We start from the raw sequence: 50,256 nt of genomic DNA, 5'->3' as shown, positions 1-50,256 counted from the left end.
TTGTGTGGTAACTCAAACATAACTAATTAGGGCGGTTCTATTGAACTGCCCTTTTTTTGCTCTTTAAATTATAGTTTTCCCGGACAACAATGATTAACGACATGAATTGATTTTGAACGAATCGGCTATTGATTATTTTATATCCAATTTGAAATTATTGGGGTATATATAATAAATTATACTTAACCCTTTCCTCTTCATAGATATAGTGCTATACTAATTCAAATGTATTATCAAAATTTGCCCTACTGATAAGTATATGCTTCACAGATATTCTTCATAAGATTATTGGCTTAATATTTTCTTATATTAGTATCATATCTTTTGACAGTTAACCACAATGTAATCAATGAATAAAAAAAAAGCCCATAGCTTAAACGTATTGAAATTTTGGAGAGCCATTGAAGCTTTTAATCTACCTGATCTGCCTGAGCAGAAAATAAGAGACACGCGGAAATTTACCCAGCTTCGTTCAAATGTTTTATTTCCATGGGAAACACCTTCCTCCGTTAGTGTGCCCGACAGAAAATGGAAACACACTATCTACTTCGGTTGTATGCTGAAACAACGAGTGCTTGACGTAATCAGAACGGCAGTTACTGATGATGAAGAACAGATAGAACCTCTTTTAGGTAGTACCTGGTTATCTGCTATTGTTGTAGATGAGAAAGGATGTATATACTATAAAACATATACAAGAGCCGCTTTTTCTTATGCTGTAGAAGTGCTTATTGCAGGCACATCATTAGATAAAGTGAAAGAAGATCTGGACCTTGCATATACTGAGCTGCCGGTCCGTTTTGGGATTGAAGAGGTCGAAGAAGATGATGAGGAGAATATAATACCTCTTACTTGGATACAGATTGAGAATGAAATAAATGATCTCAGAAAAATTACATCGGTCTTTAGAGAAAAAACTGATATACTATGTGTTTCTGAGTTAATACATGCTACTACCGAACCTGAAACTCCTTTTTTAAATAGCTTTTATACAGCCGACCTGAGCAATCTTATTGACTTGGTGCATAGTAAAAAAGATATTGGTCAACCATTGACTGCATACTTGCAGGAGAAAATATGTATTGAGGATCGCTATGATATACAAGAGAATGGTATCATTATCCAATGCATACATCCTCAATATCAATCTGCTGCTCGCTGGCCTTCAAATCCTGTGCATGGATTGCATAGTGCTCAACAGGCAGCCGTATACATGTCTTTAAGTAAATTACATAATGAATCTGGATTACTAGGTGTCAATGGCCCTCCTGGTACAGGAAAAACCACTTTATTAAGGGAAGTAGTTGCCGACGTTATACTAAAAAGGGCGGAACGGCTTTTAGATACTGGCGTCAACAAATTGTTTAGTAAGAAACGGATATTTGTAGGGGATAGCTATTACTATAATATATTATCCGGTGTTTTTGCTAACGATGGTATACTCATTTCAAGTAATAATAATACAGCTGTGGAGAACATTTCGAAAGAACTTCCCCAGGTGAAAAGTATTGATGTAGAATCGTTTCCTCATGCAAGCTATTTCATAGAGACGGCTCAGAAGATGGGCGATAAAGAACAAACTTGGGCGATTTTAAGTGCGGTATTGGGTAACAGTACGAATTGTAAAAATTTTAGGTATAACCTGTTAACTACAGGTAACTTTGGGAAATTGTTGAATAGCCTTGATAATGAATATGCAGAAACGCACCATAAAGAAGAATTTCATAGAGTTGCGACTGAATTGAAAGCATTATTAAGTGAATTTAAGACATTCCAGAAAATTGCTGCTACTTATCATGAAGGGGTTCTGGCATTGTATTTTCCAAAAGATTATAAGCGACTGGATAATGATACTTTGCTTAATCTTAAAAATCAGTTGATTCATACTTATAAAATACTTCCAGAGAATATCATAGATCAAAATGTCTCTCAAATGAAGATGGCAGATATTCATCGGATGTTACCTTATTCATCGGTTACTATAAACACCTTAAGAAGTAATATCTTTCTGAAGAGTCTGGAATTAATAGAGCATGCAATAAAGATAAATGCGAGGCATTTTAAAGCGAATATTGAGATGTTCCTCAACATGCTGGCAGGAAAGAATACCGGATTAATCAACGATGCTGCTGCTAAGATATTATGGGATACTTTCTTCTTTTGTATACCGGTTGTTTCTTCTGCCTTGGCGTCTATCGAACGTTTCCTTAAGAAATTAGGACAAGCTGATATAGGCTGGCTAATGTTAGATGAAGCGGGACAGGCCACACCACAATCTGCCTGTGGTGCCATCTGGCGTTCTCAACGTTGTATCGTGATTGGAGATACTTTGCAGGTAATGCCTGTGGTGACAGTGTCTGAATTGCTTGGAAAAGTATTGCAGAAAAATTATGATATACCAGTTCCATACTGGTCTCCTCTATACTCCTCAACCCAACTATTAGCTGATAGAACTACAGCTTTTGGAACTTATGTACTTGGCAAAAATGAAAAGATATGGACCGGCTTCCCTTTGAGAGCACATAGAAGATGTGCTGATCCTATGTTTACGATTTCAAATACGATAGCATATGATGGCCAGATGGTGAAAGTAACCCAAGATGGACAGTTAAATATTTCTATCGGAAAAAGTACCTGGATAGATGTTAGAAGCAATCGCAATCATGGACACATCATTACCGATGAAATAGAGGCGCTGAGGGAAAAAATGAACATCCTCCACGAAAATAGCGAAACGGGCACTATTTATATCATCTCTCCTTTTAAATCAGTTGCATCGGAATGTCAGCAAATTTTCGATGATGTTGAATGCGGAACGATTCATAGGTTTCAGGGAAAAGAAGCTGATATTGTTTTTATAATTCTGGGGAGTGACCCTTATGCGTCTCGAGCAAGAGAGTGGGTAGCGCAAGCTCCCAATATGTTAAATGTAGCGGTGACCCGTGCTAAGAAATATGTGTACGTTATTGGTAATAGGGAACTATGGAAGCTACAGCCGTATTTTAGTTATTTGGCGGAGATATTGCCCGTAGAAGAGTATAGGAAAGAAAATATTGGACGATGATAGAGGTTTTAGTAGGGCAATTCCTCCACCCCTTTGACAGTCAAAATCATTTAATTTTAGACTAAGCATGGCTGCTAGTCTAATATTCTATATCAGTATACAACAAAAAAGCCTTCAGATAAATAGTCTGAAGGCTTTTAATTTTTTGCTAACTTTCCAGTTAATTCCGCGGACCAGACGGGACTCGAACCCGCGACCTCCGCCGTGACAGGGCGGCATTCTAACCAACTGAACTACTGATCCTTCCTACAGACGGGCTTTTCAGCCACATTGTATTCCCCCTTCAGGGCTGCAAATATATAAATAATTATTTCAATTAACCAAATACTTTAAAAAATAATCAGCTGAAAGCACTGGCAGCACTCACTTTGATGGCCCTTTATATTCCAGTAAAGCCCGCCGCGCATAATGATCAGCAACACTGGTGCGCCCGCCCTTGCCCATCACAGATGGATGTCTCGTTAGTTTTTCGTATGCCCGTAACAGTGGTGGCATCTCTCTGAAAGAAAATAATCCAGGTATATAAGGAAAGGTTACCTCCATGCAATGCGAAGATACTTCCATCACTTCCAGCGTTTCATAGTTCAGCAACACAATGCTGCCGGCAATTAATTGGGTGTCTTTGTCGTACAGGGATAGACGTCAAATCTACTTGAAATTATTATCACTTTAAGTAGCCCGAAAGCTTATATTTGATAAGAGAATTCACTACCGAAAAATTCCAATCCTGAATATATGGAACCTATCACCGCCATGCAGTTGAAAAATATCCCTGCCCTGAAAGAGGTGCCGGTGGAGCAGTTACAATGGTTTATCGATCAATCGGAAGAAAGACTGGTACCGGAAGGAGGACTACTATTTAAAACAGGCGATCCTATCAACACTACTATGGTTGTCATCAATGGCAAAGTTCGCATCTCTGCCACTTTGAATGGCCATTACCGCGAAATAGCAGAGCTGAATGACGATAGCATCACCGGCTGGCTCCCTTTCTCCCGGGCAAAAGCTGCCATCGGAAATGGCACTTGTATCAAGGATACCAGGGTACTCGCCTGTGCTGCTGAAAAGCTCAAAGCAAACATAGAGCAGCATTACGAACTCACAGAAGCACTGGTGCATATCATGACCAGCCGCGTACGGGAAGCAACTTCCAGCCTGCAGCAGAATGAAAAAATGATGGCGCTGGGAAAATTATCTGCCGGACTGGCACATGAACTGAATAACCCGGTGGCCGCTATTACACGCAGTACGGCAGCATTACAGAAGAATATCCGCAATATCCCGGGCATATTCAAAGAAATGGCAGCCATACAGTTAACACAGGAGCAGACAACTGTTATCGTGGATGAATTACTCCGCATACAAGCCGGGAAACCAGTAAAACCGCTGAGCTTAATGGATTTTTCTGATAAAGAAACAGCAATACAGGATTGGCTGGAAAGCAAAAATATCGATCAGATAGAAACAGGAGAAGCACTGGCAGAATATGGATTGGAAATAAACGACCTGGAAATATTCAGCAAACAATTACCGCATGAACATTTGCCGGTTATCTTCAACTGGATACAAAGTGCGTTGGTGGCCAACAGGATGATCGGTGATCTGCAACTCTCCGCCAAAAGGATTTCCGACCTGGTAGGAGCTGTTAAAAGATATACTTACATGGATCAGGAACCGGATAAACAATTCATCGATATTCACGATGGTATCCGTAATACACTCGCTATGCTGGATTACAAGATCCGTAAAGGCAATATTGAAGTGGTGGAAAAATATGATGCTACACTACCCAAAGTAAAAGCACTACCGGGCGAATTGAACCAGGTATGGACAAACCTGATTGACAATGCCATTGATGCCATAGAAGTGAATAAAAAAGGGCGACTTGAAATAACAACAGACTACGACCGCCAATGCGTTCATGTCAGTATTACTGATGACGGTTCCGGTATCCCGGAAGAAATTAGATCAAGGGTGTTTGAACCTTTTTTCACCACCAAGGAAATGGGCAAGGGTACCGGCCTGGGACTGGATGTAGTTACACAGATAGTACAACGCCACAGGGGATCGGTGAAGTTATTATCCGAACCCGGCAAAACGATTTTTAAAATCTCTTTTCCGATAGAAAATAATTAATTTAGAAGACATGAGTTTGCCTATAATTTTTGCAATAGATGATGATCGTCAGGTACTGAATGCTATCACGCAGGATCTGAAAACATACTACAGAAAAGAATACCGCATATTGAGCACGGTATCAGCCAATGAAGCACTGCAAAGTTTAGTGGAGTTGAAGAATAAAAACGAAACAGTCGCACTCTTTATCTCTGATCAGCGCATGCCCGAAATGGAAGGAGTAGATTTCCTGGAAAAAGCCATGGAAATATTTCCTGCTGCCAAATGCGTATTGCTAACAGCGTATTCCGATACTACAGCGGCTATCAAAGCGATTAATGAACTGAGGCTGAACTACTATCTCATGAAACCATGGGACCCGCCGGAAGAAAAATTATATCCGGTACTCAATGATTTACTGGACGATTGGCAGAGTGATTATCGCCCGGAATTCAGAGGCATTAAAGTAATCGGCTACCCCTTCTCTTCAAAAGCGTATCAGATAAAAGAATTCCTTGCCAGTAACCTGGTGCCCTATCATGCTATTGATGCAAACGGGGAAGAAGGAAAACAATTGATGCAGATTAATAAGCTGGAAACAGCAATGCTGCCGGTGGTGATATTTGAAAATGGAGAAGTGGTGAAATCGCCGGGTATCATTGAAATTGCTGATAAGATTGGTTTGAATCCCACACTGAAAAATGAAATATACGATGTGATCATTATTGGTGCCGGTCCTGCAGGGCTGGCGGCATCAGTATATGGTGCTTCTGAAGGACTGAAAACATTATTGATAGAACGCCACGCGCCAGGCGGACAGGCAGGTACCAGTTCCCGCATTGAAAATTATTTAGGCTTCCCATCGGGCCTGAGTGGGGCAGAGCTCACCCGTCGCGCTATTACACAGGCCACTAGGTTCGGTACTGAATTTTTGTCGCCGCAGTCAGTAAAAGAAATTAAGCTCAAGGCAGATTATAAAATTGTGTGCCTTGAAAATGGTACGGAAATAAATACCCGCGCAGTGGTTATTACTACCGGTGTAGATTACCGCAAACTGGAAACCAATGGTATAGCACAGTTCACAGGAGCCGGCATATATTACGGCGCAGCTACTACAGAAGCAGGATCTTGCAGAGACAGGCTCGTATATATTTTAGGCGGGGGGAATTCAGCAGGTCAGGCTGCCGTGTATCTTTCCAAGTTTGCGAAGCAGGTATTTATAGTCATCAGGAGAGATGATCTGAGCGCAACGATGTCATCTTACCTGATAGATCAAATAAAAAATATTCCAAATATTGTATTGCTAAACCATAGTGAAATAGTGGAGGCTGCTGGTGCGGAAAGCCTGGAACGACTGAAAATACAGGATGTTCGTACCAATGAAGTGAAAGAAGTAACAGCTGATGCCTTATATATTTTTATTGGCGCCAAACCGTATACAGATTGGCTGGGAGATCTTATCATAAAAGATGAGAAAGGCTATGTACAAACCGGCAGGGAAATGATGTCTTTTGATTATTTTGGTAAACTATGGAAGCTTACACGCGAACCTTATGTGTTGGAAACCAGCTGCCCCGGCATATTTGCAGCTGGTGATGTGCGCTCCGGTGCAATGAGTCGTGTAGCTTCTGCTGTTGGAGAAGGATCTATGAGTATTAGCCTGGTACATAAATATCTTGCAGAAGTTTAAATCTTATATTATGACTACCTGTTCGCATCTGAAGGCAATCACCGATATCAAAATCGGAGCTGATTACGTTTGTGAAGAATGTATTAAACAGAATGGTACCTGGATGCATCTGCGCACCTGCCAAACCTGTGGCGCAACGCTATGTTGCGATGATTCCCCTTCACAGCACATAACCAAACATTATCATGAAACAGATCATCCGGTAGTAGCATCCGCTGAGCCGGGCGAGCAATGGCTCTGGTGTTATAAAGATGGTACGTTTGCTGAATACTGAAAACAGGGGCTGACCGGTAACCAAATCAAAAGAGGCTGTCTCATACATTTGAGACAGCCTCCGTTAAAAGCTAAAAGCTCCTGATCAACTACTGAATTGACATACACATAAATCATTAATACACAAACCAAAATCGTAGTTTCTGTCATAACATCTTTGGTCGCACATAAATGGAGAGCATGAAAAACTATTATTATTCCCTGCATAAACCTTGTTCAATTCATTCCTGTTGAGGTTTCTGCCCAACATTTGTAATTTTTCCATTAATATAGGATTTAGAGTTTAAGAATGCTATAAGTTACTTTCTGATACTGCTGCAGATTCGCAGCATGTTAATTATTCAATAACTATTAGAAAAAATAATTTTGTCGGTGTATTAAAGTATATGCTATATTTTTTCCAGCGTTCATGTGGAGCATCTATTCATTGTGTAATGTTAGCAGGTATCAAAATTATTAGCAGGTCTAATATTTTTCTAATATAGTTCTAATAATCCTCTAAAAGGCTTTTGAATAAAGAGGCGTTAGCTTTGCATTGCAAAAATGAAAAATATGAATGCCATCATCGCTATCATTGCCAGAAAAGGACTGCCTCCCTCATGTTATATATCAATATTTTTTGTTGAATGCAGTAACTTACTGTATGGCAATTTGTTTTTTCAGTTTTATCATATTCGGCTACGACTATAAAGTGTTATTATGAAGAAGATTTTTTATCTGGTATTTATCTTTTGTATCTCTCAAAATGCTTTCTCACAAACTGTTTCAGACAGTAGTAAAAAATGGACGGCACATTTTCAACTCACGTCAGTTTATCAATCGCATAATTCATTCTCTCCGAAATATTCAGGTGTTAACAGCCTGGACACCGCACAGGAAGAAGCCCTCTCACTTACAACCACTTTATTCCTTGGCAGGAGATTATGGAAGGGCGCTGCTATTTATTTCAATCCTGAAATATCCGGCGGAAGTGGATTGAGCAAAACCACTGGTATAGCAGGTTTTCCCAATGGTGAGATCTATCGGGTAGGCAATCCCAAACTAACACTTTTTATTGCCCGTGCTTACCTGGAACAAACTTTTGCGGTAGGTAACAGTAGTGATGAATTTCAGGAAGATGGTAAAAACCAGTTGGCCACCATGCTGCCTTCATCCCGCATTACCATACGGGTGGGTAAATTTTGCATTTCAGATTTTTTTGATAATAATAGTTATAATCATGATGCCAGGTCACAGTTTTTAAACTGGTCTATGATGTCTAATGGTTCCTGGGACTTTCCGGCAGATACAAGAGGATATACGAAAGGCATAGAAATAGAATTAGTGAAGCCGGCGTGGGCCATTCGTTTTGCAGCCGTGCAGGTGCCCAAAATAGCCAACGGTTTACCAATGGACTGGAATCTGCTGAAAGGTAACTCCGAAACGCTGGAATATGAACGTAAATGGCATGTGCAGCATCATCCGGGTGCTATCCGGGCCACAGGGTTCATGACTTTTTCCAAAGCACCCTACTATAAAGATGCTATTGATGCCATTCATACAGGAGATACCGCCAGATCAGCTTACCTCATAGGGGTATTATCCGGTAACACAGAAGCTACCAGCTATGGAGGCGTTAAATACGGTTTTGGTATCAATGGAGAACAGGAAGTGGCTAATGGTGTAGGTGTTTTTACCAGGATCAGCTGGAGTGATGGTCATTCAGGCACCTGGGCTTTCACGGAAATAGACCGGAGCTTACAGGCTGGTATAAATCTCAGTGGCAGCTTATGGAGGAGACCGAATGATAATTTTGCGCTGGGAGGTGCTGTCAACGGCTTATCCTCGCAGCATCGTGATTACCTGGCTGCAGGAGGTGTTGGATTTATTATTGGCGATGGAAAACTGAATTATGCACCGGAATATATTTTTGAAACATACTATAAGGCTACATTAAATAAGTTTATAGCCCTTTCACTGGATTATCAGTGTATCCTGAATCCCGGTTATAATAAAGACAGACACGGTCCCATCAGCGTGCCGGGGGTACGTGTACACATTGAGATATAATACCGGCGGAAATAAATATTCACCTGCTAAAATCCTGCTGACATAGGGTTGTCATCAGCACTGTTTTCCTTTGTATCATAAAACAAATTAAAAACACACAAATGGAAAACAATACAATTGCCGTAAACGAATCAGCCGCCACCGCAGTGGCAATGCCTCCCGCCGCTTTGCTGGAACATTGGAAGGGACACCGCCGTTTAACGCGTCGTGTTATAGAAGCCTTCCCGGAAGATCAGCTCTTTATCTATTCCATTGGCGGCATGCGCCCCTTCTCAGCAATGGCGATAGAAATGCTGGGACTTGCCAAAGGCCTGCAGGGCATAGTGACGAACGATTGGCAGACAATAAATGACCTGATGCATCATTCGCGTAAATCAATACCTGCTACAAAAGAGGAAATATTACACCGGTGGGATGCGTTGACCATAGAAATTGACACGCTTTGGGCGCAGATTCCGGCACAGCGTTTCCAGGAGATTGTGAACGCTTTCGGGAAATATGAAGGACCTGCTTATAGCGTGATTATGTATTGGATCGATAATGAGATCCACCATCGTGGCCAGGGTACAGTATATCTCCGCGCACTGGGAATAGAGCCACCAGCGTTCTGGAACCGGGATTAAGGATATCTGAAAAAGGCATACCTGATTAAAACAAGAGAGCTGCATAAATCACCCGATTTATACAGCTCTCTTGTTTTGTGATTTTCTGAATATATTTGAAAGTCAGCATTTTTTTGACAACACTTCAATTGGAATAAAATGAAAGCATTAACATTTTCAACATTTGGTAATTCTGATGTGCTGGAATATAAAGAAGTCGAAGACCCCACCCTGCAGGCCGGCGAGCTATTGGTGGAGATGAAATCAATAGGACTGAATTTCGCTGATATATATCGCAGAAAAGGAAACTATCATTTAAAAGGAAAACCACCCTACATCGCAGGCTACGAAGGCGCCGGGATAGTTGTTAATAACAATAATAATCCCGGATTTAAAAACGGTGACAGGATTGCCTTTGCTGATGTGCCATTCGCCAATGCTGAATTGGTAGCTGTTCCGGTAACACATGCCATTCCATTACCGGAAGATATTAGTTTTGAAACTGCTTCAGCAATACTGTTACAAGGCTTAACGGCGCATTATTTAGCTACAGACAGTCACAAAATAACAACCGGAGAAACAGCACTGGTCCATGCTTCAGCTGGTGGTGTAGGCCAACTGCTAACGCAGATATGTAAACTGCTGGGCGCAAAAGTGATTGGATTAACTTCATCAGAAAGCAAAAAAGAGGTAGCGCTTTCACAGGGAGCGGATACCGTTTTTTTATATAATGAAGACTGGAAATCAAAAGTTTTAGAGAGATGCCCACAGGGTGTTGATGTAGTGTATGATAGCATAGGAAGCACTTTGCAGGATAGCTTTGAAGTAACCCGGATTTGCGGACAGGTAGTTTTTTTCGGCATGTCAGGAGGCAATCCTGCACCTGTTGATCCGATAATGTTAATGGACACTTCTAAAACACTTACCGGAGGAGACTTGTGGAATTACTTAACTTCAAAAGAAGAGCGAATTAAAAGAGCAGATCAGCTGTTTGAATGGATAAGAAATAAAAAAATAACTGTTGCAGCACCTACTAAATTCCAGCTTTCAGCAGGTAAACAGGCACATGATTTTTTAGAAAGCAGGAAAAGTACTGGTAAAATAATATTGATACCTGGAAAATAATATCAGTCGTGGGTTCCAGGAAAAAATCCTGTTTTTAAATTTACTTTTTTTGTACATTCAAGACCTGCAAAACCACAGACTTCTATTTAGATATTTTCCAGACATGAAAAAGATTTTTCTCTTTGCCTGCTTATTGTTGACTGAACCGGCATTTAGTCAGCAAGCACCTAAGCCCTATGGTCCCCTTCCAACAAACGCACAATTAAAATGGCATGAAATGGAAATGTATTGCCTCATTCATTTTGGGGTAAATACATACCTGGATCATGAGTGGGGCTTTGGTGATGAAGATCCTGCACTCGTAAATCCGGTACAGTTCAATGCCAAACAAATTGTGGATGCCGCTAAAGCCGGTGGTTTTAAAGGTATTGTGGTAGTTGCAAAACACCATGATGGTTTGTGCCTCTGGCCCACAAAAACTACCGATCATAATATTTCCCATAGCAAATGGAAAAATGGGAAAGGGGATATCCTGAAAGAATACCAGCTGGCTTGTAAGCAGGCAGGTATGAAGATGGGGATTTATTGTTCTCCCTGGGACAGGAATAATTCTGCCTATGGAACACCGGCATATTTAAAGATCTACCAGGCGCAGCTAAAAGAGCTCTATGCCAATTACGGTCCGCTGTTTATTTCATGGCATGACGGCGCCAACGGTGGAAATGGATATTATGGCGGTGCAAGAGAAACACGTAACATTGATCAGTCGCATTATTATGAATGGGATTCCACCTGGGGTATCACCCGCAAAATGCAGCCGGGTGCTGTGCTCTTCGGAGATGTAGGCCCGGATGTTCGTTGGGTAGGTAATGAGGAAGGTCATGCAGGCGTTACCTGCTGGGCTACTTATACGCCTCATGCACCCGATAAAAACAGGAAGCCGGCTAATGGTTACGTGATTTCGGAAGAGGGCACAGAAGGGGCCAGAAATGGCACTTACTGGTTGCCGGCAGAATGTGATGTGCCTATAAGACCAGGATGGTTCTACCATACTTCACAAAATGCACAGGTAAAAACACCTTCGGAGCTGCTGGATCTCTATTATGAGAGCGTAGGGCGTGGCGCAGCTTTGGATCTGGGCCTATCACCAGACCAAAGAGGATTGTTGAATGATAATGATGTGACATCCCTGAAGGGATTTGGTAAATTGCTGCAACAAACATTTGCGGTCAACCTGGCACGTGGCGCCGCTTTAAAGGCCAGCAACATCCGGGCTAACGACGCTGCAAAATACGGACCTCAACACTTATTGGATAACGACCGCTATACTTATTGGGCCACAGATGATGCTGTTACCAATCCCTCTTTAACGATAGGGCTGACCGGTAATAAAACTTTTAATGTGATCAGGCTCCGGGAAAATATTAAGCTTGGACAACGGATAGGAGCAATAGCAGTGGATGCCATGCAAAATGGAGCGTGGAAAGAAATTGCTACCGCAACAAGTATTGGTGCCAACAGATTGATACGCCTGCCACAAAATATCACCACTGATAAAGTGAGACTGCGTATTACAGATGCGCCGGTTTGTATTGCATTAAGTGATTTCGGGCTTTATAAAGAACCTGTTTATTTACATCCGCCATCTATCAAAAGAGATAAATCAGGAATGATAACTATTGTACCCGGATATGCAGATTTACCTGTTCATTATACAATAGATGGTACCATACCTACGATGAAATCTCCAATATATCAACATTCCTTTTTATTTGCAGAAGGAGGTACAGTAAGGGCTGCAAGCTTTAGTAAACAAGTAGCGGGAGATATAAAAACAGGCATATTTGGTATCGGTAAAAAGGGATGGCAGATTATAGATGCACAGGCTGGCAGTCATGCCGAAAATGTAATAGACGAAGATGAACAAACAGATTGGAATACATTAACACCGGAACAGGGAGCAGCGCCCCGTAATGAAGTAATAATAGACATGGGGAAAACGCAACTGGTTAAAGCATTCACTTACCTGCCAAGACAGGACAAAATAGAAGAAGGGCTAATCGGGAAGTATGCTTTTTATATCAGCAACAATGGGAAGGATTGGGAGAAGGCCAGTGCCGGAGATTTTCATAATATTGAAGCGAATCCTGTGCAACAACTTGTTTTACTTAGTACGCCTGTTAAAGCACGTTATTTCAAATTTTCCGCAGTGCATATCAATCACGGAGAAGGAGTGAGTGTGGCGGAATTAGGCATCATTACCAAATAAACAAAGTATACTGAAAGCATAGAAGCCGCATAAATCGCAGAATTTATGCGGCTTTTTAAATAATATACGGATACCCCATTATAACAACCTGCAACAAATATTTGCGTTTTTTTACTATCTCAGTTTTTTTAACTGGTATATATTTATGCCCGGTCAGATTACCTGCCCGGCTGGATATTCCATACCTGGTAAAACCATAACATAATAATCCCATTAAAATCAAATCAAAATCATTTTTGTATGAAACGCATTATCTTTCTGGTAGTTTGTGCTGCAACTGTTATGCTGGCGGGTGCCGGTTGCAAAAAAGGCGATACGGGTCCTAAAGGCGATACAGGGCAACAAGGCGCGCAAGGTCCGGTAGGAACACCCAATGTTATTTATTCCAGCTGGTTTACGCCAAGTCTGTATATAAAAGACACCGTCTTTGGTATATGGGGATTAAATTATAACAAAGCAGCAGCCTCCATTACCCAACAGGTATTGGATAGTGGTACTGTACTCACTTTTGGGAAACTGGAGGGGTATAACTCAATCATCTGGCCTAAAGGCCAGGTAGCACAATTACCAATAACCGTTACTTATATAATTGGACCAACGCAGAATGATACCTGGTCAGCCCTGGCTACAGTGGGTAACCTACATATTCGTTTCGTGAATGATCACAATCTGTATGGAAACATTAGCACAACGCACCAATTCAGGTACATCATCATCCCTGGCGGCAAACCGGGCGCGCGTGTAGCACAACTATCGTATGAAGAAATTTGCCGGCAATATAACATACCGGAATAATGCAGACAAAAGGGAAGCGCCAGCTTCCCTTTTTATTTAGATTTGAATAGCCGCTTAGCGGCTATTTTTATTTGTATCTGCCCCAGCTTTATAACTGCTTTTTAAAATGATAACGGAGGGCTTGATGTAAACAGCGAATAGGCCGGATTGGCAGTGGTCTACAAAAAAGTAACATTGCAAACACGTGTATTCCTTGATAAAAAAAGCAGGCCATTATGGCCTGCTCTGAAAAATGTATTGTATTACAGATTATCTGTTCACTACAAATTTTTGGGAATAGACTTCCCCATGATGAGTGATAGTAAGAATATAAGAACCACCTGGTAATTGATCCATACTAAGTGATACGCTGTTAATACCTGCTGAAACCATCAATGTTTTCCGCATTAGTATCTTTCCTGTTACATCAGTCACGTGTAATATTGCATTGCCATTTTGCGCTGCATGATATTGAACAGTAGCGGTATTACTAACCGGATTAGGATATATCAGCACCTTACCTGTTTGAGAAAGTAATTTGTTATTCAAAAGTGCGGCGCCGCCGGTACCGCTGCCAAGATTAATCTCCGCTGCCGATGACCATGCACCGTTATTGACAGCAGAGAGTGAATGCAATTTTACATAACGCCCGTTTGTTGGCGTAAAGGAAACTGTTCTGGCAGTAATACCTGTGGAAGGCCAGGTGCCGTTTGCTACTTTTGCCCAGCTAAGACTGTCTGTGCTGATGTATATTTCATAACCGGTGATCGTACCATTTGTACCACCATCCTGCCTTGGAAGGTAACTTAAATTACCAATGGTACTACAGGTTCCCAGATTAATGATCAGATCATGCGGATGAGGAACAGTTTGATTGTACCATTGGGTATGCCAGTAGGTGGTGGTATCTCCGTCTGTGGCAAAAATAGCGCGACCATTATTTGCTCCTTCCCCTATTGTTTCTTCAGAGGAAGCGGTAGTTATCCATGTTGATTTGGGTGGGATAGCACCGCCATTACATACAGTGAAGGAAGTTCCTTTGGTGTAAATAATGAACTGACCAAAGTTATGGATATTGCAATTGCTGCCATAAGTAACAGTGCCATTGGTACCTGCAACAGCAGCCGTAGCCGGACATAATGTAGTGCCCCATGTGTTGCCGAAAGCATTGGCTCCCCGTTTGTACAGATTCAATAAAGAAGGATTTGCTGCATCTGCAGTACTAATGGCTATATTGCTGAAAATAATATTATTCAGTGTACTGATAGAATCGTTGGTTCCCCAGCTGCGAACTATCCAATAATTAGGAGATGGTTTACCGGATGAATCGGCCACACCATTAGGGAGACTAAATAACCTGCTCACTACTATTTCTCCATTTGGAAGTGTACCTGCACCAAAATTCAGTGCCACACCTGTGTTACTAAAATTATAAGTGCCGGGAGCATTTACAGTCATGCGTTGACTAACACCACTGCTGAAAGGCCCTGTGGAAACAACCTGCGCCACGGTACCAACGGCTGTGGCATTAGAGCTGCCTACTTTGTTGTATGCTACAACAGGAGAGGATTCATTAAACTGATAATAAGCTACAAGCCCCTGCTCATTGCCGGAACGGGTTAAATGTAGCCCATCCCTGATCTCGCCCTGTGTGAGTGCTCTGTTGTAAATACATACCTCATCCATTTGTCCGTCGAAGTTCCTGGAGCCGGCGCCTGTTTCAAAACGGTCGGTACCCAGTTGCCAGTTAGTGGTATGAAGGCTTAATGAATCATTTATTGAACCTATGCCTACTTGTTTTCCATTCAGGTAAAACAGACAGGAATCCGGTTTGATCACCCACGCCACATGCGACCACTGACCAACCGGCAATTGTAGTCCGGTATTAGTACTCCAATAGTTGTCGTTCCACATATATCCGAGCTCGTTAGTACCATTTTTTACAAATACACCTGTTCTGAGTGCGTTATTAATGAAAATACCGGTGTAATCTGTTTGAATATTATTAGGCTTTATCCACATGGTCATCGTCATCACATTGGAAGTATTTAAGGTATTGATGGGCGTAATGTTATAGTAGTTGTCGTTGGCCGAGAGATCGGTTGCTTTACCTGCAAAAGTGTCAATACCGCATTGACTCGGTTGTACCTGGATAAAATTGCTGATGGTTGCACTGTCTTTATTACCAAGGGAATCTGTTATAGTAAGACTAACAGCATAGCTACCCGGAGTGGCATAAGAAATAGACGGGTTTTCAAGTGTGGAGGTAGCTGGATTTCCGCCAGGGAAACTCCATTTGAATGTGGGAGTGCCCAACCCATAAGCAGCGTTGCTCAGGAAGTGAATACTATCCTGGCGGCAGCTGGTAGTTGTTTTTTCAACAGCAATGCCTGCTTCTACTGAAGATGGTTCGTATAGATCGGATTCCCATGCCCCTCTTGAACTGCCAAATCTGATCTTATTTTTAGGAGGTACGGTAAATAACCTGTTTGTTACATACCCTATCATAGGCAACGTGTTTCCCACTTGCTGCCATTGACTCATACTATTGTTTCTATACCAAACCGTAGTACCACCACTGGTGATGATAATAATATAAACACCCCCGTTTGTGCCACGCTGATAAGCGATGCTACTTACTGCTGCTGCAGGAAGATTGCTGGTGGTGATGTTTGTCCAGGTACTGCCTCCATCTGTAGAATGCAATACTTTGGCGGTATTCTGTGCATTACCATATGCTGCCCATAATTCGCCGGGCATTTTACCGATATCTATAGCTGTAATATTTGTTTGGCTGTTACTGGCAGCAGGGGAGGGAGTAACATCAACCCAGGTAGTGCCGCTGTCATTAGTTTTCTTTATCTTATTGTTGCTGAGCAAAACATACATGGTTTTAGGATCTCTGCCGGCAATACGGATGGCATTCACTTTTTCGGCGAAGTCTTTAAACGTACTGGCCGAAGTCATGTTATCCGAAGATTGGACTACAATATTGTTATTGGATTTTTTAATGCCAAAAATATTGAAAGCCAGGTTGGAGTGAAACTGTAGAGAACCCAGGTCTACATCTGCTGCTACAGCAGATTCTGTGACTGTCCCATCATTATTTAAGTAACCTTTATTTACGCCGTAGGCCCAGTCATAATATAGCCAGTGATCGTTGTATGGGTTGATGGTACAAACGCCGGCATCCGCACCTTTTATATTTTTCCATCCGCCGGGTGCTGCATAGCTTCTTACAAAGGTTTGATTATGATCAAGACCGGTCAGACAAATATCACTTTTAACAGAAGAGGAGAAGCCCCACATATCCATCGAATTAATTTCAAAACCGGTGCCGGCTATACTTTTTCCGCCATCCTTCGAAATACCGAGACCTCCATCATTGCCTATCAATACTATATTTCCCACAGCGCTGATACCTCTGATATCCGGATGCAGGTATTTGCAGCTGGTAGTATCTGGCTGGGCGAAAGTGGTGCCGCTGTTAATAGATTTCTGAATGTAATTCGGGCTGTATTGCCCCTGGTACATAATATTTTTATTGTTCCAGTCAATATCAAAAGCTTCTACATATGCATTGATGGTATCGGTACTCAGTAAGGTACCTGTAGATGAATACCTGTAGCGGGGCTTGTTGCTGGCAAATTGTTCAAAGACAGAAAATTCAGCAGCACTGGAAGGAATTGTTTTTAAGCAGAGCATGGTGCTCTGATTCCAGCTGGTACTTAATGCAGTATTCAGGTTGAGCAGCAGTGAAAAGCTGACTCCCTTATTGGTGGATTTATAAATACAGGCCTGGTTAGCTGCATTCCATACGCCTAAATAAAATTCATTGGAATTGTTGTAGTTGGCTTCCAGTCCAAAGAAATTGAATGTTCTGTCATTAAGACCAAAAGGTGTATTGAAAGTATATTGAGAAGTAGAGGTGTGACTGCCACCTCCGCTACTGTTATCAAAAACCATCGTCCATGTGGTACCACCGTTGGTAGAGCGATAAACTTTTTTGCCGAAAGTGCTTAGTACAATGCTGCTGTCATTAGTAGCCAGGGCAATAAAATAAGGCCTTTCAGTGGCGGAGCTGTTCCGGTTAAGTTGTGGCAGCAATGTCCAGTTAATCCCGCCATTAGAAGATTTTAATAAGCCGGCTTCTGTAGCTGCGTATACCAGATCACTGTTCAGGTTATTCGCTGCTATTTCACCATAATAGTAATCCCGGTTGGCGTAGGTATTGGTACCGTTTGGAAAACTGCCATCTGTCAGTTGCCAGCTTCCTCCCTGATCTTTACTCACCCAAAGACCTCCATAAGAAAATCCGGCAAACAGGTTTTGTGTATTATAAGGATTTACATACACCCTGTCGCAAAATCCACCGGTAACTAAATTGCTGTTATTACACTGCGTCCGGGCCATGTTAGCCGGGCCTATCATTTTCCAGGTGCCAAAGGAGCCGCCAGCAGCGGGCATGCCGGCAAATGTTGTATTAGCGTAGGTCTTTCTTTTTGAGAAAGGATATGGTATGCCAAAACCATTTTTATCTTTATATAAACCGGCTGTTTGTATCCAGGTCTGAAAACGATCTTTTAATTTACTGTCTTCATCAGCATGATGACTAAAATAAGTGTGAAATGCTTTTTCTGCTTTTTGCAGATTAGGATGGGGTTTCAACATTTCTTTGAACCAGGTACTATGTGCATGAACATACTCATTTCTTTCATTTAGCTTTTCTTCTTTTTCATATGCTTCTTCTTCCTCTTCTTTCCGGTTAATTTGTTGCGCGAGTGAGATGTTATTAAAAAGCAGGAGTAAACCAATCAACAGGGTATAGCTTTTTTTCATATTGAGAAGTGTTTGGTATTTGTATATAAAGCGTTATCGTATTTAGCTGCGGTATATAAGTATGACGTAAACGCTTCTCAACCTGTAAAGGCAACGCGACTTTTTTTTCATTGTTCAGACTTCTTCATTGTTCAGACTTCTTACAGGAATATGCTTGAGGCGCAAAAAATTAAAGGTGTTTCTTCCGGATATATTGATTTTGCTCGTGTATTAGTAAGATGTAAATAAATAATTTATTTTTATGATACAAAATTGACATATTAAGATGCTTTTTTGCCTTTTTTAAGAGATGCTCGGGGTAAAGGAGAGAATTAAACAGAACGCGACATAAAACAAAAAACACACAACTAGCATAGATAAAAAAATATGCGGACAAGATGGGACTCCTGATGCTGCCGCTGCAAACAGAAATCGAAAAAGATCTTAAACTTATTCAAAACGTCGGATGGTAACTTTGTAAATAGACCCGCTAACAGATAAATCATCATCTTTTTCATTATCCTCATATTTTAGAGGAGTAGTTTTTTTTGTTTGTACAACAAAGACCGGCTATTAATCGCGGTCTTGTCTGGTAATACAGCTGCAAAGGCAAAAGGGACAAATCATACTGATGATGATTTGTCCCTTTTACGAACCAGAGAGAATTCCAGACTGGTAAATGAATCAGATGCTTCTTTACTTAACTTAATTCATTGACGCACTACCAAATGAAAACAGCACATTGTCCCCAATAATCACTAATCAGTTTGTGTTGTGTATTGCCACATTGCTGCTAAGTATAACAGGGTGGGCATCATTTGAGGAATTCTTCTATCATGGCCGCCACCAAAACCGGCATTTTACTGTGCTTATCTGCGTAGCAGATTTCTTCAATGTATTCCCCATGTCCGCCAGGCAGAATGGCCAGTTGGGCATGCGGCAATGCGCGTGATAATGCCAGTGCATGCTCCGGAAGTACCCCATCGGTGTAACCATTAATGACCAGCGCCGGCGCCTGGATGGCTTGTATATCCGCGTCGCTGATATCCTTAAAGGCTATCATTCTGGCCACGTCCCTGTCGAACATCGCCTGCAGGCCTTTGGGGTCAGGATTTGCTTCCAGATAGGCTTTTTTTAGCGGCTGGGGCATACTTTCCAGGGTAGCATGCGAAAAGCCTTCAAAGAAGCCGGGTTGCAGGCCGTTACGTTTGTAAATAGCAGAGGCCAGCACCAGTTTGTTCACCAGTTCCGGGTGCCGGATGGCGATCTGCAGGGTGGTGGTGCCTCCGTTGCTGAAGCCCATAAAATCTGCTTTTTCTATATGAAGCTGTTTGAGCAGGGTGGCCACATCATCGGCATCCTGTTCGAAGCTCAAAGGGCGGTTGATGTCCGGTGTATGTCCGTGAGCCTGTAGCTCTACTGCGATCACCTGGTGTGTTTTTGCCAGTTCCGGCAGGATGCGGCCGAATGTAGATATTATAGTAGAACCTCCACCATGCAGCAATACCAGTGGCCTGCCGCTGCCGTGGATCTCATAATACATCTTTAAACCATTCACCATGGCATAGTGACCTGTTTGGTTCTGCTGTGCATTCATTTGTAAATGTGTCATTATCAATAAAAGGATAATGATTGCGGATCTGCGTTGCATACGATATTTTGTTTTTGGATGAAACAAACTTACACACGAATACTTAATACAGGGGGTTGTGAATACGTCAATTTACATGGGAGATTGCGTCAATACAATTTAGGGCATGCAAGTAAATATGTGTAATTATATTTTGCCGCTGTAAATGATAATTAATCTGAATAAAGTGAGGAAGAGAAAATGGGAAAATTAAGTGGGGGTGATTAAAAACAAAAAAAAACCGCGACTAGAGAGGGTTTGCAAAATATTGTGCGGGGTGGAGGGGACAAGTTTCGAACGCTTTCATAGCAGATCTTCGTAAAATTACAACCTTTCCCCATCAATATTGCCAGTAAAAGGGAAACCCCTACTACTTACTCACTCTTTCAAATATTGCCGTTACTAAACATTGACATCGCGATGATATTTCTTTTTCGGTAAATGGCATTTCATCTTCCAACCAGGACACCAGAAAACTTATCACTGCAGCACCCGCCGCATCTGCTAAAAAGGTAAGCAATTTTTGCTCTTTCTTACTTTTATCAAACTGCCTACCAAACTTTTTCTTAATTTTCAGCGCCACATTATTTTTGAAAAATTCAGTCATCATATTTCCACCTTTCTTTCCCAACATGGCCTTGGCTAATTGTTGGTTTTCGGCAATATGAACAAACAGATTGTCAAAACTTATTTCGCTGCCTTTTGCATCATCAAGTTCATCAAAAAACAATTTTACGTTCAAATTATTATGGCCATCCAAAAGCAACTGCTCTTTGCTTTCGTAATGAATGTAAAAAGTAGAACGACCAACATTTGCTTTGTCTATAATGTCCTGAATTGTTACTTTTTCATAACTCTTCTCTAATATTAAATCTATTAAGGCTTCTGTAAGTGCCTTTTTTGTTTTTTGAATTCTTCTATCAACAACTATTTCTTTTTTTGCTATCATTTTTCTGAACTTTTTTGTTTAACTGTTCAATAACTGCCATTTGAAGGTTTGTGTAGTTTGTACGTTGCATAAATAGCTGCTACGTTTGTAAAACAGTACATAATGTTCATTATTAAACAAAAGTACAAAAATGAAATTTCAAAGAATCATCGTTACATTATTTTTTTTGATCCCACTCCAAATATTTGTACAAGAAAATGGTACTAATAAAGGAGAAGTTATTGATAAGCTTACAAGGCAGGTTGTCCCTTTGCCGGTTTTAAAATCATCAATACTCCAAAAAGCTGTTTGGTCGACAGTATGTGGAATTTTCATTTTTCAAATATTGAAGAAAGAACTTACTCCATAAATGTCAGTTCAGTTGGCTATCAGGAACAAAGGATTAATGATATAAGAGTTATCAGAAACAAAGCTGCCTATTTCTATTTCCCCATCTTTCGGCTTGAAATTTAAATTTTTAAAATAAAATAATGAGAAAAATTATCACAAACGCACTTTATCCTACACTTTTAATAATCGTGTTTGCTATCATATTCCTGGCAATTAAATTCAACTACGATTATAAAATTGTTTATGCTGCAACTACCGTTTTTTTGATTTTTACATTAATGATAGTGGAAACATTTTTTCCGCTCAATAAAGAATGGAAAATGACCGGGAAAAGCTTTTTAAGAGATTTGAAATATATTCTTATTGACGCACCAACAATTGCATTGACAAAAACATTATTTGGCTTAGTAGCCATTTGGTACAGTCAAAATCATATTGGCTATTTTAGCAACTCTTCTATTTTCATTAGTACGCTGGTGTTTCTTCTGGTGTTTGAGTTTTTTCAATATTGGTATCATCGGCTGAGCCATACAGGTAAAGGAACAATTGGTAGATTTCTTTGGAGAGTTCATGTGGCACATCATTTACCCGACAAGGTTTATGTAGTGATGCATGCTGTATTTAATCCAATCAATGCTTTTATAACTGCAACAATTATACAATTGCCACTCATTTTATTAGGTATTCCACCAGAAGCAGCATTGGCAGCAACACTAATGATTGACCTACAAAGTTTGGTTTCACATTTCAACGTAAATATTAGGGCGGGATTTTTAAATTATGTTTTTATTGGCACAGAAACACATCGCTATCATCATAGTGTCAACATTGATGAAGCAAGAAACTATGGAAATACATTAGCTATTTGGGATATCGTATTTGGTTCATTTTATTATAAGCCTGGCATGGTTCCTGAAAAATTGGGCATAGAGCATTCAGATGAATATCCAAAATCTGAGCACCTATTAGACGTTGTATCGTTGCCATTCAAAAGTAAAATGGTGCACAGAAAGTCTACCGTTAACAGCATTAATCAACCAGTCGGAGAAAATTAAAGGGGAATCGACTAAAAACGAAGAAACCCGCGATTAAGAGAATTTCATGGAGATTTAAAATTTTGTTTTTTAGCGTAAATGATTATATTAGATATCTAAAATAACCAGTAAATAAAAACCCTTTTTTAAGATCCTTTTTAGTTTTGTTAATCATCATATCCTGTTTTAAGGATGTTATGTTGGGATAGCAAGATTTGTAATGATGATGTATCGTCTCTTCACTAACCCACATTTCTGTTGTTAATGTTAAAATTGATTCCATCATGCACATGTTTTCCCAAGGGTTGATATCCGGTCTGCTGACAATAAACTACAGGAGCTGTTTCCCCTATGCTTTTTTTGATAAGTATGTAAAGTATAAAATAGTGTCGTTAAACGCTTCGGTATTACCTCCCAGTCCTTCCAACAACCAGGATTATTTAAGAGATGAACTGAAACAGCAAAACGGCATGTCTGCCAATGAACTTTATACCGCCGGTGATCTTCCTCTTCTTCTTAATTCTTCACTTCAAAATAATCTTAACTAATGGTAAAACAAACTATTCCATCCTTTGCGATATATCCTCCACTGGGGATTGCGCGCGTTGGGAATTCAGATGAATATTATATTGCTTCTGACCTTCCCGGTAAGCCTCCGGTTCCCGATGATGGCTACAAAGACGGCAAGGGCCGTATAAAAAAACAGGCAGCATGTTTTCGTATATACGAACTCGACAGCCAGGGGGAAGCTATTAAAGAAATAACAGCTACAGGTAATACTACAATTGAATGGCGGGTAAACCTCGCTAACCGCAAATCGGGATGGTACAATTTTGAAAATGCTATGGACCTGCCCGAAGGTCAGCCAAAGAATGCAAATTTGCGCAACGCCAAATATAGTGGAGCATTACGCACGCAATTAAATATTGTACCAACAGCACAAACTATCAAAGGTGTGGAGCAACCCGGTAAATTATTTAACGATGGTAAATTTTTTGGCAAATCAGTGGCATTGGGCGAAATACGTACAGACAAGCTGGGTCGCCTACTTGTATTAGGTGGCGATGGTAAATCCGCCTCTCTGGATAATTTACCTGCTTATACTTTTGCTAATAATGATGGATGGCATGATGACGTGGCCGATGGCACCATTTATGCCAGCGTATCCATAGGTGAAGAAACATATGAAGCAACACCTGCCATGGTAGCGATTACACCACCAAACTACGGACAAGGTCTTTTTGCCGTGGTAACCATGTACGATGTCGTGGAAGATCTGTACATCCGCAATAGATGGATACCCAAACCGGAGGAGGTTGTTTTTTGGGAACATATCTACCCGATACTGGAACGTACTGTGCAAACGCAATGGGTAAATCATGGTTTTTATATGCTGTTTGGACAAAATTCTCCAAGCGATTTTACCAGCAGTGAAGTGCTGGAACAATTGGACAAACCCGCCCCTGCCAATAAAGATGCCAGAATGCGGGTCTTTCAATGGTATCGTGATCCTAACAGCAAAGAATATGAACCCATCAAAATTCCGCCGTTTTATGGCGATGCTTTTGGAGATTATGATGATGTGCACAATGTTGATCTGCCGCTTACTGCCATACAGTATGAAAGAATGAAGCACTGGGCGGAAGGAGAGTTTATTACCGGTAGTAAACCACTTGAAATTCCATTTGACGAATTATCTCCGCTATTACAAACTAAGGCACTGGAAAGAGCACCACTCGAAGAATGCCTTGGTGGCCCATTTCATCCCGGTATAGAGCTTACATGGCCATTGAGAAATTTAATTTTCTGGGATAGTCCGTTCCGGATCAAGTTATTGAAAGAAGGTGAAGAGCCTCGTGATTATGGCTCAACACTTACGCCTGCCGTGGCGTTGGGTGCTGGTGGCCCGCTGGATGGCAGTGGTCCCGGCTCACTAACCCGCTGGATGGGTGTGCCCTGGCAAACAGATGAGGCCAGTTGTTTAGCTGGTTATGACAGTACCACTTATCTTTCGTTACCTTCTTTCTGGGCTGCAAGGGTGCCTAATCAGGTATTGTCTGCTGATGCGTTTAGCCGTCTTGCTGATGCAACAACTGACCTGCCGCAACGGTTGAAACATTTCGACTATCGCCAGGACTGGCTACGTGACTTAGGTACAAATTATATCAACAAGATTAATAAAATGATTCAGAACTGGCATGCACTGGGTATAGCAACAGAACACCCTTTGCCGGAAGGAAGCAGTAATGCGGCATTTCCCGCATCGTTATGGGTGGAATCAGGCCGAAGCAAATTCACCACTGTTGATCCGAGTTTTGAACAGGTGAAAATTGCAGAATATGCCTCCGTGCCATTCCTGCAAAAGACAGAAGCGTTGCTGGAAACAATTTCCGGTGTTAAAGCAAACCAACAAACGTTGCAGGTACGTAAACCATTCAGCAGAGACGAGCGCTAAACATCATGTATCATATTCCTGTATTAATAGCGGGTGGCGGAGCAGCAGGTGCCGCCACCGCTTTAAGTCTTGGTAAAAGAGGAATCCCCTGTATGATAGTGGAAACTGCCTTACAGCCGCAAATGAAAATAGGTGAAACTATTCCGCCTCATATTACCCCATTGCTGCAAAAGCTGGGATTGATGGAACTACTACAAACACAGGCACATCTGCCATGCTATGGTAACCGTTTTGTATGGGGACAAGCAATGCCGGTTGATAAAATATTTCTGTTTTATATTTACCGGGAAGGGTGGCACCTGGATCGTCGCAGCTTTGAAGCACAACTGCATAGCCGTGTAACAGACGCCGGTATCCAATACCTGCAGGGATGGCGTTTTTCAGACTGCAGACAGGATACTGGCAAATGGCAGATAACCATAAAGAATGCGATCGGTGAAGAACAATATCTTCATTGCGATTTTATGGTAGATGCCACGGGGAAAAAAAGCCGTATTGCCAAAATGCTGGGCGTTTCCCGACACAATACCGATAGGCTGACAGGCGTCAGCGTTTGTTATAGTGGGTGCACTAATGTTCCACAGTATACCTATATAGAAGCTGTACAGCAGGGGTGGTGGTATGCTGCACCATTATCGGGAAGTCGGCTGATTGTTAGTTATATGACAGATGCTGATTTGCTTTCACCCACTATGCTGCGGCCAGCGGATTATTTAGCAGCCGCAAAACAAACTACCCTTCTCAAGCCGTTGTTAATAGATTCATTGATTTCTTCGACCACTGCTACTACTGTACATACCGCGGCCACAGGTTATTTACAGGAAAGATATGGACATAACTGGCTGGCTGTTGGAGATGCCGCATTTGCATATGACCCTGTGTCTTCCTATGGTATTAGCTCTGCTTTGGAATGCGGCTACTATGCGGGTCACGCTATAGCAGATACTTTGGCTGGTAAAAAGGATGCGTTGCCCGCATATGATTGGCTGATCAGCCAGGCTTTTAGTGCCTACAAAGAAATGCACCGGCATCAGTACCAACTGGAAAAAAGATGGCAACAGGAAGTGTTCTGGAAAAGGAGAATCTCTTAGGGCAATAGCTTGCATATGCTATTGTAAAACTATTTTTTATATACTGTATTCCGGTATAATATCATCCCTATCATGAAAACAGCCTCATTCCTTCTGCTCTGCCTTCTGCTGACCTTGGCCGGCCACACACAATCCCCTCCGCTGAAAGACTCCATTGAAAAAAAATATATCACCAACGGCGCCTGGCATTACCATTACTTTTCAAAGGAATGGCAACTTTATCTGGACAGTGCACTGGCCGTATTGCCGGATGAAGCGGAGTTCTGGCAACTAAAAGCTATGCCGTATTTCAAGCAGCGGAAATATGAAGTCGGCATGGTATATCTTGATAAGGCGGTTCAGCTGAACCCTGCGGAGTACCTGGATTACAGGGCATTCATCAAATGTATCTTCCAGAAATCCTATCATGCCGCTATTGCGGACTTTGAAGCAGCGGAGCGCTTGAGTACACATCAGGGAGTAATGGACCATTCCTACAGTTTTTATATCGGCCTCAGTTATCTGCAACTCAATCAGTATGACAGCGCACGGTATTACCTGCAGCAATGCATGACTGAACGGCAACAGCAGTGCAAAGAAGCGCCCATGCATTTCCTGTATGATTTCTATATGGGCATTGCAGATTATGAAACAGCTCAATACGATTCGGCTATCACGCATTTCAACATGGCTCTCCGTCATTATCCTGATTTCTCAGATGCCAGTTACTACAAAGCCATCTGTTTGATTAAGCTGAACAGACAGGAAGAAGCGAAGCTGTCAATGGTTAAATCTATACATGATTACAAGCAGGGTTATACCATCAATGAAGATAATGTGGTGTATGAGCCTTATCCTTATCAGGTGCGCCCCTGGCTGTTCTCCTATTACAAAAAGCTGCTGGGGTTATAGTATTCACCAAAAAAATACAGTCACTCTGTTTCGTTTTTCCTTCTAATCTCCATTATTTAAACCTTCAAACCGCCAAACGTTTAACCCTCGATGATTTTCAATTAGAAGAAATTAGCAGCGGAAATGAAATTGACAAAATGCTCGGTCAGGCTGCAGCTGGCTGTCATGTTACTGGTCCGCACAAAAATGATGACGGCAGTGTAACCATTTTTCTCCTGTACTATATTCCCAGGAAAAGGAAATGCAGGCGAAAAAAATGAAAATCTCTAAAACCACTGGCACTAAATAAAGGAGCCTACAGTATTCTAACCAGCCAGTTAAGGGAAATAAATAAAAAGATAGATAGCCTGGAGGAAAGCCGTTTTGTGCTAAAAGAGATGAGCCAGGAAACTTTTGATAAGTTTTATCCTCGTTATATTAAGGAACGTGAAAATATAGCCGCGCAACTGGATAAATGTAAGCTAGGTATTTCGAACCCGGAAGAAGCTATTCAATATGCGCTATCACTTTCTTCTAAACTGCCTATGGTATGGCATTCCAGTGATGCGGGTATGAAAGAGAAGTTGCAGAAACTCATATTTCCTGAAGGAATCGTCTATGATCGCAAAAATGAGGCACTTCGAACCGGAAAAGTAAATGAAGTATTCGCGCTAATCGCAAGCCTGTCGGGCAACAGCACTTCAAATGAAAAGGGGACAAATCATACTGATGATGATTTGTCCCCTTTTGCGGACCAGACGGGACTCGAACCCGCGACCTCCGCCGTGACAGGGCGGCATTCTAACCAACTGAACTACTGATCCTTTCCAACATATTAATAAGAACTTCCTATCTTTCTGTCTCCCAATCCGTTGTGTTGTTCCGTTTTGGGATTGCAAAGATAGCAACAAAGTTCTCAATTAAGCAAATCTTTTTTAAAAAAAATTTTCAGCACTATCTTTACACCCGATCTTTAACCAATTTAATCAAATTATGCAATTCCTGGATTTCGAAAAACCTATCGCGGACTTATATGAGCAGCTGGCTAAGCTGAAGGAAAATGGTGAAAAGTCAGGCGTAGATGTATCTGCTACAGTGAGTGAGTATGAGCAAAAGATTGCCAATACCCGTCAGGATATCTACACCCACCTCACTGCCTGGCAGCGCGTACAGCTGAGCCGTCATCCGGATAGGCCCTATACTTTGGCGTATATCGAAAAAATGTGCACCAACTTTACGGAACTGCATGGCGACCGGAATGTGAAAGACGATAAAGCCATGGTAGGCGGTTTTGCCGATCTGGATGGCGAAACAGTAATGTTTATTGGCCAGCAGAAAGGGGTAAACACAAAGATGCGTCAGCTCAGAAACTTTGGTATGGCTAATCCGGAAGGCTACCGCAAAGCCCTCCGGCTCATGAAACTGGCCGAAAGATTCAATAAGCCAATCGTTACCCTCATCGATACCCCCGGCGCTTTCCCGGGTCTGGAAGCGGAAGAAAGAGGCCAGGCAGAAGCCATTGCCCGTAATCTTTTCGAAATGGTAAAACTCCGGGTGCCCGTAATCTGCATTATAATAGGCGAGGGGGCCTCCGGAGGTGCATTGGGCATTGGTATAGGCGACAGAGTATTTATGCTCGAAAATAGCTGGTATACGGTTATTTCTCCTGAAAACTGCTCCACCATCCTCTGGCGCAGCTGGAACTTCAAAGAAAAAGCAGCGGAAGAACTGAAACTGACCTCAGATTACATGAGCCAGTTTGGTCTGGTAGACGGAATCGTTCGTGAACCACTCGGTGGCGCGCACGTTAATCCGGATGAAATGGCCCACCTGCTGAAGGTTCGTATCAAAGAAACACTCGTGGAATTAAGAAAAATTGATCCCGATACCCGTATTGAACAACGTATAGATAAATTCTCCCGTATGGGCTTTTACGAAGAGAAATAAAAAAATATTTAGAGATCACGATAAAAATTTCGAATTTCGGCCTTCGGAATTCGAAATTTTTATTTTCCCGTAAACACAATATGGAACAACTAAAAGGCACCGGGGTGGCATTGGTAACACCCTTTAAAGCAGATGAAAGCATAGATTGGAATGCTTTGGAAAAGTTGATCAACTACGTGATCGATGGCGGCGTTAACTACGTGGTGTCTCTGGGCACTACCGGTGAAACACCTACTCTTTCTGCAGATGAAAAGCTGGATTTGATAAAATTCACTTTCGAAAAGGTGTCGAAACGGGTGCCTGTAGTAATCGGCGTCGGCGACTACAGTACCAGGGATGTGGTAAAACGACTGGAAAAATGCCCGCTGGACGAGGCTGCTGCTATCCTCAGCGTAGCACCATACTACAGCAAACCTACTCAGGAAGGTATCTTTCAGCATTATAAAACAATTGCGGCAGCTTCTCCAAAACCCGTTATCCTGTATAACGTGCCAGGACGCACCGGTCGCAATATGACTGCGGAAACCACGCTACGCCTGGCGCATGAAGTGGAAAATATCGTGGCTATGAAGGAAGCTTCCGGCGATATGATGCAATGCATGCAGATCATCCGCGATAAACCGGATAACTTCCTGGTCATAAGTGGTGATGATGCGCTCGCACTCGGACAGCTGGCCTGCGGCATGGACGGCGTTATTTCTGTAGCAGCCAACTACTTTGCGGAAGATTTTTCCAGCATGGTACAAGCGGCGTTACTGAATGATTTCCCGGCTGCACGCAGCATGAATAATAAAATGCTGGAAGGTTTTGAGTTAATGTTCTCAGAAAATAATCCGGCAGGTATTAAAGCATTTCTGCATCACGCAGGTATCATAGAAAATGTTTTCCGCCTCCCTATATTGCCGGTTACAGATGAGCTGTATAGCAAGATAGGAGCGTATCTGAAAAAATACTGAGCTTTAAGCTTTTAGCAATTAGCTTTTAGGAAAATGCAGCGAAAAAGATAAAACATCGTTCTTTTTCGCTGCATTTTCCTAAAAGCTAATTGCTAAAAGCTTAAACAATATAGCTCACGCCCTCTTCTGCAATATCAGTATTGGCAAAAACAGGCCTCGATTCATCCAGAAATGGCTGCAATTCTGTGTATTTGGAAGAAAAATGCCCGATCAGCAACTTCTTCACACCTGCAGCAGCAGCGAGCGAAGCTGCTTGTACGGTAGTGCTGTGATAACGCTCTGCAGCACGGTCCTCCAAATCATGCAGATAAGTGGTTTCATGATACATCATGTCTGCATCTTTTAGCCATGGCAACAGATTCACATCGTAAATTGTGTCGGCACAGTAAACGTACCGTTTAGCTTTGCCGGGAGACAAAGTAACCCAGTCGTTTTTTATAATGCTGCCATCTTTCCGCTGATAATCAGCTCCTTCCTGTAATTTAGAGAAATAAGCTGCCGGGATTTCATAGGCCTTGGCCTGCTCTGGTATCAGTTTACGTTTACGTTTCTGCATCTCAATAGAAAATCCGAAACAGGAAATCCGGTGCTGCGTAGGAAAACAGCTTACCCGCAAATCTTTGTCTTCCAGAATTAACCCGCTGTAACCCGGTAATAACGGAACAAACGATAATTCAAATTTTAAGATGGTGCCTGAGCAATCCAGCTGTAGTTGAATGATCTGCTCCAGTTCCGGTGGCGCATATACGCTGAGCGGCTCTGTACGCCCCATCAGGTTAAGGGTATTTATCAGGCCGATTAATCCGAAATAATGATCTCCATGAAGATGACTGATAAAAATATACCGGAGCTTGCTGCGTCTGATTCTGTATTGTGTTATCTGTAATTGCGTGCCTTCACCGCAATCAACCAGCAGCAGCTGTTCATTGCAAGTGACTACCTGTGCTGTGGGGTGCCTGTCCAGAGTGGGTATAGCCGAATTGTTACCTAGTATTGTTACTGCAAACATGTGCCTAAAAATAAGTTATTCTCCTAATCCATCCATGAGTTCTCTTTCCAGTTCTTCCATCATGATCAGATCTATCGCTTCTGCCATGGTAGGAGCCAGATTCAGCATATCTGATCCCGTTTCCTTCAGTTGAGCTGTTAAAGTGTTGTTAAGTCCGGTGATCGCACAGGAGAGATTATTGCCGTATAAAGTTTCGTATACTGTTAAAATGGCTTCTACGCCGGTAGCATCAATTTTTTGTACCAATGACAGATCCAGTATGAGATTGCGTCCCTCCAGCTCCGGTAGGGAAGTAATAGTGGAAAGGAAGTCGGCTGACAAATTAGCATCCAATGTATCTTCTTCCGGACAAAAAACGACTATTTTTTCTTTGGTATCAATTTTGAATTTCATACGTTGGACGTTGTTTTATACTTTTAGTAAAAATCAATTTTGAATACAGGGAACCGCCTATAAAATATAACTGTAAGAGATCGAACGTAAATCTCCTTTTCTTCGTAGATATTTTTTAAACGATCGTTACCCGCATCACCGCAAAAATAATTCTTATACTATTAAAGTGTAAGTTGTTTAAGTTTAAAAAAGGAATAACTTCATTCCGGTAATGTAGCGTGATAATGTAAGTCAGAATTATTCGTTATTATTGTATAAGCAAGCCCCCGTAAGGGTTTTTGATAATTTAATAATCTCACAATGGACCAGAATTTTTCACCGCAAGTTAAGGAGATCATTTCGTTCAGCAGAGAGGAAGCTTTACGCCTGGGAAATGACTTCATAGGTACAGAACACCTGCTGTTAGGTATTATACGCGAAGGCGAAGGTACGGCCGTAAAGATTCTGCAGGCTTTGAACGTAGACCTATACGAATTACGCAAGGAAGTAGAACTGGCTGTAAAAGATAAAACAGGAAAGAATATTGCTAATATCAATAGTCTCCCGCTTACCAGACAGGCAGAAAAAGTAATACGTGTAACCGTTTTAGAAGCTAAGGCACTGAAAAGCGCTACGGTGGAGACGGAACACCTCATGCTTTCGATATTAAAGAATAAGGAAAACGTTTGTACACAAATCTTACAACAATTTGACGTGGACTACGATACTTTTAAAAACGAACTGGGCTTTGTAAAATCTGCTGACCCTAAATCAGAGTTTGATGATCCGGGCGAAGAAGAGTTTGAGGACGAGAGAAAGAGTTATGCATCCAAAGCCAAACAGACAAATACCAAATCCAAAACGCCCGTACTGGATAACTTTGGTAGAGATATTACCAAGCTGGCCGAAAGCGGCAGCTTAGACCCGATTGTTGGCCGCGAGCAGGAAATTGAACGCGTTTCGCAGATCCTTTCCCGCCGTAAAAAGAACAATCCGATTCTTATTGGTGAACCCGGTGTGGGTAAAACCGCCATCGTAGAAGGCCTGGCGCTGCGTATCGTGCAGCGTAAAGTTTCCCGCGTGCTCTTCGATAAGCGCGTGGTAAGCCTCGACCTTGCTGCACTGGTGGCTGGAACCAAATACCGTGGCCAGTTTGAAGAAAGAATGAAGGCCATCATGAACGAACTCGAAAAGAACAGGGATGTAATCCTCTTTATCGATGAAATTCATACAATCGTTGGTGCCGGTGGCGCTTCAGGATCCCTGGACGCTTCCAATATTTTCAAACCCGCACTCGCAAGGGGCGAACTCCAATGCATTGGTGCTTCTACACTCGATGAGTACCGTATGTACATCGAGAAAGACGGCGCACTGGACCGTCGTTTCCAGAAAGTAATGGTAGAGCCGCCTAGTGTGGATGAAACCATTTTGATCCTCAATAACATCAAACAACGTTATGAAGAATACCATAACGTAAGCTATACTGATGCTGCTATTGATGCCTGTGTGAAACTGAGCGACCGCTACATGACGGACCGTCTGCTGCCCGACAAGGCGATAGATGTACTCGATGAAGTAGGCGCCCGCGTCCACCTGAAAAACATCAATGTACCGCAAAATATCCTCGATCTGGAAAAACAGATTGAAGATATCAAGCAGGAAAAAAATAAAGTAGTTAAAAGCCAACGCTTCGAAGAAGCCGCTGCACTGCGTGATACTGAAAAGAAACTGGGAGAAGACCTGGAACGCGCAAAAGCAATGTGGGAAGAAGAAGTGAAGCATAAACGCTACCCTATTGATGAAGAAGCCATCGCGGAAGTGGTTAGCATGATGACCGGTATCCCTGTTAAAAGGATGGTACAGGCAGAAACTGAGAAACTGCGTCGCATGGGTGAAGATCTTAAAGGAGCCGTGGTGGGACAAGACGAAGCCATCAGCAAAGTCACCAAAGCCATACAGCGTAACCGCGTAGGGCTGAAGGATCCTAAAAAACCAATCGGTACCTTTATATTCCTGGGTCCTACCGGGGTAGGTAAAACAGAGCTGGCCAAATCACTGGCCCGCTACATGTTCGACTCTGACGAAGCGTTAATCCGCATCGATATGAGTGAGTACATGGAGAAATTCTCTGTAAGCCGCCTCATCGGTGCCCCTCCGGGATATGTAGGTTATGAAGAAGGTGGTCAGCTGACTGAAAAAGTTCGCCGTAAACCTTACTCTGTAATCCTCCTGGATGAAATTGAAAAGGCACATCCGGATATTTATAACCTCCTGTTGCAGGTTTTGGATGATGGTATCCTCACCGATGGTCTCGGCCGTAAGGTGGATTTCAAAAATACCCTCATCATTATGACCTCCAATATCGGAGCCCGTCAGCTGAAGGATTTCGGTGCAGGTGTTGGTTTCACTACCAACGCAAGAGCCGTAAGCGAAGAAGATAATACGAAATCAGTCATTGAAAAAGCACTGAAACGTACCTTCTCTCCTGAGTTCCTGAACAGGATCGATGATGTGATCATCTTTAACTCACTGTCTAAAGAACACATCTACGTTATCATCGATATCACGATGAAGAGCGTGCTGAAACGTCTGAACAACCTGGGCTTCAGCCTGGAACTGACAGATGAAGCCAAAGGCTTCCTGGCAGACAAGGGCTACGACCAGCAATTCGGTGCCAGACCATTGCACAGGGCCATCCAGAAATACCTGGAAGATCCTTTAGCCGAAGAAATCCTCAACATGAACATTCATGATGGAGATATACTGGTAGCTGATCTGGATAAGGAAAATCAGAAGCTGATCTTTACGCTGAAAAACAACTCTTCCAAGAGTAAACCGGAAAAATCAGAAGCGTAAGTAAAAACGCAATTGAAATAATACTCACAGAAACCCGTCAAGGTAATTTACCTTCGACGGGTTTTTCTGTTTTATAACACAAACATGTTACCCCATGCTTCCCATGCTTGATAGCTTTGTGTAGAAGTATACCCGCGTTACCTATTATCCCCTTTTATTACTCTCTGAAATCGATCGCATCATATGATATTACCTGCAAATGGGTATTATCCACATTTAACATGGATAATATATATATTAAAAATGGTATGATCATGTCATTTTTTAAAATCTATTAATATGTCATTTTTGCAGTATGTAAAATTTTAACCTATATATTTTTATATGTACGAGATCCTAATATTTGAATCATTCGTATATATAATTGAAAAATAAAATATGGGTCCTTGACAACTGGTTTTATATACTCCATACTGCCAATAACAATCACAACGAATAATCGCTATCCCGTATTATATTTTTTATTACCGGGAATATGAAATCCCCGGCGTGTTTTAGACATTAACTATTTATCCCGATATCTATGAAAGAATCTTTACGCATTGCAGTACGCGTTATGTTGCTGGGTGGTGTTGGTTTGGTAGCCACACAGGCAAATGCCCAGTTGAAAGTGGGTAAAAACCCTACTACCGTTGAAAAGTCCGCCATATTGGAACTGGATGCAGACAAGCAAGGTTTGCTCTTGCCTCGTTTAGCGGATACTGTAGGCATTCAGGGGCTTACACCACCGGATGGTATGATCATCTATTTAAAGAAAGCCGGTGAGGAAGGATTTTATGTGAGAAATCATGGCTATTGGGAAAAGATGGCTAATACTGCGAATATTGCGCAGAATTATTGGTCTACCAGCGGTAATGCAGCCACAGCTGCTCAGTTTATCGGTACTACTAACAACATCCCTTTTTCAATCAGAGCAAATAATATAGAAGGGATTGTGGTGGATAACGGGTACACATTCCTGAAAAAACTTGATTTCCTCTCCCCAGGAGTAGACGTGTTACTCATCGATCCAGTAACAGGAAAAGTTAGTTCCCGTAAATTGTCAACCGGTGCATTCGTAAATGCGATGACCATCAATGCTGATGGTACAGCTACACAAACATTGACCACTGCCGATGCTACTAGCTACGCATATACAGATAATGGTACCGGGGATCACAAACTGACAATTAACACACAGGATGGTACTATCAATGCAGGTCTGCTAAGCAAGGCCGATTGGGCAAGATTTGATAAGGCCACCAAAGCAATGATTATTGGTGCTTTTGATGGTACTGGTGTTCCGGAAGGCCTCTCTATCGACAATTCTGTTGTTGGTGCTCCTCCTAAACTTATACTGCATGCAGCAGATGCAACCCATCCCGGTGCTGTAACTACAGCTGCTCAGTCTTTTGATGGTTTAAAAACTTTCCTGCAGGATATTAACGGTAACAAAAATCTGAACATTGTTGGATCAGGTACATTAGGTACAGGGCTGACTGTTACTGCAGGCGGTGCTACTATTGGTGGTAACTCTACTGTGACTGGCAACTTTCATATAATTGGGGTAGCAAATAATCTTACTGTAGACGGAAATTCTACTGTAGGAGGTACACTGGGTGTAACCGGTGCTACTGCGTTAGGAAATACATTGGGTGTAACCGGTGCTACTACTTTATCAAATACACTGAATGTAACCGGTGCTACTACTTTATCAAGTACACTGGGTGTAACCGGTGCTACTACTTTATCAAGTACACTGAATGTAACCGGTGCTGCCACCTTAGCCAATGATTTACATGTAAAGGGTAATACTACATTGGATCAGAACCTGGTACTTACAGCGATCGCTCCTGATGCTACTAATACCCAGAAGAATGTACTGGTACGTGATGCTGTAACCGGCAACGTTATGACAAGGGCATTATCCGCCACTGCATTTAAAGATTTAACCTTCGCAGCCGATCATGCCGGTTTAGATCTGGCAATCGCAGAAGATGCAGTAACCAGTAAAGTAACGGTGAGTATACCAATTGCAGCTCCACTGGTAACAGGAGGTTTGGTGAGTAATGCAGCACAATCTTTTGCTGGTGCGAAGAAATTTGGAAATGAAGTATCTATACAGAAAAATGTGCTGGTAGGCGATACTACTACTGCTGCCAACTCTACATTCCAGGTGGCTGGTTCCGTATCTATGTCTCTTAATGTAGTAACTGGTGATTATACAGTTACTCCTAACGACTATACTATCATTGTAAAAAATCCGGCCGTTGCTACGATAACTTTGCCTACTGCCGCAGGTATAAAAGGCCGTATCTACACTATCAAAAAAGTACTGTCTGTTGCTGGTAATAATATCGATAATAAAGTAACCATTAAAGCTGCGGGTGGTGAGTTTATTGAAGATGGTAATTCCATTGATATCTTCAACGACTGGACTTTCATTACTGTACAATCAGATGGTGTCGGCACCTGGTATATTATCAAGAAATAAGATTAAAAAGTATTTGAAACGGCTACGTATAGGCGTAGCCGTTTCATTCCTTTTTGTGCTTACTTAAAAGATGTTGTATGAAGTTGCAAGGGTTGTTAAGCGTGTGCGCAGGCACACTGTTTTGTATATTTAGTCAAAAGGCGTCGGCACAGCAATTGAAGCTGGGAATGAATCCAACGCTGCTGAACAAAAATGCATTGCTGGAGTTGAATGCTGACAAACAAGGGCTATTACTACCCCGCATTGCAAAAGTGCAGATCCTGGCTGGTGGAGCGCTATTTGGTGCTGCTGATGGGATGTTTGTATATATAATAGACGACAAAGCTTTATACCTGAAAAAAACTGCCGGATGGCAAAAAGTATTGGAGTTTTCCGATATCATAGCCGGTACCGGTATTGGTATTGCAGGTAGTACAATTACAAACACCGGCGTAACCACCTTTAAAACACGTACCGGTGATATATTACCGGCGGCAGGCGATTACTCAATTAATATGATGGGTGATGCCACTATTACAGCACCCGCTAATAATCAACTGCTCCAATATCAGGCTGGTAAATGGATTAACTGGACACCACCCAATTTTGCATTGGCATCCAGGAATTTATCTATTGCGCCAGGAACTGGTATTGCTTCTGTTACAGCTGCTCCTGTAGGAACAGACCTTTCTGCAGACAGAACATGGACCATTACCGCAGATAATGGCACCGCACTTTGGAATGCAAATAAATTATCCGGTGTTCCGATATTATTTACAATTCCTCCTGCAAATAATGATGTACTTACTTTTAATGGAACACAATGGCAGGCTAAAGCACCTGCCGCTGCTACAGGCGTTACTTCCGTAGGATTAACAATGCCGTCTATTTTCACAGTTACTGGCAGTCCTGTTACAACAAGTGGTACATTAACAGCAGCATTGGCGAGCCAGACTGCCAACCAGGTATTTGCAGCGCCTAATGGAAGCAATGGTGTGCCGTTATTCAGACTACTAACGGCAACGGATATACCAAATTTGGACGCAGGTAAAATCACAACAGGCACATTGCCGGTAAGTCGCGGTGGTACCGGCGTTTCAGCGATCGGTAGCCCGGGTGATATGTTGCGCGTAAAAGATGCGACCACACTGGAGTTTTTTACACCTGCCTATGTGGCTACATCCAGGCAGATCACACTTGCCAAAGGAACAGGTATTGCCTCAATAACACCTTTACCGCTTGGTGCTGATCTCTCAGCAGACCGTACCTGGACTATTACTGCGGACAATACAAATGCGCTCTGGAATGCTAATAAAATCCAGAATAATGCTGTATCTACCGCTACACCCAACGATGGTGATGTATTAAAATGGAATGTGGCATCATCTACGTATGTGCCGGCTCCGGACATTACCGGAGGTGCTTCTTATGGTAATTTGGCTAGTAATGATATTACTTATGCGGATGCTCCTGATCCTAAATACAGAATGAAAATATGGGCAAGCCCTACTTCTGGTATTGTAACTAATGGTCCTGGTGGAACAAGTGCTTGGGCATGGAGTGTATTGTCGTTTCAGAATACGGGTTATACTACACAGCTTTATTTTGATAAGAATACATTAGCATTAAGAGAATGGAAAAATAACCCTGCTCCACCACCTCCATTAATTGCAGGTACTAACCCATGGTATAAAGTGGTCACTACTTTGGGATCAAATGCTTTTACTCCGGGAGGTCTGCTATTCGCCAATCAGACAGTTGATGCCACAACTGAAACCACCCAGGATGCTGCTAATCTTTTCTGGGATAATACGAATAAAGAATTAGGCATTAAAACTAATACTCCGGCAGCGAGCCTGGATGTGAATGGTACTGTAAAGCTGGGTGCTACAGGTACAATTCTTACAAATGTTATGAAAGGTACTGTTACGTTGCCATCAAGCGGCAATATGAATAACAATACTTCCAGATTGTATACTGGAGCAATTACTGTTTCCTCAGGAGGTACTGTTAATGCGAATGCAACTATTATTATCAATCCGCAAAGCAATCTGGCTACAGGTATGATCATTGGTTGGGCAAGGTCTACAGGAGCAGGTAATAATATAAATGTAAGTTTTACTAATTCAAGTGGGGCAGTATCCAATCCCGCTGGTACATATGATGTTACAATAATTCAGTAAAAAACAGGAATGAGAAAATTATTGTTTATCATATTGTTATTGACTTTGTTGGTCGGAAGTTCTTCCGCCCAGCAGGGCGTCTACATCCCTGCCGGTGGCACCGTATGGCTGTCCGGCAGTACCAACGTAGGCATCTTCTCTGATATGACCAACAATGGTATCCTGGGCTCTAATCCAAATACTATCTTCTATTTTCTCAGCAAACTATGGACTAACGGAAACGGGTCTACGTTACCGGATGAAAGTGCAGATGGTGTTTCAGGAACAGGGGGCATATTCCTTTTTTCAGGTGCAAACACAGGCCTGCAAAAAGTTTTTGGCGGCTACAGCCTCACCGCCAGAATGGGAACCAGCTTCCCTAACCTGGAGGTGAATAACGTCGCAGGCTTGTTGCTCGATGATCTCAGTGATCTCAAAATCAGAAATAATTTACAGTTTACAAACGGACATATATATCTGAACGGATGGAATTTGCAGGTGGGAGAAAAGACTCCCGGCACCATCACAGGATATAACGATAAAAAATTTGTAGTGAACGGCACCGGCTTTGCCGGGGGCGCGCTCTACCGGGCAGGTATAAACGATGCCGCCAATAAAGTGGTATTTCCGGTGGGAACTGCCGATGACAGCTACTCTCCGGCAGCTATACTCCTTACGGGCGCAACAGATGTTTTTGGTGTGCACACCTACGATAGTGTATATACAGTTGCTGCGGGCGGCACTGCTTATACCGACAGCTTCGTGAATAAAACCTGGAACATACGCCGGATAGATAATACCGGTGGCGATGCAGCTATCATCCTGCAACATATGGATGTGAGCGAATTACCCGCTTATGCTGCCTCCCGCGATAGTAGTTTTATTACACATTTCACAGGAGGTGTATGGGATAATGTACCGTTTATACCCGCCAACCCATTGGCAGGTACACTAACTACCAGTCCTATGTCGGAGCCTGCAACCATGCATATCCGGAATTTTACAGGTCTTGGTGCCAGTGAATATTTTACTAAAACAATATTGGTTGCTTCGCTTAAACCAGCCATGTTCCTGAGTTTCGAGGCTTACCGGATTGCACCTGTAATGGTGCAGCTGGACTGGACCACCAGTCGCGAAATAAGCAACGCTGTGTTTGAAGTGGAACGCCGGTATGAAAGGGAAGAAACCTTTACTACAATAGCTACCGTGCCTACAAAGGCTATCAACGGCAATAGTAATGTACCGCTTAGTTATACTTACCAGGACCTCAACGACTACGACGACTGGACATACTACCGTATTAAAGCGATAGGCCGTAATGGCAAGGTGGTATACTCTGAAATCCGTGCGGTGCCGCCGTTTGTACAGATAAAAGTTTATCCGAATCCGAATAATGGCAAGTTCAAAGTTACTATCCGTGGTTTACGCGGTAGTCTGCTGATGCAGCTGCGTGATACCTGGAGCCAGGTGATGCGTCAGTACGATATTAAATCAGATACTGATGTTAGTATGAGCGACTTGCCATCAGGCGCCTATTTCCTGGTGATTTATCATAAAGACACCATGAAAGTAGCCTACACCTGTAAAGTAATAGTCGTCCAATAAATATTTTGATATATATGCAGATATTTAGTTTCAATGGGTTAGCCCCCATAGCAACTAAATATCTGCATCTTAATATAACCCGGTTCAAAAATTTCATTGATTTGCTTTTTTCGCATAATTGCCTCAATTTTGTAGCGTCCTTCCCGATACGATAGGCGATTCAATTAAAACAGCAGTTTTGAAAAAAATAATCATCACGATAGATGGCTACTCTTCATGTGGAAAAAGCACTTTAGCCAAGCAATTGGCTAAACAACTGGACTATACCTACATAGACAGTGGTGCAATGTATCGTGCAATTACCCTTTATTTTATTCAAAACCGTGTTGACTGGGTCTCTCATGAAGCAGTAAAAAGCGCGCTGCTGGATGTACACCTGGATTTTGTACCTAATTCTCTCACCGGTGAATGTGAAATGTTCCTGAATGGAGAAAATGTAGAACACCTGATCCGGGAAATGCTGATCGCAGAAAAAGTGAGCGAAGTGTCTACAGTAAAGGAAGTACGCGATTTTGCTGTAGCACAGCAAAAGAAAATGGGTACCCGCAAAGGCATCGTTATGGATGGCCGTGATATCGGTACCGTAGTATTCCCCCATGCAGAGCTTAAAATCTTCATGACAGCTGATATCGCTATACGCGTAGAACGCCGCTTTAAGGAGCTCTATGTAAAAAACAAAAATATCACCATAGAGGAAGTAAAGCAAAACCTGGAATTGCGCGATTATATTGATGCTAACCGTGAAATAAGTCCGCTTCGCAAAGCAGATGATGCTATTATTCTGGATAACAGTCAGTTAGGCATGGAAGACCAGCAGAGCCTGGTGATGCAATGGGTAGAAGATGCTATTATGGCTCATTCTTCGTAAAATAATATTTCCTTTTATTAAAAGTCTTTTATACATTTGCCTTATATCTGTTTATATAACAGGATAACCAACCCGATAATTTTTCCACATCCTCCGAAATTTCCAACAAGTATTTATTTGCATGTTAAACCGATGTCTGTTAAGACCCGTTTTTCATCTCCAACCTTATCCATTCTGAAAAGCACTGCTTAGGTAATTTTGTATGGTAAGTCACCGTGAACAGGTTTTGTGCTATTGCCGACTGACTTTGAGTAAGACAATATGAAAATGTGAGCGCAAGACGCATATATGATATATCGTGCTTACGGGAATGTCTTATCCTAGCTATATCCGCAAGACCCTTTGCTATTAACCGATTATAAAATTGATAGGAATATATAATTCTGCTGAAGGTAGTATAATTACTATTATTAGGCTTAAACGTAATGTGGGATGGCGTGGCACGCCATAGTCGTTCCATGTTTTCAGTAGGTGTATTCGGTTAATAGGAAGAAGGGGCGAATTCTTTCGCCCTTTCGCTTTTTATTTTTTTGATTGTCTGGTGATGAGTACAGAGCGGTGAACAGGTTATGTTACCCTGATATCTTTGATTAGCCACGCGTTATTCGTAATTCTTGTTTAAATTGTGTAGTCACACAGACCGACCAATGTCTATAAAAGGTGTATGTTTTTGGTGCCTGCTCCTGTTGGGAGCCTGTTTAGGGGCAGTGGCCCAGGATTCCCTGAGGGCCGGCAAGTTGCTGGACTCTATTCGCATGTTGCCCAATGATACCGCTAAGGTGTCGCTGCTGATCAAAAAAGGCAGAGCCTATACCCGATATTTCGAAGTACATAAAACGGATAATCCTTTCTGGCAGGAAGCCCTCACATTATCGCAATACCTGAAATATCCTGCGGGTTTATCATTGGCATACAATGAATTAGGTACCAGCAAAAGGAATAAATCACTTTATATCATTGCGGAAGACTATCACGAAAAGGCGCTCAAATATGCGGAAGAAGCCAGGGATACAGGTTTGATCACTTTTTCCCTCAATAATGCCGGGGTGGATTGTCGTCGTCTGGACAAATTACAGAAAGCATTCGATTTCCATATACGCGCCTTAGTGCTGGCAGAGCAAATTCATGATATCCGAAACATCTGCGTGGCCACCAACAGCATCGGCAATATCCAATTAACAACTGAAAAGTATGCAGACGCTATCACACACTTTAACTACGCACTGCAGCTGGAAGAAGATAATCATAATGACCTGGGCGTTGCCATCAACCTGGGAAATCTTGGATATGCCTATCAGGGCCAAAATAAACTGGACCTTGCTATTCATTATTATAAACGCTCGCTGGCAGTAAATCAGAAATTGGATAATCCAACAGGCATGGCTATATGTTATAACGCCCTCGGTGATGCCTACAAGGAAAAGAAAGATTACCAGGCAGCTATGGATTATCTTCAAAAAGCCCTGGCAGTAAATGATAAGGTAGAAGATAAAGTGCATGTGGCGGAAAGCTACCTGAACATTGGTAAGTTATTGGGAGCAGAGGGCAAACATGAAGAAGCCAGAAAGTATATCACGCAATCCATTGAAGTAAGTAACTACTGGAATTTTAAATCTATGCTGATGGATGCCTACAAGGCACTGGCAGCGGATTTTAAAGAGAGCGGCGATTTTAAAAGATCGATGGATGCCGCAGATAAATCATTGCTTTACAAAGACAGTATACTGGATGAGAAATCGTCGATGGCGTTGAAGCAAATGCAAACCATTTATGAAGTAGACCGTAAAGATAACCAGATCCGTACCCTGGAGCACGATAAAATGGTAGGAGAGCTACGCACCAAACGAAATGTGGTAGTCACTTTTGCGCTGGCGGCCTTTCTGCTGATGGCGATAATAGGTGGCTTTTTTTATATCCGTCACCGTAACCTTCGCGCCAATAAACAAACGTTACAGCTGGAATTACGCTCACTGCGTTCGCAGATGAATCCACATTTTATCTTTAACTCGCTCAGCTCTATTCATCGTTATATCTGGAGTAATAACCAGGAAGAAGCATCAGACTATCTTACCAAATTTTCCCGGTTGATGCGACTGATCCTGGATAACACCCAACATACTTTTATTACACTCAACAAAGAAATAGAATCTTTACGGCTGTACCTGGACCTGGAATCCCTGCGTTGTAATGGCATCTTTGAATTTAATTTCCACATCGCACCGGATATTAATGATGAAGAAGTGCTTATTCCACCAATGATCCTGCAGCCATATGTGGAAAACGCCATCTGGCACGGACTGGTGCATAAGCCGGCAGCAGACAAGGGATTACTGGATATTGAGATCGTATTAAAAAAGCGTAGCCTCGTATGCACAATTACTGACAATGGGATAGGTCGCAAAAAGGCCATGGAAATAAAAGAACGTAAAGGAAGAATGCACCACTCGGTTGGTATGCAGGTAACAGAAGGACGTATAGACCTGATCCGGAAAATAAATAACAAGGAGGCAACAGTCACTGTCACAGACCTGGAGGACGGAACCGGACAACCGTCGGGAACAAAAATCACTATTATTTTACCGGCCGAGTTTATATTTTAGCTATTAGCCTTTAGCGATTAGCTTTTATCTAAAATATCAGCTGCTTTTTAATTACTTACTAATAAATAATAAACTGCTAATAGCTAACTGCTAAAAGCTAAAAGCTAACTGTATGAGCGAAATCAAAGCTATCATCGTTGATGATGAGCAACATTGCATTGATGCCCTGCAAACTATGTTATTAAAAAAATGTCCTGGCGTAAATGTGATTGGATCAGCCAAAAGTGTAAGGGAGGCAAAAGAACTGGTGGATGAACTACAGCCCGAGCTTGTATTCCTTGATGTAGAAATGCCTTATCAGAATGGATTTGAATTGTTGAAACTATTTGAGCGGGTTTCCTTTGATGTCATTTTTACTACTGCCCATGAGCAATATGCTTTAAAGGCTATCAAATTTAATGCATTGGACTATCTCCTGAAACCCTTTAGTGTAAAGGAATTGCAGGATGCATTGGAAAAGTCCAGGGAGAAAAGAGTGAGCCGGTTGAAGGATACAACTGTTTCACCTATGGATGTGTTTTTGCAGAATATGAAAACTTTGCAGCAAACGCATAAAAAAATTGCGTTGCCTACTATCAATGGTTTGGTGTTTATGCCCGTGCAAAATATTGTGCGTTGCGAATCTACCGGCAACTATACCAGGATTTTTTTTACAGATAAAAAGAATTTGATGGTATCCCGTCCCCTGAAGGAATTTGAAGAACTACTCACAGACGTGGATTTTTTCAGGGTGCATAATTCTCACCTGATTAATCTGCAGCAAATGCAATCCTATATCCAGGGAGAAGGCGGCTTTGCACTCATGAGCGATGGCACGCAGGTGGAGGTATCCAGAAGACGCAAGGCCGATTTTTTAAAGAAGGCAATGCAGTTTTAAGTGATGATTTACAATGATGTTATGAAGTGCCGTTTCCAATTTTATTCATTTTTATGCCACTTATAGTTAATAACCTACCGGATAATAAATGGCTATTGCGCGCATATTTTAGAAAAAGTACTTTTGAATTACGATTTCAATTAAAACACGATATAAAGATTTTATACTCTGCATTACTAGCGTGATTAGCCCCAAAGAAAAAAGACACCATATGGGTGTCTTTTTTGTTTAATGCCATTTATTTTATCTGATTATATATAGATCTTATTCTTCAATAATTATTAATTCATCTGCTTTATGTTCCAGTTGATAAAAGGAAAGTAAGCGGCGAATGACACCTTCTACTAATGCATCCGGGCAGGAAGCACCGCTGGTCAGCAGGATGGTCACCTGTTCTTTTTTGGGTAAAAAACTATCGCTTTGCAATTCAGTTTTATGATGAAAATCCCAGTGGTTAATTGCATTAGCCGATACCATATGTTCTGCCGAAGAAATGAAATAAGTAGGCAGTTTTTCTTCGCATAACTCTACCAGGTGAGATGTGTTGGAACTATTATAACCTCCTACCACTATCGCCAGGTCCGCAGGTTCCAATAGCATGCCGGTTACGGCAGTCTGGTTGTCGTTGGTAGCATAACAAAGGGTATCCCGGGTATCTGCAAATCGCTCTCCTGTAGTGGTCTCGGAGAGGTCATATGTGTCAATCATTACCTGGCGTATATAGTCTGCAATAGCCTGGGTTTCTGTTGCCAGCATGGTGGTTTGGTTCACCACCCCTACACGCTGCAGATCCGTGGCTACATTAAAACCAGGTGAATACTGTCCCTGGAAAAGCGTATAAAACTCGTCGCCCTTTTTTTTACCGGTAATGAAATCCGCCAACAGTGCTGCTTCCCGGATGTCTTTCACCACTACGGTAGGAGTGCTGGCCTGGCTATGAGAAAAGGTTGCCCGTGTTTCTTCATGTTTAGGCTTCCCATGTACAATCACGGTATAATTCTTCTTACCTATCTGTTCGGCCTTATTCCATACGCGTTCTACAAAGGGGCAGGTGGTATTATATTTCAGGGGTTCAATACCCAATGAGGCAAGTTTGTTCTCCGTTTCTAGGGTAGTACCAAATGCAGGTATGATCACAATATCATCGTGGTGCAATGTTTCCCAGGGAACCAGCTGATGACCGGCTGTATCCATGATAAACTGAACCCCCCGATCCAGCAGGTCGTTGTTTACATGCGGATTGTGGATCATTTCACTGAGCAGGAAAATACGTTTGTCAGGATTCTCGTCTACTGTTTTAAAAGCTATTTCTATGGCGTTTTCCACTCCATAACAAAAGCCAAAGTGCCGGGCAAGCAATATTTTTAGCGGGCCAAAGTCCAGCGCAGTGGGAGTGAAGTCCTTCTTCATGCGGTCCTGTTGTTTGCGCTGGTTTTTGATGGCGCTGATCAGCGGACTGCGATATATAACCGGAACGTTGAATGTTTTCATGAGTTAAAAACGGAAAAATTGAAAGGCAAAGTTAATCAGTTTTCTTTGCTCACTTTGTCTAACCAGGCTTTTTCTTCGGAGCTGAGGCTTTGATAACCCTTCTCATTTATCTTGTCGAGTAGTTGATCCAGCCTTGATTGGCTGTTATCATCTATTTTTTTCACCACTTTAAGCGGTGATTTTTTTGGTTTGAATTTTTGGGCAGCGGCACGTTGTTCCCTGCGGGTGTTGGCATCGAATAACCATATCAGTGGTTTGCAGAGATCAGTACCTGCCTGCAGGATGCGGATATAGAAAAAGCCAAGCAGGGCGCCGCCTACATGGGAAATTAACCCGCCTATATTACCATTGGGGATAGATATCAGTCCTAATACTACCAGCGCAAGGGCCAGCCATTTTAATCTTACGTTTCCAAGGAACATCAGGCCTATTTCATAATTAGGCATGAGTGTAGCGGCAGCTACCAGTATACACATGATAGAGGCGGAAGCACCTATCATGGTACCGCCTACATAGCCTGTAAAAATTACGGCGCTCAACAAATATAAAAGGCCGCCGGCAATACCTCCCAGCAGGTATAAGGGTAATACCCGTTTGTTACCGAGAAAATCGCGGAACAGGTTCCCAAACCAGTAGAGATTAATCATATTAAACAGCAAGTGGAAAATTTCCTCATGTGTAAACATGTAGGTAATAAGCCCCCATGGCTTCATGATAAAAGATGCCAGTGGCGTATGCATCGCCAGCTGATTGTATGTCCATTCTAAAGGAGCGGGTTGCTTGGTTAAAAAAGCAGTTAGGCGTAAGATATTTATTCCCAGAAAAACTATAATGTTCCAGAAAAGCAAATAGTTCACTGTATTACCTTGCCTGAGCCAATAGCGAATATCCGATTGAAAAGAGGTCCCGTTCATATACACAAATTAAAATAAAATCCGGGATTTTATGATAGTAATTAACATTTTGAATACAGGAAATATAAGCCCGTTTGCTGCAAATAAACGACAGCTGTCTTTCCTTTGTTAATCAACAATTATTCCGGATTCTGGTTGTCTTTTTACTAAAAAAAATGTGTGTAAACGCAGATTGATTTTTTATCGTAATATAAATTTTAATAATACATTTAAAAAATATCTGAAACCTGCGCTCAATACCACAGTAGATACGTATTTTCTTCAATAAAAATGTGGATAAACCCTAAAATTATCGTATTTTTGCCGTCCCATAAAACAGGGAGTCCGGGTATTCCGGCTTAATACAATATTTTTTATGAGTGAAAACAACATTTCTCACGAACAAAACGCTGAACAACAGGCTCCGCAAGCAACTGCTACGGTAGAAACAGCGACACCAAAAGCACCTGTTGCAATCGTTGAAACCGCCCATGATGATTTTGACTGGAGCGTTGACAAACGTAATGTATCTTCTTACAGCAAAGAAGAAAAAGCAAAGTACGATGTAACGTACGACAGCACCTTCAAAGTATTTGACGAAAACAGTCTGCTTACAGGTACTGTTGTAGGTTTAACCAACACAGACGTAGTTATCAACATCGGTTTCAAATCTGATGGTTTGATTTCTCTGAACGAATTCCGTGATTTACCAGGTCTGAAGATCGGTGATGAAGTGGAAGTGCTGGTAGTGGAAAAAGAAGACCGCGATGGTAACCTGCACCTGAGCCGTAAACAGGCTCGCCAGAAACGTGCATGGGAAAAAATCGTGGAAGTTTACAAAACAGGCGAAGTGGTTACTGGTACTGTTACCAGCAAAACCAAAGGCGGCTTGATCGTAGATGTGTACGGTATGGAAACATTCCTGCCAGGTTCACAGATCGACGTGAAACCGGTTACCGACTACGACCAGTTTGTAGGCAAAACTATGGAGTTCAAGGTGGTGAAAGTAAACGAAACCATCCGCAACGCCGTTGTTTCTCACAAAGCACTGATCGAAAGCGATATCGAACAACAAAGAGTGGATATCATCAGCAAACTGGAGAAAGGCCAGGTGCTGGAAGGTACTATCAAGAATATCACCGATTTCGGTGCGTTCATCGACCTGGGTGGTCTGGACGGCTTACTGTATATCACCGATATCAGCTGGGGCCGTATCTCCCATCCGAGCGAAGTACTGCAGATGGATCAGAAAATCAACGTTGTTGTGCTTGACTTTGATGACGAAAAACGTCGCATAAGCCTGGGCTACAAACAACTGACTCCGCATCCTTGGGATACTTTACCAGCTACTATCACCGAAGGTGCTAAAGTAAAAGGTAAAGTTGTAAACATCGAGGATTACGGTGCATTCCTGGAAATCATGCCAGGTGTTGAAGGTCTGGTTCACGTTTCTGAAATCTCCTGGGCTTCTACACCTATCAACGCTAAAGAATTCTTCAAATTAGGAGAAGAATACGAAGCAGTGGTAGTTACCCTGAGCAAAGACGAGCGCAAAATGAGCCTGTCTATCAAGCAACTGACAGAAGATCCATGGTCTACTATCGAAACTAAATTCCCGGTTGAAAGCCGTCACAAAGGTATCGTGAAGAACATCACTCCTTATGGCGTTTTCGTTGAACTGGAAACTGGCATCGGTGGTATGATCCACATCTCTGACCTGAGCTGGATCAAACGTTTCAATCACCCTAGCGAGTACACTAAAGTAGGTAACGAAATAGATGTAGTTATCCTGGGTATTGACAAGGACAACCGCAAACTGAGCCTCGGTCACAAACAGATCGAAGAAGATCCATGGAACACTTTCGAAACTATCTTCCCGATTAACTCCGTTCATGAAGGAACTGTAGTGAAGAAAGATGATAAAGGTGCTACTGTTCAACTGCAGTACGGTCTGGAAGCTTACGCTCCTGCCCGTCACCTGAGAACAGAAGACGAAAAACCAATCAACGTTGAAGATGTGAAAGAATTCATGATCATCGAATTCGATCGTAGCGAAAAACGTATCCTGGTTTCTCACACCAGAGTTTGGGAAAAAGCACAGGCTGAAGAAAAACAGGCTGTTGTTAAAGAGAAGAGAGCTGAAGATGACAAAACTCGTAAAGCAGTGAAAAACATTCAGGGTAAAGTAGAAAAAGCTACTTTAGGTGACCTGGGTGCTTTAGCTGAACTGAGAGAAAAACTGAAACAATCAGAAGGCGGCGAAGAAAAAAGCGCGCAATAAGATCCGGTTTCATTAAATAATAAATCCCGTTCTGAGTAACATCAGAACGGGATTTTTTTTGTCTTGCCCAGGATTAGGCTGATTATACTGATTACCCTGATTTTCTTTTTTTGATTTAAAAAGATTAGCGAAGAGCATAGCGGGCATTTGTCTGAACCAGGATTTTTAAGATTGAATGGATTACCCTGATGGGTGTTATATTATTTTATTTGGAAGATATACGCGAATATCTACGCTCAGATCTTCGGCATCCATCAAGGTAATCCATTCAATCTTAAAAATCCTGGTTCAGACAAATGCCCGCTATGCTCTTCGCTAATCTTTTTAAATCAAAAAAAGAAAATCAGGGTAATCAGTATAATCAGCCTAATCGGGAGAAAGACAAAAACTTACTCAAATATAGCTACCACCCTTGCCGGTGCCGCACTTGCTCCTTTAATCTTCAGCGGAAATACACTCACCTTAAACCCGGATGCAGGCAATGCCCCCAGGTTTACCAGCTGCTCCATATGGCAGTATTCTTTTTGCTGCCCCACCAGGTGTGCCTGCCAGAAGTAATTGTCCTTATTGTTTTTCTTTGCTGTTTGTGCCATGTATTTTAACGGCAGATCAAATCCCCATTGATCAATCCCCATTACTTTTACACCCTGGTCTATGAGCCAGTGCGTAGCTTCCGCACTCATGCCGGTGCCGCGCATGATGTAATCGCGTGTGCCGATGTATTTATCCCTGCCGGTATAAATTAATACAATGGTGCCGGGAGTAATGGTTGCACCACTTTTTTCCAGATCAGTACGTATGTCCGTTAC

Annotated in this window: 34 protein-coding genes and 2 tRNA genes (1 of these 36 cut by a window edge); 25 read left to right on the top strand and 11 right to left on the bottom strand. The window is 42.1% G+C overall.

Annotation, left to right across the window (positions count from 1 at the left end; all coding sequences use genetic code 11):
* The first annotated feature begins 349 nt into the window (after positions 1 to 349).
* The gene (locus tag CLV51_RS28100) at positions 350 to 3,064 is read left to right on the top strand and encodes a DEAD/DEAH box helicase (RefSeq protein WP_106531442.1); all 2,715 of its coding nucleotides are present in this window, start codon (positions 350 to 352) and stop codon (positions 3,062 to 3,064) included.
* 169 nt (positions 3,065 to 3,233) lie between these two features.
* Here the strand turns inward: CLV51_RS28100 and CLV51_RS28095 are convergent.
* Positions 3,234 to 3,307: transfer RNA gene (locus CLV51_RS28095), tRNA-Asp, on the bottom strand.
* Positions 3,308 to 3,427: 120 nt separating this feature from the next.
* Positions 3,428 to 3,658: an endonuclease V gene (locus CLV51_RS28090; protein ID WP_158267179.1), complete on the bottom strand. Its 231-nt coding sequence runs from the start codon at positions 3,656 to 3,658 to the stop codon at positions 3,428 to 3,430.
* Between the two features lie 141 nt (positions 3,659 to 3,799).
* Between CLV51_RS28090 and CLV51_RS28085 the strand changes: the two genes are divergently transcribed.
* The 8 genes from CLV51_RS28085 (at position 3,800) to CLV51_RS28050 (ending at position 13,922) form a co-directional block, all read left to right on the top strand.
* Positions 3,800 to 5,200, top strand: a complete 1,401-nt coding sequence (locus CLV51_RS28085; RefSeq protein ID WP_106531440.1) for an ATP-binding protein — start codon at positions 3,800 to 3,802, stop codon at positions 5,198 to 5,200.
* A gap of 10 nt (positions 5,201 to 5,210) precedes the next feature.
* Complete coding sequence (locus CLV51_RS28080; protein WP_106531439.1) at positions 5,211 to 6,869, top strand: NAD(P)/FAD-dependent oxidoreductase; 1,659 nt, start codon at positions 5,211 to 5,213, stop codon at positions 6,867 to 6,869.
* A gap of 10 nt (positions 6,870 to 6,879) precedes the next feature.
* Positions 6,880 to 7,143: a UBP-type zinc finger domain-containing protein gene (locus CLV51_RS28075; protein ID WP_106531438.1), complete on the top strand. Its 264-nt coding sequence runs from the start codon at positions 6,880 to 6,882 to the stop codon at positions 7,141 to 7,143.
* 698 nt (positions 7,144 to 7,841) lie between these two features.
* Positions 7,842 to 9,191, top strand: coding sequence for a carbohydrate porin (locus CLV51_RS28070; protein WP_106531437.1), 1,350 nt, complete (start codon positions 7,842 to 7,844; stop codon positions 9,189 to 9,191).
* 101 nt (positions 9,192 to 9,292) lie between these two features.
* Positions 9,293 to 9,814 carry a DinB family protein gene (locus CLV51_RS28065; protein ID WP_106531436.1) on the top strand — a complete coding sequence of 174 codons (522 nt, stop codon included), beginning with the start codon at positions 9,293 to 9,295 and terminating at the stop codon, positions 9,812 to 9,814.
* Between the two features lie 138 nt (positions 9,815 to 9,952).
* Entirely contained in the window at positions 9,953 to 10,918 is a 966-nt protein-coding gene (locus CLV51_RS28060; RefSeq protein WP_106531435.1) for a quinone oxidoreductase family protein, read from the top strand.
* Between the two features lie 103 nt (positions 10,919 to 11,021).
* Positions 11,022 to 13,127, top strand: a complete 2,106-nt coding sequence (locus CLV51_RS28055) for an alpha-L-fucosidase (RefSeq protein WP_106531434.1) — start codon at positions 11,022 to 11,024, stop codon at positions 13,125 to 13,127.
* 240 nt (positions 13,128 to 13,367) lie between these two features.
* A complete protein-coding gene (locus CLV51_RS28050) occupies positions 13,368 to 13,922 on the top strand; it encodes a hypothetical protein (RefSeq protein ID WP_106531433.1) in 555 nt (184 codons plus the stop codon).
* A 249-nt stretch (positions 13,923 to 14,171) separates the two neighbouring features.
* Here the strand turns inward: CLV51_RS28050 and CLV51_RS28045 are convergent, their stop codons facing one another.
* From CLV51_RS28045 to CLV51_RS29835, 3 genes are all read right to left on the bottom strand, one after another.
* The gene (locus tag CLV51_RS28045; protein WP_106531432.1) at positions 14,172 to 18,740 is read right to left on the bottom strand and encodes a LamG-like jellyroll fold domain-containing protein; all 4,569 of its coding nucleotides are present in this window, start codon (positions 18,738 to 18,740) and stop codon (positions 14,172 to 14,174) included.
* Positions 18,741 to 19,533: 793 nt separating this feature from the next.
* Entirely contained in the window at positions 19,534 to 20,370 is an 837-nt protein-coding gene (locus CLV51_RS28040; protein WP_106531431.1) for an alpha/beta fold hydrolase, read from the bottom strand.
* A gap of 349 nt (positions 20,371 to 20,719) precedes the next feature.
* Positions 20,720 to 21,298, bottom strand: coding sequence for a TetR/AcrR family transcriptional regulator (locus CLV51_RS29835; RefSeq protein ID WP_106531430.1), 579 nt, complete (start codon positions 21,296 to 21,298; stop codon positions 20,720 to 20,722).
* A gap of 130 nt (positions 21,299 to 21,428) precedes the next feature.
* Between CLV51_RS29835 and CLV51_RS28030 the strand changes: the two genes are divergently transcribed.
* From CLV51_RS28030 to CLV51_RS28000, 6 genes are all read left to right on the top strand, one after another.
* Complete coding sequence (locus tag CLV51_RS28030) at positions 21,429 to 21,647, top strand: hypothetical protein (protein WP_106531429.1); 219 nt, start codon at positions 21,429 to 21,431, stop codon at positions 21,645 to 21,647.
* 121 nt (positions 21,648 to 21,768) lie between these two features.
* Entirely contained in the window at positions 21,769 to 22,683 is a 915-nt protein-coding gene (locus tag CLV51_RS28025) for a sterol desaturase family protein (RefSeq protein ID WP_211302144.1), read from the top strand.
* Positions 22,684 to 22,946: 263 nt separating this feature from the next.
* Entirely contained in the window at positions 22,947 to 23,210 is a 264-nt protein-coding gene (locus CLV51_RS28015; RefSeq protein WP_106531427.1) for a hypothetical protein, read from the top strand.
* Complete coding sequence (locus tag CLV51_RS28010) at positions 23,210 to 25,117, top strand: LodA/GoxA family CTQ-dependent oxidase (protein ID WP_106531426.1); 1,908 nt, start codon at positions 23,210 to 23,212, stop codon at positions 25,115 to 25,117. The genes CLV51_RS28015 and CLV51_RS28010 overlap by 1 nt, the downstream gene beginning before the upstream one ends.
* A gap of 5 nt (positions 25,118 to 25,122) precedes the next feature.
* Complete coding sequence (locus tag CLV51_RS28005) at positions 25,123 to 26,208, top strand: tryptophan 7-halogenase (protein ID WP_106531425.1); 1,086 nt, start codon at positions 25,123 to 25,125, stop codon at positions 26,206 to 26,208.
* Between the two features lie 72 nt (positions 26,209 to 26,280).
* The gene (locus CLV51_RS28000; protein WP_106531424.1) at positions 26,281 to 27,099 is read left to right on the top strand and encodes a tetratricopeptide repeat protein; all 819 of its coding nucleotides are present in this window, start codon (positions 26,281 to 26,283) and stop codon (positions 27,097 to 27,099) included.
* Positions 27,100 to 27,828: 729 nt separating this feature from the next.
* Here the strand turns inward: CLV51_RS28000 and CLV51_RS27995 are convergent.
* Positions 27,829 to 27,902 (bottom strand) — tRNA-Asp (locus CLV51_RS27995).
* Positions 27,903 to 28,071: 169 nt separating this feature from the next.
* On the opposite strand from CLV51_RS27995, the gene CLV51_RS27990 reads away from it, so the two are divergent.
* Both CLV51_RS27990 and dapA read left to right on the top strand, forming a co-directional pair.
* Positions 28,072 to 29,025: an acetyl-CoA carboxylase carboxyltransferase subunit alpha gene (locus tag CLV51_RS27990; RefSeq protein WP_211302143.1), complete on the top strand. Its 954-nt coding sequence runs from the start codon at positions 28,072 to 28,074 to the stop codon at positions 29,023 to 29,025.
* A gap of 80 nt (positions 29,026 to 29,105) precedes the next feature.
* Positions 29,106 to 29,981, top strand: coding sequence for a 4-hydroxy-tetrahydrodipicolinate synthase (gene dapA, locus CLV51_RS27985; RefSeq protein WP_106531422.1), 876 nt, complete (start codon positions 29,106 to 29,108; stop codon positions 29,979 to 29,981).
* A gap of 100 nt (positions 29,982 to 30,081) precedes the next feature.
* On the opposite strand, the gene CLV51_RS27980 is transcribed toward dapA, so the two are convergent.
* Both CLV51_RS27980 and CLV51_RS27975 read right to left on the bottom strand, forming a co-directional pair.
* Positions 30,082 to 30,990, bottom strand: coding sequence for a ribonuclease Z (locus CLV51_RS27980; protein ID WP_106531421.1), 909 nt, complete (start codon positions 30,988 to 30,990; stop codon positions 30,082 to 30,084).
* 15 nt (positions 30,991 to 31,005) lie between these two features.
* Positions 31,006 to 31,383 carry an STAS domain-containing protein gene (locus CLV51_RS27975; RefSeq protein WP_106531420.1) on the bottom strand — a complete coding sequence of 126 codons (378 nt, stop codon included), beginning with the start codon at positions 31,381 to 31,383 and terminating at the stop codon, positions 31,006 to 31,008.
* 300 nt (positions 31,384 to 31,683) lie between these two features.
* Here CLV51_RS27975 and CLV51_RS27970 point away from each other — a divergent pair, with 300 nt between their 5' ends.
* The 7 genes from CLV51_RS27970 to CLV51_RS27940 all read left to right on the top strand — a co-directional run bounded on the left by CLV51_RS27970 (position 31,684) and on the right by CLV51_RS27940 (position 44,782).
* Entirely contained in the window at positions 31,684 to 34,218 is a 2,535-nt protein-coding gene (locus CLV51_RS27970; RefSeq protein ID WP_106531419.1) for an ATP-dependent Clp protease ATP-binding subunit, read from the top strand.
* Between the two features lie 523 nt (positions 34,219 to 34,741).
* The gene (locus CLV51_RS27965) at positions 34,742 to 36,691 is read left to right on the top strand and encodes a hypothetical protein (protein WP_106531418.1); all 1,950 of its coding nucleotides are present in this window, start codon (positions 34,742 to 34,744) and stop codon (positions 36,689 to 36,691) included.
* 77 nt (positions 36,692 to 36,768) lie between these two features.
* Entirely contained in the window at positions 36,769 to 38,853 is a 2,085-nt protein-coding gene (locus CLV51_RS27960) for a hypothetical protein (RefSeq protein ID WP_106531417.1), read from the top strand.
* 9 nt (positions 38,854 to 38,862) lie between these two features.
* Complete coding sequence (locus CLV51_RS27955; RefSeq protein WP_106531416.1) at positions 38,863 to 40,437, top strand: T9SS type A sorting domain-containing protein; 1,575 nt, start codon at positions 38,863 to 38,865, stop codon at positions 40,435 to 40,437.
* A gap of 178 nt (positions 40,438 to 40,615) precedes the next feature.
* Complete coding sequence (gene cmk, locus CLV51_RS27950) at positions 40,616 to 41,305, top strand: (d)CMP kinase (protein WP_106531415.1); 690 nt, start codon at positions 40,616 to 40,618, stop codon at positions 41,303 to 41,305.
* Positions 41,306 to 41,952: 647 nt separating this feature from the next.
* Positions 41,953 to 43,905 carry a tetratricopeptide repeat-containing sensor histidine kinase gene (locus CLV51_RS27945; RefSeq protein WP_106531414.1) on the top strand — a complete coding sequence of 651 codons (1,953 nt, stop codon included), beginning with the start codon at positions 41,953 to 41,955 and terminating at the stop codon, positions 43,903 to 43,905.
* 112 nt (positions 43,906 to 44,017) lie between these two features.
* Entirely contained in the window at positions 44,018 to 44,782 is a 765-nt protein-coding gene (locus tag CLV51_RS27940) for a LytR/AlgR family response regulator transcription factor (protein ID WP_106531413.1), read from the top strand.
* 264 nt (positions 44,783 to 45,046) lie between these two features.
* Here the strand turns inward: CLV51_RS27940 and CLV51_RS27935 are convergent, their stop codons facing one another.
* Together CLV51_RS27935 and CLV51_RS27930 are read right to left on the bottom strand one after the other, a co-directional pair.
* On the bottom strand, positions 45,047 to 46,273 hold the full coding sequence (locus CLV51_RS27935; RefSeq protein WP_106531412.1) for a 4-hydroxy-3-methylbut-2-enyl diphosphate reductase: 1,227 nt from the start codon (positions 46,271 to 46,273) through the stop codon (positions 45,047 to 45,049).
* 35 nt (positions 46,274 to 46,308) lie between these two features.
* Complete coding sequence (locus CLV51_RS27930; RefSeq protein ID WP_106531411.1) at positions 46,309 to 47,187, bottom strand: rhomboid family intramembrane serine protease; 879 nt, start codon at positions 47,185 to 47,187, stop codon at positions 46,309 to 46,311.
* Between the two features lie 355 nt (positions 47,188 to 47,542).
* Between CLV51_RS27930 and rpsA the strand changes: the two genes are divergently transcribed.
* The gene (gene rpsA / locus CLV51_RS27925) at positions 47,543 to 49,447 is read left to right on the top strand and encodes a 30S ribosomal protein S1 (RefSeq protein ID WP_106531410.1); all 1,905 of its coding nucleotides are present in this window, start codon (positions 47,543 to 47,545) and stop codon (positions 49,445 to 49,447) included.
* A gap of 389 nt (positions 49,448 to 49,836) precedes the next feature.
* Here the strand turns inward: rpsA and CLV51_RS27920 are convergent, their stop codons facing one another.
* Positions 49,837 to 50,256, bottom strand: the 3' portion of a protein-coding gene (locus CLV51_RS27920) for a cyclase family protein (RefSeq protein WP_106531409.1). 345 nt of this gene lie beyond the right edge of the window; 420 of the gene's 765 nt are visible here — the last part of the coding sequence; its start codon lies off the right edge, out of view; it ends in the stop codon at positions 49,837 to 49,839.

This window comes from Chitinophaga niastensis, from assembly GCF_003014755.1.
In the GTDB taxonomy this organism is placed as follows: Bacteria; Bacteroidota; Bacteroidia; order Chitinophagales; family Chitinophagaceae; genus Chitinophaga; species Chitinophaga niastensis.
The sequence above is the reverse complement of the archived record's forward strand: the minus strand, read 5'-3'. Positions and strand labels throughout refer to the sequence as shown.

Coding starts and splice junctions, on each gene's coding strand:
- CLV51_RS28100 (WP_106531442.1), top strand. CDS start 350: ATGAATAAAAAAAAAGCCCATAGCTTAAACGTATTGAAATTTTGGAGA.
- CLV51_RS28085 (WP_106531440.1), top strand. CDS start 3,800: ATGGAACCTATCACCGCCATGCAGTTGAAAAATATCCCTGCCCTGAAA.
- CLV51_RS28080 (WP_106531439.1), top strand. CDS start 5,211: ATGAGTTTGCCTATAATTTTTGCAATAGATGATGATCGTCAGGTACTG.
- CLV51_RS28075 (WP_106531438.1), top strand. CDS start 6,880: ATGACTACCTGTTCGCATCTGAAGGCAATCACCGATATCAAAATCGGA.
- CLV51_RS28070 (WP_106531437.1), top strand. CDS start 7,842: ATGAAGAAGATTTTTTATCTGGTATTTATCTTTTGTATCTCTCAAAAT.
- CLV51_RS28065 (WP_106531436.1), top strand. CDS start 9,293: ATGGAAAACAATACAATTGCCGTAAACGAATCAGCCGCCACCGCAGTG.
- CLV51_RS28060 (WP_106531435.1), top strand. CDS start 9,953: ATGAAAGCATTAACATTTTCAACATTTGGTAATTCTGATGTGCTGGAA.
- CLV51_RS28055 (WP_106531434.1), top strand. CDS start 11,022: ATGAAAAAGATTTTTCTCTTTGCCTGCTTATTGTTGACTGAACCGGCA.
- CLV51_RS28050 (WP_106531433.1), top strand. CDS start 13,368: ATGAAACGCATTATCTTTCTGGTAGTTTGTGCTGCAACTGTTATGCTG.
- CLV51_RS28045 (WP_106531432.1), bottom strand. CDS start 18,740: ATGAAAAAAAGCTATACCCTGTTGATTGGTTTACTCCTGCTTTTTAAT.
- CLV51_RS28040 (WP_106531431.1), bottom strand. CDS start 20,370: ATGCAACGCAGATCCGCAATCATTATCCTTTTATTGATAATGACACAT.
- CLV51_RS29835 (WP_106531430.1), bottom strand. CDS start 21,298: ATGATAGCAAAAAAAGAAATAGTTGTTGATAGAAGAATTCAAAAAACA.
- CLV51_RS28030 (WP_106531429.1), top strand. CDS start 21,429: ATGAAATTTCAAAGAATCATCGTTACATTATTTTTTTTGATCCCACTC.
- CLV51_RS28025 (WP_211302144.1), top strand. CDS start 21,769: ATGAGAAAAATTATCACAAACGCACTTTATCCTACACTTTTAATAATC.
- CLV51_RS28015 (WP_106531427.1), top strand. CDS start 22,947: ATGCACATGTTTTCCCAAGGGTTGATATCCGGTCTGCTGACAATAAAC.
- CLV51_RS28010 (WP_106531426.1), top strand. CDS start 23,210: ATGGTAAAACAAACTATTCCATCCTTTGCGATATATCCTCCACTGGGG.
- CLV51_RS28005 (WP_106531425.1), top strand. CDS start 25,123: ATGTATCATATTCCTGTATTAATAGCGGGTGGCGGAGCAGCAGGTGCC.
- CLV51_RS28000 (WP_106531424.1), top strand. CDS start 26,281: ATGAAAACAGCCTCATTCCTTCTGCTCTGCCTTCTGCTGACCTTGGCC.
- CLV51_RS27990 (WP_211302143.1), top strand. CDS start 28,072: ATGCAATTCCTGGATTTCGAAAAACCTATCGCGGACTTATATGAGCAG.
- dapA (WP_106531422.1), top strand. CDS start 29,106: ATGGAACAACTAAAAGGCACCGGGGTGGCATTGGTAACACCCTTTAAA.
- CLV51_RS27980 (WP_106531421.1), bottom strand. CDS start 30,990: ATGTTTGCAGTAACAATACTAGGTAACAATTCGGCTATACCCACTCTG.
- CLV51_RS27975 (WP_106531420.1), bottom strand. CDS start 31,383: ATGAAATTCAAAATTGATACCAAAGAAAAAATAGTCGTTTTTTGTCCG.
- CLV51_RS27970 (WP_106531419.1), top strand. CDS start 31,684: ATGGACCAGAATTTTTCACCGCAAGTTAAGGAGATCATTTCGTTCAGC.
- CLV51_RS27965 (WP_106531418.1), top strand. CDS start 34,742: ATGAAAGAATCTTTACGCATTGCAGTACGCGTTATGTTGCTGGGTGGT.
- CLV51_RS27960 (WP_106531417.1), top strand. CDS start 36,769: ATGAAGTTGCAAGGGTTGTTAAGCGTGTGCGCAGGCACACTGTTTTGT.
- CLV51_RS27955 (WP_106531416.1), top strand. CDS start 38,863: ATGAGAAAATTATTGTTTATCATATTGTTATTGACTTTGTTGGTCGGA.
- CLV51_RS27945 (WP_106531414.1), top strand. CDS start 41,953: ATGTCTATAAAAGGTGTATGTTTTTGGTGCCTGCTCCTGTTGGGAGCC.
- CLV51_RS27940 (WP_106531413.1), top strand. CDS start 44,018: ATGAGCGAAATCAAAGCTATCATCGTTGATGATGAGCAACATTGCATT.
- CLV51_RS27935 (WP_106531412.1), bottom strand. CDS start 46,273: ATGAAAACATTCAACGTTCCGGTTATATATCGCAGTCCGCTGATCAGC.
- CLV51_RS27930 (WP_106531411.1), bottom strand. CDS start 47,187: ATGAACGGGACCTCTTTTCAATCGGATATTCGCTATTGGCTCAGGCAA.
- rpsA (WP_106531410.1), top strand. CDS start 47,543: ATGAGTGAAAACAACATTTCTCACGAACAAAACGCTGAACAACAGGCT.